Raw genomic sequence first — 56,475 nt, forward strand, 5'->3', positions numbered from 1 at the left:
CGCTCGTTGCCAGACTCGTAGCGCGCCGCCGTCTCGCGGAGGATGCGCAGCACCTCGTCACCCGCGTCGATGACCTTGGGCCGTCCATACGCATGCACCGTGGCGTAGTTCCACGTCGGCACCTGGGGCGTCGTCGCGTACCAGGTGGGCGACACGTAGGCGTGCGGGCCCTGGAAGATGACGAGCGCGTCCCGCTCGGCGGCGAAGGCGCGCCACTGCGGATTGGGCAACGCCATGTGCGCGAGCAGCCGAAGCGCTCCCGCCTCATCCCGTTCCGTGAGGAAGGGCAGGTGCGTGGCGAAAGGCGCTCCGTCCTCTCCCACCGTCACCAACGTGGCGAAGGAGTGTCGCGTCATCAACTCCAGGAGGCGCTGTGCGTCCCGTTCCTCGAAGTGGCGAGGGATGTACATGCACCCTGCGTCCCCCGGGGAGACGGCGCGCGTCAACGGGTGCTTAAGAACTCCTCAAGGTTTGCCCCCTACCTTGAAGGCTGGGCGCAGGGCCGGCCACGCGCCCCGAAGTATCTCTCGGGGAGTACACATCCATGAAGCTCAAGGCAGGTTTGCTGGCGACGGCGCTGTTTGGCGTGGGCTGTGGCGCGGAGAAGGACCCAGGCATCACCGAGCAGCAATCCCAGCTCGCCGTGGCATCGGCCGTGGGAGAGGCGCAGTCCGCGGACGTCCCCCTCGGGTCCCGCTTCCTGGAGGGACTCCCGCTGGAGGTCCGCCGCTGGGAGCACGAGGGCTATCAGTGCGACTCGGAGCCGGAGACGGCGAAGGTGGAGGTCTGCGGCCAGAGCTTCCCCTCGGAACTGCACCTGTCCTGGACGGACTGCCAGGCTCGGACCCGGGGCCGTGGGGGCTGCGGATGGGACCGCCCCCAGCCTCCTCCCGACAGTGGGACTCCGACATCGCAGCCGCCGTCCGGAGAGGGCCCGCGCGGGGAAGGCACTGGCATCGTGTCATCCGGCTCGGTCGACGTGGTGACGGCCATCACCTCCGAGGAAGAGTGCGCGGAGAACGCGCCGCTGCGCTTCGAACAACAGGCCACGCATGACATCACGCATACGGCGACGGACGGCCAGAGCACGAAGATGACGGGCAGCATCGCCTCCGTCTCCGTGCGAGTGCCCGGCGCGCAGACGCTCAGCCGCACCGTCACCTTCGACACGACTCGCACGAACCTGGATGCCCAGGGCACCGTGGTGGACAGCGTCCACCTCACGGGCACGCTGGAGGAGACGTTCGACCCGGACGCCGCCGCGCCCACGAGGACCAGCCACGGCACGCTCACCGCGACGCTCGCGGACGGCAGCGTTTCCACCGTCACGCAATCCGGCATCGTGCGCGTGCCGCCCTCCGTCTGCGCGTGGCCCATCGCCGGCACGCAGGAGCGCACCCTCGCCGATGGCACCACGCACACGCTGGTCTTCGGCCCTGAGTGTGGACAGGCCACGCTCGACGGCGAGACCCTCGACCTGCCCTCACGGCCCATGGGCCCTGGCGACGGTGGCTTCGGCGGCAAGCGCCCCGGTGGCCCGCCGCCGCCGCGCGGCCCGGGTGGTGGTGGGCGCTAGGTCCCAGGCCTCGTTCTCGGCCCGCTAGCGAGCGCGCTACCCCAGCTCCTGAAACGACACGGGGCGCGGTGCCTGAATCGGCGCCGCGCCCCGTCACTTCGTCGTCCATCAGGCCCGCGAGCCCGGCGGACTCAAGGACTCAGATGTCCAGGTTCTGCACGTCCAGCGCGTTGCGCTCGATGAACTCGCGGCGCGGCTCCACCGCCTCGCCCATCAGCAGCGAGAAGATTTCGTCGCTCTCCACCGCGTCCTCCACCCGAACCTGCAGCAGCGTGCGCGTGAGCGGATTCATCGTCGTGTCCCAGAGCTGCTCCGGGTTCATCTCGCCCAGACCCTTGTAGCGCTGCATCCCCAGGCCCTTCTGCGCGTCCTTGCGCAGCGCCGCGTGGACCTCCTGCACGGAGAACGCCGTCACGTGGCCGGCGTCCACCTTCACCCGGTAGGGCGCGTCACCCAGCGACTTGAAGGAATCCCGCAGCGACACCAGCTCCTGGTACTCCGGAGACGACAGGAAGGTGTGGTCGAACACCGTCGACCGCATCGCGCCATTCACGTCCGTGCGGAACACCAGCCGCTTCGTCTGGTGCTCGGGGTCCGTCTCCACCTCGTACTTCACCCGGCCCAGCACGTCCGGCATGCGCCGCTCGAACTCCGAGTGGGCACCCTTCACCGCCACCGCCAGCGCCTCGTCGTCCGCCAGCATCTCCGCCGTCAGCCGCGCGCCCTGCACCACCGCGTCCACCACCCGCGCGTCGCGCCGCTTCGCCTGCTTCTCCAGCCGCTCCTCGTAGGTAATCACCTTCTCCAGGAGGGCCTTCAGGTCCGCGCCACCCACCTCGCCCGAAGGCGTCAGCACCCGCCCGTGCTCCGTGGCGATGCCCAGCAGGTACTCGTCCAGCGCGCGCTGGTCCTTGACGTACTTGTCCTTCTTGTTGCGCGTGACTTTGTAGAGCGGCGGCTGCGCGATGTAGAGGTAGCCCTTCTGGAGCAGCTCCGGCATCTGCCGGAAGAAGAACGTGAGCAGCAGCGTGCGGATGTGGCTGCCGTCCACGTCGGCGTCCGTCATCAGGATGATGCGGTGGTAGCGCGCCTTCTCCGGGTTGTAGTCCTCCGGACCAATGCCCGTGCCCAGCGCGGTGATGAGCGTGACGATTTCGGCGCTCGTCAGCATCTTCTCGAAGCGCGCCTTCTCCACGTTCAGAATCTTGCCGCGCAAGGGGAGGATGGCCTGGTTGCGCCGGTCCCGTCCCTGCTTCGCGGAGCCACCTGCGGAGTCACCCTCGACGATGTACAGCTCGCTCTCGTGCGGATCGCGGCTCTGGCAGTCCGCGAGCTTGCCCGGAAGCCCACCACCGTCCAGCACGCCCTTGCGGCGCACCGTCTCGCGAGCCTTGCGAGCCGCGAGGCGCGCCCGACAGGCATCGCCAATCTTCGCGACGATCTTCTTGCCGATGAGCGGCGTCTCTTCCAGGAAGGTGCCGAGCATTTCGTTCACCATCTGCTCGACCAGGCCCTTCACCTCGCTGTTGCCCAGCTTCGTCTTCGTCTGGCCCTCGAACTGGGGGTTGGACACCTTGACGGAGATGACGGCGGACAGGCCCTCGCGGGCGTCCTCACCCGTGGGCGTCTCCTTGAGGTCCTTCCAGATGCCACTCTTCTCCGCGTAGCTGTTGAGCGTGCGCGTCAGGCCCGCCTTGAAGCCGGACAGGTGGCTGCCACCGTCCTGGGTGTTGATGTTGTTGGCGAAGGTGTAGACGCGCTCGTCGTAGCCGTCGTTCCACTGCATCGCCAGCTCCAGCGCCACGCCATCCTTGTCTCCCGAGAAGGAGATGGGCTTGTCGTGGAGCACCTGCTTCGACTTGTTGAGATACTCCACGAACGAGGAGATGCCGCCTTCGAACTTGAAGTCGTGCTCCTTGTTCGTGCGCTCGTCGCGGATGACGATGTGCAGCCCCGCGTTGAGGAACGCCAGCTCGCGCAGGCGCTGGCTGAGCGTCTCGAAGTTGAAGTCCACCGTCTCCATCACGGTGGTGTCGGGCTTGAACGCCACCATCGTCCCGCGCTTGTCGGTGGTGCCGACCTCCTGCGGGTGCGAGTTGGGAACGCCTCGGGCGTAGGACTGCTCGTACACCTTGCCGGCGCGCTGGACGCGGACCTTGAACCACTCCGACAGGAAGTTCACGCAGGTGACGCCCACGCCGTGCAAGCCGCCGGAAACCTTGTAGGCCCCGTTGCCGAACTTGCTGCCGGCGTGCAGCTCCGTGAGGACCACTTCCAGCGTGTCCTTGCCCTTGAACTTGGGGTCCGGGTGGGGACCCACGGGGATGCCGCGCCCGTTGTCCTGGACGCTCAGCGAGCCGTCCACGTGGATGATGACCTCGATGTCCGTGCAGTGGCCCGCGAGCGCCTCGTCCACGGCGTTGTCGACGACCTCGTACACGAGCTTATGGAGCCCGTAGGTCATCGTGTCGCCGATGTACATGCCAGGGCGCTTGCGGACCGCTTCCAGGCCCTCGAGCTTGGTGATGCTATCGGTCCCATACTCCATGGGCGGGGGAGCGACCGCGGCGCCGGTAGCGGGGGTCTTTTCCATGTGATGCTGTCCTTGGAAAAAGGAGCCTTGCAACAGGCCTGTGCCTACCATCTCGAGGCACACTGAACAAGAGTAACGAGCCCGCGCAAAGCTGCGTAAATATTCGTGAAAATCGCTTGGTCGCCCCTCTGGGAGGCGGGTGCCCGAAACCCGGGGGTCAGGCGTCGAATCGCGACGGTGGGAGGCGGTCCTCCAGCGCCGAGATCAGCTCTTCGAAAACAGCCTTGCGGGCGAAGAGATGCCGGGTGACGAGCACCCTTCCCTCCTCCTTCAAGAACAAACCGAGCACGTTCCCCCTCCTGCCGAGCCGGCGCACGGAATCAATCTGCCCCCAGTGCAGCTCCAGCTCGCGGGAGCTGAAGGGGCGGGCCACGCGGACGCCTCGCGTGTCCAATGAGATGCCCCAGCCGGCACGGGGTCGCAGGCGGTGGATGGCCACGAGGAAGGCGAACATCAGGCCCGCCGTGACACCCGCGCGGGCCATCTCCTGGATGCCCCCTCCGTCCCGGGCATTGGCCAGGGCCCAGGCGGTCAGCACCGCCAGGACACAGGCGCCCAGGAAGAGGCCGATTCGAGTGGCGCGAGGGTCGAAGGCGTAGAAGCGCGGGCTGCTCATGAGTGCCAGCGCACCCTAGCCGTCCTGGAGGGCTCGCGCGCGGTTTTGAGCAGGCCGTTGTTCGCCGTCCGGCGTGCGCCACCTACGATGGACCCGCGCCATGACCGATGCCGAACTGAACGACCGACTTCTCACCAACGTCATCGCCTTCAAGCACCTCCAGCGGGAGCGCGGACTGCTGCGCCACGGGAGCGCCCCGGGCATGGACGCCTTCGCCCTGCCCGAGTACCCCGCCGAGGCCCACTTCCAGCAGGCGTACTTCCGGACGCCCCAGGCGCTCGTCGAGGGACTCCCCGCCCTGGAGGCCTTCTACCGGGGCCTGGACATCCCCGCCTGGCGCGTGGCGGTGCTGCCCGGGGACGACGAGGGCGCCCGCGTGCTGGGCGCCGCCGGCTACCAGCCCGACTCGCGAATCCCGGCCATGGGACTGGCCCTGGCGGACACGCCGGACCTTCCGCCCTCGTTCCCCCTGGTGGCGCCCGAGACGCAGGACGAGATGGTGGAGCTCAACATCCGCGTCTGGGGGAAGTGGGACGACATCCTCACGGTGTGGAGACAGCCGCCGCGGCTCCCCGTGCACACGCTGGTGGCGCGCGAGGGGGACCGGGCCCTGGCGTGCGGCTTCGCGCTGGACGTGGAGGACACCGCCGGGGTGTACATGGTCGTCACGCTGCCAGAGGCGCGGGGACGCGGGCTGGCCGCGGAAGTGATGCGAGGGCTGCTCACGGGCGCCCGGGAACGCGGCCTTTCGGCCTCCGTGCTCCAGGCCACCGAGCAGGGCCGGAGCGTGTACCGCAAGCTGGGCTACCGCGAGCTGGGGGACTGGGTGAACTGGACGCGGAGCGCCGACTGAGGCCCTCGGGTCAGCGCAGCGCTTCCAATTCCTCCAGCACCGCGAGCACCTGTCCGGGCTGCCGGCACTCGTCGAGCCGCTCCGCCAGCCCACGCGCCGCCAGCCGGGCCACGTGGGCCATGCGCGTCAGCCGCACGCGGCCCCGCTCGCCGTCCACCGCCGCCACCACCAGCCGCAGCGGCCGGCCGTCCGGGGTGTCCACCTTCAACCCCTTCGCCAGCGTCACCAGCGCGGCCACGGGCGCGGCGCCCTGCAGGAAGACGTGGGGCACGGCCACCTCGCCGCCCACCGCGCACGAGGACTCGCTGTCGCGCTGGCGCAGCCCCTCCACCAGTCGCGCCGCGTCCACGCCGGGCAGCGTCGCCGCCAGTCGCCCCGCCACCACGTCCAGCACGTCTTCCCAGCCGCCACAGGAGAGCTGGAGCACCACCCGCTCCGGCGCCAGGAGCGGCGCCAGCGCCGGCACCGGCGCGTCCGAGTGGCCCCCTCTCACGGGGAACTCCGCATCCAGGAAGTCTCGCACCCGGGCCAGCTGCGTCCCCGACAGGCGACGCCGCGCCAACTCCAGGAAGAGCGTCCCGGCGCCCGGCACGTCCTCCAGGTACTCGGAGACGTAGGGGCTCATCCGGTTCGCCACGTCCATCAGCAACGCGGGGGGCACGTCCAGCTCGCGGGCAATCGCCGTCAGTCGCTCCGCCGTGGGCGGCGCATCCACGCCGTGCTCCACCCGGCTGAGGTACGCGCTCGACACGCCGATGCGGCGGGCCATGTCCCGCAAGGACAGGCCCGCGTCCACCCGCAGCAACCGCAGCGTCGCACCCAGGTGCATGTCGCTCAGCTCCTCGAGGCCACCGCCGAGGCGGCGGCCTGGGACGCGACGACGGCCTCCACCACCGGCTCCGACTCGTGCACCACCAGCAGCGAGCCCGGCGCGTCACGGACGATGCGCTCGCGCTGGAGACCGAACACCCGGTCCTCCAGGCCCCACGGCGCGCCCACGCCCACCACCACCAGGTCATGGCCACCGTGGCGGGCCTCCTCCAGCGCGGCCTCCTCGGGCGACTCGTGCTGGACCACCTTCAGCCGCACGCCCGAGCCCTCCTCCGCCGGGAACAGCTCGTCCACCTGCGCGCGCGCGCCGTTGCTCTCGCGCGACGTCACGTGCAGCACCGTGATTTCCGCGCCGGACTGCCGCATCAACCGCCGCGCCAGCTTCAGCGCCGCGCGGTCATGCCGGCTGCCGATGAAGGGCACCAGCACGCGCTTCACGTCCGACAGGCCCCGGTCCACCAGCACCGCCACGGTGCCGGACGCGGCCTGCATCACCTCGTGCACCGTGCCGCCCAGCACCGTCTGGCTGAACAGCGGCTTGTGCCAGCCCAGCAGCACCAGGTCCGCGCGCTTCGCCTCCGCCGTGCGGCGGATGTCCTGCGCGGGCTCCGTCGACACGAAGGACAGCGGCCTCACCGCCAGCCCCAGGCTCTTCGCCCGGCCCAGCAGCGGAGCGAGCGCGCCATCCCCCTCCACGTCCTGGTCCGAGGCGCGGGGCTCGGACTCCGCGCCACGCAGCGACACGCGCTCCGGATGGACCAGATGCAGCGCGTGCAACTGCGCGCCCTCTCCACCCGCCAGGGCCTTGGCCAGACTGGCCATCCCGGGGCCCGCCTGCTGATGGGAGACACACATCAACACCGTGTAGGGCGTCGAACCGGGAGTCGCGGGCGGGGCCAGCTCCAGCCTGTCCCGGGCCAGCTCCTCCGTCGGGTAGAACAGTTGCAGGAGCGGCGTGGTCATGAACGTCGTCACCAGCGCCATCAGCACCATCATCGTGAACAGCGTGGGCGAGATGACGCCCAGGTCCAGGCCCAGGTTGAGGACGATGAGCTCCATCAACCCGCGCGTGTTCATCAGGATGCCGATGGCCCCCGCCTCGCGCCACCGCATGCCCGTCATCCGCGCCGCCACCGCGCTGCCGCCGAACTTGCCCACGCAGGCCAGCAGGATGATGGCGCCACACGTGAGCCACGCCTCGGGCGTGTTGAGCAGACCAATCTGGGTGCGCAGGCCGCTGAAGGCGAAGAAGACGGGCAACAGCAGCACCACCGCCACGTCCTCCAGCTTCTCCGACAGCGCCTCGGCGAGCCCGCCCTCCTTGGGGATGACGGCGCCGAAGAGGAAGGCCCCGAAGAGGGCGTGGATGCCGATGAGCTCCGTGGCCCACGCGGACGCCAGGAGCAACAGCAGCGTGCCAGCGACCACGTTCTGCGTCAGGCCCTCGCGGCTGGCCACCCGGGCGCCCAGCCGCGCGAGGAAGGGCCGGACCGCCAGCAGCATGAACGCGATGTAGCCCATGGCGAACACGGTGGTGAGCCCCGCCTGCGCCAGGTCCGAGGCGCGGACGATGGACACCACGAAGGCCAACAGGCACCACGCCGTGACGTCGTCCACCGCCGCGCACGCAATCGCGATGGCGCCGATGCGCGACTGCAACAGGCCGCGCTCGGTGAGGATGCGCGCGAGCACCGGGAAGGCGGTGATGCTCATCGCCACGCCCATGAAGAGCACGAACGACGAGAAGGGCACGCTCGGGTCCGAAAAGTCCTTGTACAGCCACAGCGCCGCCGCCACCGCGCCCAGCGCGAAGGGCACGATGATGCTGGTGTGGCTGATGGCCACCGACGCGTGGCCGCGTCCCTTCAACAGCTTGGGGTCCAGTTCCAGGCCAATCAGGAACATGAACAACACCAGGCCCACCTGGCTGAGCATCTTCAGGATGGGCAGCGAGTCGGTGGGGAACAGCGTGTTCATCAAATCTGGCGCCAGCCACCCGAGCAACGAGGGGCCCAGGACGATGCCCGCCACCACCTCCGCGATGACCAGCGGCTGGCCCAACCAGCGCGTTCCACGCCCTATCAATCTCGACACGCCGATGATGACGATGAGCTGCATCATGAGCAGCGTGAGCGCGTTGGTGTGCATCCTACCTCCGTCGAAACTTGCGTGTTAAGTGGGCACTTACCAGCACCCCTCGCGAAGCGTCAAACGGGCATTGCGCTCGGCTGCCCTGGGTGAGGCGGCATGTCGGAGAGCGAGCAGACGTCGCGGACGGCTCACGCGGCCTGGTGCTTGCGTACGGCGTCCAGCAGCGTGTCCACGTCCACGGGTTTGCGCAGGTGGCCGCACGCGCCGATTTCCTCGGCGACCTGACGGGCGTTGGCGGACGCGGAGAAGACGAGCACGGGAATGTCGCGCCACTCGGGCACCTGTCGCATGGCTCGCGCGAAGCCGGCGCCATCCAGCACGGGCATCATCATGTCGAGCAGCACCAGGATGGGGAGTTCACGGGTGGCTCCGAGCACATCGAGCGCGTGCTTGCCGTTGCTGGCGCCCATCACCTCGTAGCCCGCGTCGCGCAGGACTTCTTCCAGCGCCTCGCGCAGGTCCGCGTCGTCATCCACCACCAGCAACGGCCCAGTCACTCACTCGCCTCCTTGTCGCGGCCCCGCCACACCCTGGCTCCGCGCGGTGCACCTCCCGCGCGATATCGAGAGCGGAGCCTAGCGCGCGCACCCGACGTGGGCGTCATTCCTCGCTCGTGAAACAGCCGCTCCGTCCCACGTCCGTGCTCAGGTGGCCATGAGGTGTTGAGCATTGGCCAATATGCGGCTCCGCGCCGGATTGCATCTCTGGATTCCAGGGAGCGCCGGGTGGATTGAGACTCGCGAGTTGTCTCGGGCTCGGAGACTTCGAGCGAAGCGACAGAGGGAGCAAGCGCTTCGGACCTCGACGCCCCACATGCCCTGGAGTCATGCCCGCGCACCCGTGACGCGACAGTGTCCAGGTGCCACTGCGTCCTACTCCAGCATCCTGGAGCTGACTCCAATCCGTTGACACGGTCCACGGACGAACGAAGCGCCGCCCCGGGGACCTAAGGGCCGCGCGCCGGGTGTCACGCAGGCGCCGCCTTCAGCAATTCCCCCGCGCGCCGGAAAATCCCCCGCCACACCTTCGGCGTACCGAGCCCGTGCCGGGCTTCAGGGGGCGCCCGGCACCCACCACTTCCGACCGCCTCCTCGGATGGACCCATGACCGAAGAACTCTCTCGCCGTGCCGCGCTCCGAAGCGCCACGGCCGCCGCGAGCCTTGGCCTCGCGACGGGCCTGCTCACCCGCGGCACACCCGCCCAGGCCCTGACGACCCAGGCCGACCTCACCCCCCTCAAGGCGCTGCTCACCGCTGAACGCAACGCCATCAAGACCTATGACGCCGCGGTCAGCGTGCTCGACGCCGCCACCAGCACCGACCCGCTCTTCCCCTTCCAGGGCATCGTCAAGGCCATCGCCCTGCACTTCCGCCAGCAACACACCGAACACGCCGACAAGCTCGCCCGGTACATCGACCGGCAAGGCGGCGTCGACGACGTGGGCGAGGGCACGGCGCAAGTCCCCACCGACTTCGTGCCCGGCATCAAGAACGTCATCGACCTGGCCACCAACGCGGAGAAGGCCGCCGCCATCGGCTACACGAACACCCAGAAGTCCCTCGTGCTCGCCGACAACGCGGAGCTCGCCGCCGCCATCGGCGCGGTGGAGTCCCAGCACTTCGTCGTCCTCAACCTGGCCGCGCGCGGCTTCGTCACGCCCCCCGCGTCCACCGTCAACCAGCCCGCCGACGCCCTCACCGCCGTCGCGTCCCAGTTCGTCCCCAGGGCCTTCGCCATCACCGTCGACGGCGCTCCAGGCCTCGACGACGAGACGGACCTGCCCTTCTACGACGTGACGCAGTGAGGAAGCCCACCACCATGAAGACCCAGAACCCCTCCGACTCCGTCCTCGCGCGCCGCCGAATCCTCCAGGGCCTCGCCACCGTGACAGCCGCCTCGGCGCTCACCGCCTGCGGCCTCAACGAGCGCACCAACTCCCAGAACCAGGTCAACCCCATCGACCGGGCCCGGGAAGCCGGCGCCCTCAACACCCTGGTCGCCGCCGAGTACATGACTGTCGACGCCTACACCCAGGGCGCGGTCATCCTCACCGCCGCGCGCGACGACACCTCGCGCGCCCAGGAGGAACGAGACCTGGCCGCGCTCGCGCTCGCGCTCGCCACCCAGTTCCAGGAGGACCACACGGCGCACGCCGCCCTGCTGTCGGAGACCGTGTCGCGCCTGGGCGCCACCCCCGTCCGCGCGGATGAAGTGTCGTTCACCCCGCCCCCCAACTTCAGGCCCTCCGTCGGCAACGTCCTCAAGCTCGCCGCCAACGAGGAGCGCCGCTCCGCGATTTCCTTCAACCGCGTCCTCAAGGGCATCCAGACACCCGACAGCCGCTTCATCCTCGCCTCCATCGAAGGCGTGGACACGCAGCACTTCATGGTGCTCAAGGCCCTCATCGAAGCCCTGGTCGACGTCACCCCGGCCCTCGATGCCGCACAGGTGGTGCCCCAGCCCTTCGTCGCCTCCACCGTGAGCCTGGGCGGCGGCAACGGACTCGAGGAGCAGCCCGACCTCGCCGTCAACGACCAGGGCTGACGTCCTCCACTCCGGGCGCGGCGGGCCTGTCCCCACCGCCGCGTCAGGCCCCTACCGCCAGGACAGCTCGTACTCGCTCTCCAGCAGCGCCACCTGCCGGCCCATCACCCTCACGTCGCGCGCGCCCACCGCCTCCAACGCTCCGCGCAACACACCCTCGTGATACGCCGCCGGCATGAAGTCGCGCCGCATGATGAAACGCGCGCTGCGCTCTCCCGTCCACTGCGGATACCGCTCTCCGTAGCTCACCGCCATGCGGTACGCGTCACCCAGCGACTCCAGCAACAGCCGCGGACTGCCCGCCGCCTCCGCCAGCAGCTCCCGGCCGAACAGCGACGCCAGGAAGTCCACCGTCGCCTGCGAACCCATCCGGTGCAGCACCCCGTCGAAGCCATTGAGCTGCGGGCCGAGCAGCCGCGCCGCCGTGGACACCATCCGCAGGTAACGCGACACCGAGTACAGGTGGAACGGGTTGATTTCCCACACCCCCGCCACGCCCTTGCACCGCGCCACCGCGCCTTCTCCTCCCAGGTTCGCGATGACGCTCAGCGCCCCCTGGAAGAACATGCCCCGCGCCTGGTCCTCGTCCGTCGCGGCCAGACGCCGCTGCTCCAGCTCCCACGCCGCCCCACCCCCACTGCTCGCTTCGGTGCCCACGTACATGCTCGTCTCCCCGAGGGGGCTCGCACTGCCTCGACTCAGGGGACACGTCCGGCGCTTCCAATGGTTTTTCAGGATTCGCCGGCTTCCCCCCACTTCCTAGTTACCAACCATCCCATATTTTTCTACCCCTGTCGAATGGTTCCGGCAAGCCCCAGGGTCCATGGAAGGGTTCACCCACCACACGAACCCCTTGGATTTCGGGCACATTTCATTCTTGAGGCCCAGGAGAGCGGGCGGGGCCGGGGTGCGGGTGACCCCGCCCGAGGGCTTCAGCGGGCGGTGAGGGAGGCCTCGGCGGCGGCGAGGCCCGCACCGGGCTCACAGCGGTGGCCGGCGGCCATCAGCGCGCGCTCCACGGCCCCCACGGTGGTCAGCAAATCCGCGGGGCCCACGCGGTTCATGTGGCCCACGCGGAAGTAGCGCGCCTTGAGGTCCGGGTGGAGTCCACCGGCCACCACCACGCCCTCGGCCTTCACGCGGCCCACCAGCGACGCGTCCACGCCCTCCGGGTAGTAGACGGCGCTCAGCGTGTTCGCCGTCACCGCCTCGGACACCGGCAGCATGCGCAGGCCCAACCCACTCCACGCGGCGCGGAAGGCGCGAGCCAGGCGCTGGTGCCGCGCGAAGCGGGCCTCCAGGCCCTCGGCGAGAATCTGTCCCAGGCTCACGTCCAGCGCGCACACCAGGTTGACGGGCGGCGTGGCGAAGTAGGCCGGCTTGCCCGCCTCGTACGCCTCCATGATGGGCAGCCACTCCGCCCAGTCGGAGTACACGCTGGCCACCGGTACGCGGCGCTTCTTCCACGCCTCCAGCGCGCGCGGCCCCACGGTGAGCAGCGCCAGCCCCGGCGGCACGCCCACCGCCTTCTGGCTCGCGGTGAGGTACACGTCCGCGCCCCACGCGTCCTGGTGGAACGACTCGCCCGCCGTGGCGCACACGCCGTCCACCACCGACAGCACGCCCAACTCGCGCGCCACCCGCGACAGGCCCTCCACGGGCGTGAGCACGCCGGTGGACGTGTCCACGTGCGTGACAGTCATGACCTTGAAGCCGCCGCGCTTCAGGTGCGTCTCCACCTCCTCCACCGTCGGCGCGTCACCAGGAGGGGCGCGCACGTGCGTCACCTTCGCGCCGTGCCGCTCCAGGATTTTCGCCATCCGGTCGCTGAAGTAACCCGTGTTCACCACCAGGGCGGCGTCACCGGGCTCGACGAGGTTCGCCACCGCCAGCTCCATGGCCAGCGTGCCGGAGCCGGACACCACGAAGGGCTGCGCGCCGGGCGCGAGGCTCACGTCGCGAAGCCGCTTCAGCGCCCGGCCGAAGATGGCGATGAAGGCCGGGTCCGTGTGGCCGTAGGAGGGCGCCCCCAGGGCCTGAAGCACCTCCTGCTCGAACTCCACCGGCCCCGGAATCATCAGCAGGTCTCTCACGGCGTCACCGTTCCTCGGCAGCGCTCCGGCCCGACGCGGGCGGAAGCAGGGTCCATGTCTCACTGTATATACACAGGGGCCCCCGCGAGAGCGCGCGGCCCTGCTCCACTCACAGCCGCTCGAGCAGCTCGCGCAGGATGGCGAAGCCCTGGCGGAAGTCCTGGAGGTGCGCCTGCTCGTTGGGCGCGTGGTAGTACTTCATCTCCCCGAAGCCCGTGATTTGCACGTCGCAGCCCTGACGCTGCAGGTCTCTCACCAGCGGCAGCGAGCCGGTGAGCGAGAAGGGTTCCGCGTCCACGCCCCGCACCGTCTTCATCGCGTCCTTCAACGCTTGCAGGCCGGGCGAGTCCAGCCGGCAGGCGATGCCCTCGGTGCCTCCTCCGTCGAAGCGCAGCGACACCGTGCCGCGCCGGCCATCCGCGGTGCGCGTGCGAGGGAAGCCCGGCGGCACGTCGTCGCGCTCCAGCCGCGCGTCCAGCGCCTTCACGAAGTCCTCGGTGGCCCGCCGCACGTCGGCCAGGTCGTGGAACGGCGTGAGGCGGATGTCGCCGCGCACGGTGACGTCGGCGGGAATCTTCGTCTCCTTGGTGTTGGTGGCCTCCACCACCGTGGCCTTGAGGCTGGAGGTGGCCAGGAAGCCCCAGCGCTTCTCGTCGTCCGAGGGCGGGTAGCGCGCATGGAACCAGCGGGACAGTTCCAGCGACGCGGCCATGCTCAACTCCAGCGCGTTGACGCAGTTCTGCGGCATGCCCGAGTGGCCGCCCACGCCCGTGGCCTTCAGCGCCCACAGGCTGATGCCCGCGGTGCCCAGCGTGGGGCCGAAGTTCGCGCTGTCCAGCCAGAACACCGGCTGCCCCGCCAGGTCCTTGAGCCGCCCCTGCTCCGCGACGTAGCCCAGGCCCAGGCCCGGCAGGTCCGACGACTCCTCGTTCGCGATGAGCACCACCTTCAGCGTGCGGCGCGGACGCACGCCCGACTCCGCCAGCTGCGCGAGCAGGTCCGTCGCCACCGCGACGTGGCCCAGGCAGTCGGTGACGCCTCGCCCGTAGAGCAGCCCGTCCGGACCCTCGTGAAGCTTGAAGGGACTGTGCTCCCAGCCCTCGGCCTGCTCGTCGGCGGGGACCACGTCGAAGTGCGCGCCCACGAAGCCCACCGCGCCCTCGCCCGTGCCCTTCACGGTGAGCACCAGGCTGGGACGGGACTCGTTGCCCTTGGAGGCCAGCGACTCCGCATGGATGAAGCCACTGGCGATGTGCGGCGCGAGCACGTCCAGCACCACCTGCGCGGCGAGCCGCTCCTCGGGCACCAGCCCCGCGCTCGGATTGTTCTGCAGCTTCGGAGTCAGGGCGATGAGACGCCGGAGCACATCCAGGAAACGGTCCTCACGGAGGGCGAACGCTTGCATGGGCGCGGATTGGAGCCCGAGTCTCCGGAGGAAGTCACTGAAAACGACGACGCCGGAGCGTGATGAGCGCCCCGGCGTCGCCTTCCGCGTCAACGGCTGTCCAACACCCCGCGTCAGCGGTAGGTGAGGGCCTGCGAGTCCATGCGGGCCGACTGACCCGTGGTGAACGTGTTCATGCAGGAGTCGTCGGAGTAGTCCATGAAGTTGGTGATGGGGTCGTTGCCAGCCGTCGAGCAGGTGTTGCGGCCCGTGGGGCAGCCGTAGGCGGGAGAGGCCTCCGCCGGCGTGTCGCTGACCGAGTCACCCGAGCCGGAGCAGCCGCCCTGGAACGTGTGGTACAGGCCCAGCCAGTGGCCGACCTCGTGCGTGCCCGTGTCGCCCAGGTTGTACGGCGACGCGGTGCCGCCCGGGACGCTGGAGAACAGAATCACCACGCCGTCCATCGTCGGGTTGCTGGCGTAGCTGGAGGGGAACGTCGCCCAGCCCAGCAGGCCGCCGCTCAGGTTCGCGCTGTAGATGTTGAGCGCGTTCTTGCCGCCCTTGCGCAGCGCCGTCTTCATGGCGCGCTCGGCGGACGAGCCCGAGGACAGGTTGTACCAGGTGGTGTTCGTGGTGCGGTCCGTCGCCGTCAGCGTGAACTTGAACGGCGTGTTCGCGTACGCGGCGTTCAGCACGTTCATCTGGTTGGTAATCATGGCGGCGGTGATGTCGCCGTTCGCCACGCCCGTGCCCTTGTTGATGACATGGAAGTAGGTGGGGATGGTCACCGAGCCGTTCGGCCGCGCGAAGTCAGACACCGCGCGCTCCATCGCGAAGCGGCCTTCCATCTCCGCCATCTCCTCGGCGGACGGATTCACGCCACAGCCACGGGCGTTGAGCACCTGCTGCGTGGGCTGCTCCTCCGCCGGGGGAGGCGTGGGCTCGGCCTGCCCCTCCGGGGGAGGCGAGGAACAACCGGCGAGCGCGGCGAGGGTGCCAACAAGAACCGCGAAACGGCCGCTGCGACGAACGATGATACGGGACATTCCCGACTCCTCGGAAAATGCGGGGGAATCAGAATATTCATGAATGGTTTCCCTTACGTCAAACGGGTCACCCGGGCCCCTCCTCTCCGGGCGGTGCGTGTCTGGGGTTGAAGTGGCGCCTTGCCGCGGGCGGACACACTCTTCGACGCAGGAGGTCGCATGAAGACGAATGAAACATCGCCGCGCGGGCCGAAAGCTTCACGCGGGCTGTTCGTGAAAGGGCTCGTGCCCGAGGAGAAGGCCCAGGCACCGGGGCCCCGACAGGTGACCACGATGATGGTGGGTGAGGAGACGAAGGACGGGGACCCGGGCTCGCGCGCATGACGCGGTGCACGGCGCTGGATGCGCACCCGCGCATCTGTTTCGCTGCCGGACCATGACGCAAGAAGCGACGCGGACAGGCGTGGTGGCGCTGGTGGGTTCTCGCGAGGACGTCCACATCCAGGACGTGGCGCGACGGCTGGGTGCGGAGGGTGTGGACAGCGTCATCGTGGACACGCTGACCTTCCCGGACGAGACGCGGATGTCGCTCACGGAGGGGCTGGACGGAATCGTCGTGGACGGGCGCGCGGTGGGCCGCCCCGCCGCCGCGTATCTGCGCGGACTGCACTCACACCCGCTGGCCTTCATGGTGGACGCCGAGGAGGCCATGGCGGAGGACTGGCGCACCACGCTCACCGCGTTCCGCGAGAAGGGCACGCTGCTGTTGGGGCTCATCGGCCGGTGGGAGCAGCTCGGCGTGCCGCTGTACAACCCGCCCTCGGCGGACTGGCTGTTGCACAAGCCCGTGCAGCTCAGCGCCTTGAAGGCCGCGGGTCTGCCGGTGCCCCGGACGCTGTGGACGAATGACGCGGAGGCGGTGCGCCGCTTCGCCGCGAGCGGGCGCGTGGCCTACAAGCCCGTCATGGGGGGCGCCGCCACGCGGGAGCTGCTGCCGGAGGACCTCACCGACGAGCGGCTCGCCGCGCTGGCCGCCGCGCCCGTCACCTTCCAGGAGCTGCTGCCGGGCGAGGACCTCCGCGTGTATGTGCTGGATGGCGAAATCATCGCCTCCCTGCGCATCGTCACCTCCGCGTTGGACTTCCGGCAGAACGAGGAGCGGATTGAGCAGATGGTGCTGCCGGACGAGGTGGCTCGGCAGTGCGTGAAGGCGTGCGAGGTGCTCGGCCTGCGCTGGACGGGGCTGGACCTCAAGCGCGGCCTGGATGGGGAGCTGAAGTTCCTGGAGCTGAACGGCTCACCCATGTTCCTCGGCTTCGACGCGGCCGCGGGCACGGACGTGGCGGGGCACTTCGCGCGGGCCCTGGTCCGTCATGCGCGGCGCGGGTAGCAGGGACAGGGCCGGCGCTCGAAGCGGCTGGACGACACGGGCATCATCCGAGCACGGAGTGGGGCGCCGCTCGCCTCATCGCCACAGCGACGCGAGCACCGTGCGGGACGCAAGCCACGCCACCGCGCCGAGCACCACCACGAGCACCGCGGTGAACAGCAGGGCGCGGTGGGGGCGCGGATGCATCACCGCGCGCAGCTCCTCCGTCATCGCGGGGTCCGCGTCGACGTCGTCCTCGTCAGGCCGTTGCGCGGGCTTCATCGCTGCTCCATCTGGTTCTCGACGAGGGCGCGATAGCGGCCTTGGGGCAGGGCCACCAGCTCGTCATGGGTGCCTTCCTCGACGACACGGCCCTTGTCGAGCACGACAATCTTGTCCGCGCGACGCACGGTGGACAGCCGGTGGGCCACGACGACGAGCGTGCGTCCGGCGGCCTCGCGCTGGAGGGCCTCGGTAATCGCGCGCTCCAGCGCCGCGTCCAGGTGGCTGGTGGCCTCGTCGAGGAACAGCACGCGCGGGTCCCGATAGATGGCGCGCGCGAGCTGGAGCCGCTGCTCCTCGCCTCCGGACAGGCGCACGCCCGCCTCGCCAATCCGGGTCTTCAGGCCGTTGGGCAGCGCGAGCAGTTCGTCCAGGCACGCGGTGCGCGCGGCGTGCAGCAGTCGCTCCGGGTCCGGCGCGTCGTCGCCCAGGGCGATGTTGTCCGCCAACGTACCGTCAAAGATGTCCGTCTTTTGGAAGACGAAGGCCACCGAGCGACGCAGCGCGACGGGGTCGAACGTCTCCAGGGGCTGGCCGTCGTAGAGGACGCGGCCCTGCTCGGGGCGATAGAGGCCATAGAGCACCTGGGTGAGCGTCGTCTTGCCCGCGCCCGAGCGGCCGACAATCGCCGTCATCTTTCCCGCGGGCAGGGTGAAGCTCACGCCATCCAGCACGGGCGGCTCGTTGGGAGAGCCGTAGCGGAAGGTGACGCCGTCCAGTCGGAGCTCCGGGGCCTGGGTGAGCGCGCCGGTGACGGGCCCGGAGTCATCGCGCAGCTCGGGCTGGGACTCGTAGACGATGTCCACGCGGCGCAGGGAGATGACGACGTCCTGGAGCTGGTGGATGAACATCACCAGGTTCTGCATCGGGGCCAGCGCGAGGCCGAGGATGGCGAGCGTGGCCACCATCTGCCCCAGCGTGAGCTGGCCCTCCAGCACGAGGTGGGCCTCGTAGACGAGGATGCCCACGTACATCGCTTGATTGACGAGCTGCGCGCCGGAGGTGTGGACGGTGTCGTGCAGCCAGATGCGGCGGGCGGCCTCGGCCTCGCGCGCCTGGAGCTTCTCCCAGCGGGTGCGCGCCTGACGCTCGGCACCACACGCCTTGAGCGTCTGGATGCCGCTGAGCATCTGCAATTCCAGGCGACTCGCCTCGGCGGCGACCCGGAAGCGCTGGTGGTCCAGCACGGTGCGCCGGGGCATGAGCACCAGCGTCCACAGTGAGTACAGCGCGGCGCAGGCGGCGAAGATGCCGAAGACGGTGGCGTCGTAGAGGAAGAGCACCACGCCGTAGCCCACGAGCATCACCAGGTCGAGCAGCACGGACACCGAGGCACCCTGGAGGATGCGGCGGATGCGCTGGTGGTCCTCGATGCGCTTGAGCAGGTCGCCCCGGTGGCGCCGGGCGAAGAACGTCACGGGCAAGGACAGCAGGCGCTTCCAGAACTGCGCGAGCAGGAGGGCGGAGAAGCCTCGGGACAGGAGGAAGAGCCCTGTGCCGCGAGCAATGGCGACGGCGACCTGGGCGACGAGCAGCACGCCCAGGCCCACGCCGACGGCGGTGAGCAGGGACACATTCCTTCCGCCCACGGCCTTGTCGACGAGCCCCTGGATGAGCAGGGGCTGCGCGAGCGCCAGGGCCTGGAGGAGCACGGTGGTGACGAACACCTGGAACAGCAGCAGTCGGTAGCGCAGCAGTCCCCGGCCAAAGCGTCGCAGCGCGCCGAGTCGACGCGAGGGGGTGGGGGTGACGGGGAGCGCGACAGGACGGAAGAGGGCCTCGGTGGGCTCCAGGGAGAGGAGGATTCCGTCCCAGTGCTCAGCGAGCTTCGCGCGAGGGATGCGCCGGAGGCCCTGCGCGGGGTCTCCGATGACGGCCTCCTTGGCGGTGACGGCGTAGAGGACGACGAAGTGGTTGTCCTCCCAATGGGCGATGCCGGGGAGGAGCGCCTGGCCTTCTTCATCCTCCAGCTCGGAGGGGTCCTCGACATGGAAGGCGCGGACCTTGAAGCCCACCTTCTCGGCGGCGCTGGCGAGGTCCGGCAGGGAGGTGCCCACGACCTGGACGTGCGCGAGTTCCTTCAGCGCGGCCAGCGAGTGCGCGGCGCCGTGATACGCCGAAACCATCTCCAGGCACGCGGGGCCACAGTCAGCCTCCTCGAGCTGGTGGCGCAGGGGATACGGTTCCAGGGCAACGGCGAGCCGGGAGCGTGGCACGGTCAAATCGCTATCACGGAGTCGAGGTGGCAACCAGCCACCGCCCGGCACGACGCAGGCAGACCTGCCAGGGACTCGGGGCCCGGCTCAGCGGACCCGACCTCACTCCGCCGCGGGCACAGTGGGGGGCGCCGCATCCACGGGCGGAGGCGCCGCCACGGGCTGCGGGGGCTCGGCCGGCTTCGGCGCCTCGGCCTTGGGCTCCACGCGCTGCACCTTGCCCATCTGCTCCAGGTCCTTCCTGTTATCCAACGAGAAGCGCACCAGCGCCCGCAGGATGCGGTTGCGCTTCACGTTGCCCAGCACCTCGCGCAGGTCCTCGTAGACCGTGGGGTCGCTGATGAGCCCACCCAACGTGCCCTCCCCCTTCGCCACCGTCGCCGTGATTTTCTTCAGGTCCTCCGCCGCGCTGCCCAGGTCCGCGAACATCCCGCTCGCATCGCCATACACCAGCTGATGCACCGCCCCGTTCGGGCTCTTCTTCGCGTCCTCAATCAGCCCCGCCAACTGCCCCGCCGCCTCACCCAGCTCGCGCAGCGCAATCGCGCCCTCGTCCCCGTAGATGAGCGCGTGCGCCGTGCCGTCACCCGTGCGCACCTCGCGCAACAGCGCCTCCACGTGCCCCACCGCCCCATCCACCCGCTGCGCCGCGCTCGACGCGCTCGCCATCAGCCTGCGCACCTCGCGCCCGCCATCCTTGTCGTAGATGAGCGCGTGCAACATCCCGTCCCCGTTCTGCACCTGCTCCAGCACCCCCCGCAGGGACGCCATGCTCCGCTGCACGTCCCTGGCGAGCTGGGGATCTCCATACGCATCCACCGTCTTGAGCAACGACTTGCTGATGGCCACCGAGTTGTCCATCACCTCGCTGGCGCTCTTGAGCAGGTTGGTCAGGTCCCCACTCGTGGACGACGCGAGCACCCCACCCGGCTCCACCGGCGGCGACGCGGGACTGCCCAACGAGATGTCCACCGCCTTGTCCCCCAGCACGCCCATGCTCGTCAGCTGTGCCAGCGAGTCCTGCTTCACGCGGTCCCCGTACTTCGACGCCACCTGCAGCCGGACCTCCAGCTTGGGGTCGTTCGGGTCCTCGGAGAAGTAGATGCCCGTCACCTTCCCCACCTCCAGGCCCCCCAGCCACACCGGGGACTGGTCACTCAACCCCTGCACGTTGGTGAAGTACGTCCGGTAGGTGTGCTGCCGCTGGAACAGCCGCGACTCCTGGCCGATGAAGAACACCACCACGCCCGCCACCGCCAGGCCGATGGCCACGAACAGCCCCGCGCGCAACGCCAGCCGTTTCTCGCCCGCCGCGGACGTGAACAGGCTCATGACACGCCTCCGGGCTCCAGCTCGACACGCCGCGCGTCCAGGAACGCCCGCACCTCCGGCACCGTGGAGCGACGGAACTCGTCTCGCGTCCCCACCTGGACGATGCGCCGGTTGGCCAGCATCGCCATCCGGTCACCCACCGCGAACGCACTCACCAGGTCATGCGTCACGACGATGGACGTGCTGCCGAGCTTGGTCTTCATCGAGTTGATCATCGAGTTGATGGACTGCGTGGTGACGGGGTCCAGCCCCGTCGTGGGCTCGTCCCAGAGGATGACCTCCGGGTCCGTGGCGATGGCTCGCGCCAACCCCACGCGCTTCTTCATGCCGCCCGACAGGTCCGACGGCATCAGCCGCTCCGTCCCCGGCAGGTTCACCAGCGCCAGCTTCTCAGCCACCCGCTGCCGCACCTCGTCCAGCGGCATCTCCGGGAAGTGCTCCCGCAGCGGATACGCCACGTTCTCCCCCACGCTCAGCGAGTCGAAGAGCGCCGCGCCCTGGAACACCATCGCCACGTGCCGCCGGACCGGGATGAACTCCTCCTCCGAGAAGCCCGTCACCTCGCGCCCCTGGAAGAGGATGCGCCCCGCGTCCGGCCGCTGCAGCCCGATGAGGCACTTGAGCAGCACGCTCTTGCCCGTGCCCGAGCCCCCCAGCACCACCAGCGTCTCCCCCGCCCGCACGTCCAGCTCCAGGTCGTCATAGACGCGCTTGGCGCCGAAGGACTTCTGGAGGTGCTCGAAGTGGATGAGCTGCTCACCCGGCGTGGGCCGATGGAACTCGAACGTGGGCGCTTCCTTGCGGTGGGCGAAGGGCATGTCGCGTCACAGGTACAACGTCACCTTGGTGATGAAGAAGTCCGCCAGACACACCGCCACGGAGGTAATCGCCACCGTCTGCGTCGTCGCGCGCCCCACGCCCTCCGTGCCGCCTTCCACCGTCAGGCCCTTGAAGCACCCCACCAGCCCGATGATGAAGCCGAACACCGCGCCTTTGAACACGCCGGACAGGAAGTCCATCATGAACACCGCGTCCAGCGCGCCCTGGAAGAACAGGTCCAACGAGATGGCGTACTGCGCGTTCACCACCAGCGCGCCCGCCACCAGGCCCACCACGTCCGCGAACACCGTGAGCACCGGCATCACCAGCAGGCACGCGAGCACGCGCGGCACCACCAGCTTGCGCAGCGGGTCCGCCCCCAGCGCGCGGATGGCGTCCACCTGCTCCGTCACCGTCATCGCCCCCAGCTCCGCCGCCATGCCGCTGCCCAGGCGCGCGCCCACCGTGAGCGCCGTCAACACCGGCGCCAGTTCGCGGAACAACGTGAGGACGACCACGCGCCCCACCGTGTACTGCACCCCGAAGCGCGCCAGGAAGTAACCAAACTGCAACGAGATGACGAGCCCGGCGAACGTCGCCGTGAGCAGCGCGATGGGCAGCGAGCGCACCCCCAGCGTCTCCACCTGGAAGATGAACGAGGCGCCGTCGAAGGGCGGCCGCACCGCGCGGCTGAGCACCTGCCCCGTCATCTGGGTCATCGCGCCCAGCGACTCCAGCCGCTGCTTCGTGCGCTCCACCACCCCGGGGCGCTCCGGCACCGGCGCCGCCGGCACCTCCGCTTCCGCCGAGGGGCTCATCCGAAGTGCTCCGACTTGAAGCCCGCGAGCAGCGCGTCGAAGTCCGCCATCCGCTCCGCGGCCAGCCCGGGCGGCGCGACGTAGGAGAAGTCGAAGACGCAGTTGTCCTTCTTCAACACCACCAGCTCCAGCTCCACCGGCACGCCATCCATCTTCGCCAGGAAGCGGCTGCGCAGCGCCTCCCGCCCATCCATGGCGATGAGGTGCTGGGACACCTCCTGGCGCTCGGTGAAGCCCATCAACAAATGCCGCGTGAGGACCGGGAGCGGCGGGTCATCGTGCCCCTTGCACGTCGCGTTGACGGAGAGCGCGCGGCCCGTGCCCGTCTCCGCGAAGGCCAGGTCATTGTCCTCCAACCAGACACGGCGCCAGTGCTTGGGCAGCTCGCCCACGCGGTAGCGCACCTCTGGCTTGGACAGCACGGAGTCCTCGAAGCTCACGCGGCGGCAGCCCCCGAGGGATGCGAGCAACACGAGCAGCAGCGTCATCCTCGGCATGGCACCGTTCTTCGCGGTCAGCACTTCCGGCCCTGCGGGCGAGTCATGCGACACCGGGGGCGGCGCCGCAAGAAATTCCGCGCGATAAAACGTCCACTACCCAGCCCTACCTCCACCCCTGGACGGTGGATGCTCGCCACTGAACCTTCCAGGTCACATGCTCGACACACCCCGTTTCGCGCGTCCGGCGTCGCATTCCCGGCGTGGAAAGGGGCAGGCCGTCCGCCCCGCCCACAATCAATCTCACCCGGCGCGCGCACGCGGGGAGTCCCCGTGCGCCCCCTCGGTTCGCATGTTCCTTCCAGCACCCACTGGGACACGGAAGCCATACGAGGCATCCGCCCGTCCCCCTCCTCCCTCTTCAGGGAGAGGACACGGCGCGAGGAGGAGACACATGGACGGCGGACTCGCGGTGTTCGGCTTCGGTCTCTTCCTGCTGTCGATTGCGAGCCTGTACGCACGCACGGCCTACGGCGTGGCCGTGGCCCTGCTGGCGATGTCGCTCGTGTCCATGGGCATGGCCTTCAGCGAGTCGAAGAAGCTGAGGGAAATCTCCCTGGGCCTGAGCCTCGGACTCCTGGCGGTGGCCACCATCGCCCTGGCCACGGGCACCGTGTGGTGGCTCACCCTGGGGACCTTCCTGTTCGCGGTGGCCTTCGCGGTGCTCTGGGCCGAGTACCGCTTCGCCTTCTTCGAGCACGTCCGCCAGGAGGACCTGCCGCCACGGCATCAACACCACGCCCGGCGGATGAACGTGCACTGGCCCTGGCACCGGCGTCGCCCGGTGCCGTGAGTCAGCTCGCGACGGGGGGCGTCTCCGCGTCCCGCGTCGTCACCTGTCCCGCGTGCACGGAGAGCCACAGCGTGTCCGCCGCCGCCGCCCCGCGCACCAGCGAGCCGTCCGTGGTGGAGAGGAACACCTGCGCGCCGCTCCTCGCCAGGTAGTCCATCAGGTAGGCGTTGCGCTCCGGGTCCAGCTCGCTCGACACGTCGTCCAGCATGAGCAGCGGCAGGAACCCCATGCTCGTTTCCAGGTTCTCGATTTCGGCGATCTTCCAGCCGAGCACCAGCGCCCGCTGCTGTCCCTGACTCGCGTAGGCCCGCGCGCTGCGCCCTCCCAGCGTCACCGTCACGTCGTCCGAGTGGGGCCCCACCGACGTGAAGCCCCGGTCCAAATCGCGGCGCAGGCGCTCGCCCAGGGCCTCCCGCAGCGCCAGGGCCAGCGCGGCCTCATCCGCCGTGGCGAAGTCTCCGCCCAGGTGCGCCGGGTGATAGCCGTACGAGGCCGGCTCCACCGTGCGGCCAATCGAGGCGAAGGTCGCCTGCGCGCGGGGCGACAGCTCCGCCATCAGCGCCCGGCGCCGCGCGTAGATGCGGGCCCCCGCCTTCGCCAGCGTCTCGTCGTAGGCGTCCAGGTAGGCCGGGTCCACCGCGCCGCCCTCGCGCAGGAGCCGGTTGCGGTTCTTCAGCGCGCGCGCGTACTCGCGGCTCTCCCGCAGGTAGGCGGGGAAGCGGTTGAACACCGCCCGGTCCAGGAAGCCACGCCGTGAGTCCGGCCCGCCCTTCACCACCTCCAGGTCATCCGGGGTGAAGGCCACGACGGAGACGCCGCCGAAGTACTCCTCCAGGCTGGCCGCCTTCTTTCCGTCCACGAAGGCCTGCCGGGTGCCGCCGCCCACCTCCACGGCGATTTCGCGCTCGGCCCCCTTGAGGAGGAAGCGGCCGGACACGCGCGCCGTCTGAGTGCCCCAGCGCACCAGCTCCGACAGCCGCCCGGCGCGCAGCGGCTTGAGCGTGGCGAGGAAGTAGAGCCCCTCCAGCAGGTTCGTCTTGCCCTGCCCGTTCTGCCCCACGGCGATGGTGGCATGGGCGCTGGGCGTGAGCGTCACCTGCGCGAGATTGCGGAAGTCTTGGACGTGGAGTGCGAGGAGGCGCACGGCCCCCACCGTATACCCGCGTCCGTGGCGTCGCGGGGAGGTTATCTAGAGCGGGAGTCCGTCAGGACGCGAGGCTCTTGGCGGCGACGGCGACGGCGGGCTCGGAGGGACGCAGCGGCAGCTCCATGGTGAAGGTGGCCCCTTCGCCCGGCTGGCTGTCCACGCGGATGACGCCCTCCATCGCCTCCACGAGCGTGCGCGCGACATACAGGCCCAGCCCCAGGCCACCGTAGTTGCGCTCGGACACGGCGCGCTCGAACTTGTGGAAGATGCGCGCCTGGGCCTCCGCGCTGATGCCGATGCCCTCGTCGCGCACCACCAGCCGGGCCCGCGTTTCATCCCGCTCCACGAGCACCCGCACGGGCCGGCCCGCGCCGTACTTGAGCGCGTTGGACACCAGGTTGGTGACCACCTGCTCCAACCGCATCCGGTCCCACAGCCCCGTCGCGGACTCCACGCCGGAGACCTCCACCTCGCACTCCGCCCGCTCCGCTTCCGGCTGGAAGCGCGCCACCACCTCCTGCACCAGCGCGAGCAGGTCCACCTGCTCGTACTCCAACCGCAGCCGCCCCGTGCCGATGCGCGACACGTCCAGCAGCCCGTTCACCAGGTCCGCCAGCCGCATCACCTGCCGCAACATGCCCTGCACCTCGCGGCCGTGGCGCAGCGCCCACGCGGAGCCCGGGTCCGCCAGCGCCGCGCGCGCGAAGGCCTGCAGCCTCAGGCCCAGCACCGTCAGCGGCGTCTTCAGCTCATGGCTCGCCACCGACAGGAACTCGTCGCGCACGCGGATGGCGTCCTGGAGCCGCTGCTCCACTGTCTTCAGTCGGGTGATGTCCAGGAAGGGCAGCACCGTCACCGCTGGATGCCCGTGCATCGCGGGCAACATCTCCGAGGAGATGCTGAGCACGAACTCCCCGCCGTGCGTGTGCCAGACGACCTCCAGGCCCTCCAGCTTCTCGCCCCGCGCCGCGCGAGCGGAGGGGAGCTCCTCCGCCCTCAGTCGCTGGCCCGCCAGGTCCGTGATGTGGAACAGCTCGCCGTAGTCGGAGGCCGGCACCCGCGTGGGGATGCTCACGCCATGCAGCCGGTCCGCCGCCGCGTTGGAGAAGGTGAGGTCTCCGGTGCCGGGGTCCGCCATCACCACCGGCATGGGCATCAAGTCCAGCACCGCCTCCAGCCACCGGTGCTGGCTCTCCACCGCCTGACGCGCGAGCACCTGCTCCGTCACCTCGAAGGCGAACGTCACCAGCCCGTCCACGCGGCCCCGCTCGTCGCGCAGCGGCTCGTAGAGGAGGTTCCAGTACCGCGTCTCCACCTGGCCCCGCCCCGCGTAGTCGAGCACCATCGGGTACTCGTGGGCCACCACCCGCTCCCCCGTCTCCAGCACGCCCCGGTACAGGCTCACCAGCTCCGGAGCGATGTCCGGAATCGCCTCCAGCAACGTGCGCCCCACCAGCTCCCGGCCGCCCATCAACGTCTGGAGCAGCGGGTTGGCGAACTCGAAGCGCAAATCCGGGCCACGCAAGAGGTTGATGGCCACCGGCGCCTGCGTGAGCAGTTGATAGAGCCGCCGTCGCTCCAGTTGCTCCGCCTCGCGCGCGGCCAGCTCCGCCGTCACGTCCTTGTAGGCCAGGGCGATGTGGCTCACCTCGCCCCCGGAGGACGCGAGCGGGAAGCAGGTGCAGGCGATGGCGATGCGGTGCGCCTCTTTCACGTCGACGTGCCGCAGCTCCTTCACGTCGTACCAGATGACCGGCGTCTGGACCGTCTCGCCCGCGAAGGCCCGGCGCAGCAGCACGTCGAGCCCCAGCTTCGCGACCAGCTCGTCGCGAAAGAGGCTGTACTCGGGCGGAGGCACCGAGCCGAACATCGCCGCATAGGCCGGGTTGTGCAGCCGGCAGTGGCCTTGCGCGTCGAAGATGGCGTACGGCACGGGCGAGTGGAGGAACAACCCCTCCAGCAACACCAACGGGTCCGTCACCGAGGCCAGTTGCTCGCGCAACGCGAGCGCTTCCGGCGACGCGCGCACGCTCCGAGCCGCGCCGGAACCCTGGCTTCCTTTCGCGCTTGGTTTCCCGCCCCGAGGGCCCTGGCCCTTGCGTGTCGCCACAACCCGCACGACTAGCAGAAGACAGGCATTACTGGCAGCGCGGAAAGGTAGGACATGCCTTGTGGGCCCCCTCGCGACAGGCTTTGGTCCGGCCCCATGGCGGAGCCCCTCAAGACCTTCTTCGATGCCCGGCTGGTGGAGCGACTGGGCACCACGCTGCACCGCGCGCAGCCGTCCTTCCCGCTCGACACCTTCCAGCGCGAGGCCCGCCTGGGTCTGGACGGACACGAGCTCATTGGCCGCGCGCGGCACATCTCCCAGGCCATGCACCGCGCGCTCCCCCGCGACTACGCGAAGGCGGTGGAGGTGGTGGTGCGCTCGCTCGGCCCGCTCCGGGAGACGGACCGGGTGGGGGGCATGGAGGTCTTCTTCTACCTCCCCCACACGATGTTCGTGTCCGAGCACGGCCTGGAACACTTCGAGGAGTCCATGCGGGCGCAGCACGCGCTCACCCAGCGCTTCACGGCGGAGTTCTCCATCCGCCCCTTCCTGGAGCGGCATCCGGAGAAGACGCTGAAGCGGCTGCGCGAGTGGACGAAGGACGAGAGCGTCCATGTGCGAAGGCTCGTCTCGGAGGGCACGCGTCCGCGCCTGCCGTGGGCCTCCCGCCTGCGCGCCTTCCAGCAGGACCCGCGTCCGGTGCTGGAGCTGTTGGAGCTGCTCAAGGACGACGTGGACCTGTACGTGCGCCGCTCGGTGGCCAACAACCTCAACGACATCGGCAAGGACCACCCCGACGTGCTGGTGAAGGTGGCGAAGGCGTGGCTGAAGGACGCCTCACCGGAGCGGGAGTGGCTGGTGCGTCACGCGCTGCGCTCCGCCGTCAAACGGGGAGAGCCCGCCGCCCTGGAGGTGCTGGGCGCGGGCAAGCCCACCGGAATCGAAGCCCGCGCCACGGAGCTGCCCCGCCGCGCGAAGCTGGGCGGCGCGGTGGACGTGCGCTTCGTGGTGGCCAATCGCTCCAAGCGCACCCAGTCGCTCGTGGTGGACCTGGCGGTGCACTTCTTCAAGGCGCGCGGCGAGGCGCCCAAGCCCAAGGTCTTCAAGGTGCGCGCGCTGACGCTTTCGCCCGGACAGGAGGAGACGCTGGGCAAGCGCGTGTCCCTGGCGCAGCTCACCACGCGCCGCCACTACCCGGGCCCGCACCGCTTCGAGGCGCGGGTGAATGGCGTGGACCTGCCGCTGGGCGAGGTGGAAGTGGTGGAGTGATTCAAGCGGCGCGTCCTTCCTTCAGCGAGGCCCGAGCAGCTTCACCAGCTTGTTGTAGACGCCCATCACCAGGAGCGGCGACACCCACGAGCCGATGAAGCGGGCGGGCTGGGTGCGGCCCATCAGCTCCAGGCTCAGCGACACGCCCATCGAGCACAGGCTGGCGAAGAGGAACATGTGAGAGGGAATCTTGGCCGCCTGCTGCTCCAGCAAGCGGGTGAACGAGCTGTCCGCGTGCTCCGCCCGTAACACGGGGGGCAGCTCGTACTCGCGCTTCGACTCGGCGCTCGCGGGGTTGACGTCCAGGCTCATCGCGCTTGCTCCCCGAGCGGCCGGACAGTTCGGCCGGACGCCCTCCCGCACTCACGGGAAAGCCCCATGCCTCCCGGCGTCGCGGTCCCCATCATGGTGGGACCGGACCACGCGAAGGGCGAGAGGGTGAACCACCACACGACACCGGACACGGCGGGCGGCGAAGCGGGAGGACTCCAGCTCCCCGAGGCGGGTGCGGGCCCCCTGTTGCAACGCGATTACTGGGCCCTCATCCGGCACTGTCGCCACCGGCCCGCCGCCCTCCTGGACTGGGTGGCGCGGAGGTTCTCCGAGTTCGCGCCGGAGGAGCTGTGTGTGTTCGAGCGCGAGTCCCCGTCCCGCGAGGACCAGCCACTGGCGATGGGCGAGATGCTCACGGTGCGCATCCACGGCGCGGGGACGTTCGGCGTGCGCGTCATCCACAAGGACCGTCAGAGCCTGACGCTCGCCACGCTGCCGGGCCACCCGGAGGCGGGGCGCATCACCTTCGGCGCGTACCGCAACGAGTACGGGGACGTGCTCTTCCACATCCGCAGCCGCGCGCGCTCCGGCTCGCACATGCACCATTGGGGCTTCGTCACCGCGGGCGAGGCGATGCAGACCAACACCTGGACGGAGTTCGTCCTGCGCGTGGCCCTCTCCGCGGGCGAGGGCGTGGTGGGTGGCATCCACGCGGACACCCGGGAGCTGGGCGAGGAGCCGGAGGGTGGCGATGTGATGTCGGGGCCCACGTTCCTCGCGCGAGGAGACGACGCCGATGATTGAGTGGCGCTGGTTCTCCGGCTGGACGGACGACGAGCTGGCCCCCCTTCTGGAGCAGGCGCGAGCGCTGACGCGCAACTTCACGGCCGCGTCGGGGGAGATGACGCTGGAGGCGGGCTGGAACCAGGTGCACTCGGTGTCCGCGCTGGGCCGTGAGCAGCCGGGCCCGCCGTCTCCCACGGGGCTGTTCGAGCGCGCCCGGGGCGTGCTGGAAACCTTCGACTTCTCCGACCCTCGCATCGTCCGCTGGCACTTCTCCTCGGACACGCCGCTGCATGGGCGCACGGTGCTGCTGGAGCTGAAGTCCCTGGCCGAGCGGCTGCGCTTCCTGTGCGCGGTGCGCGTGGGCGACACGCGGCTGGAGATTGGCGAGACGTGCAGCGTGTATGGCTTCGGCTTCGAAACGCTGGAGGGCCACCTCGAGGAGGGGCGCGAGTGGTTCCTCTTGCGCAAGCACCACGACACCGGCGAGGTGCGCTTCGAAATCGAGGCGAGCTGGCGGCCCGGGAAGTTCCCCAACGCGTGGAGCCGCCTGGGCTTCGCGCTCGTGGGCAAGCGTTATCAACGCGCCTGGCATCGGCTGACACATGCGCGCCTGCGCGAGCTGACATGGCACCACCCGGAGTTCGCGGGCCTGCCGGAGCACCAGGGCACGATGGCCCATTCGGGACATGCGCTGGAAGAGCTGGGCCCGGTGCGCATCTTCGCGCAGCGCGCGCCAGGACGACTGAAGTCACACGTGGAAGAGGAGGTGGAGGCCGTGGAACGAGGACATTGGTTGACCCCCGTGGGGCTGGGAGTGCTCGCGGGCATGCGAAGTCTGAGTGCGCCCACGCTGGTGAGTCGCAGGCTCGCCCAGTCTCCAGACGCGAGGACGGACCCGCTGTCCGTCGCCCTGTCGAAGCCGTGGGTGCCCCGGGTGCTGGAGGTGCTCGCGCTGGGCGAGCTGGTGGCGGACAAGCTGCCGAAGACGCCCGCGCGCGTGAAGTGGGTGCCCATGACGGGCCGCATCTTCATGGGCACCGTGGCGGCGGCGTCGTCGGTGGCGGGGCAGACGCGGCGGCGCGTCGTGCTCGCGGCGGCGCTGGGCGGCCTCGCGGCGATGGCCTCCACCTGGGCCTTCTACTCACTGAGGAAACTGGCCACGGGGAAGCTCCACGTGCCCGCCCTGGCGGCGGCCTTCGCGGAGGATGCCCTGTTGGCGGCGCTCGCCTCGCGGTTGATGCCGCTCGTGGACGACACGCCCGCGACGGGCTGAAGAGAAACGTCCCTCGCCTCCCGCTCAACCCGGGCGGGAGGCCGCGTTCCTCGCGGCCTGCACCAGCGCGGGCAGGTCCTTGACGTGCGTCATGTCCGGCCCCCCGTCCTCGGACGCACGCGGCTGGGCGCGCGAGGGAGAGAACAGCCGGGCCGGCGTCTGGGCCTTGCCGTGCAGGATGATGAACAGGCGCAGGGCGTCGCGCAGGCGCTCCACGTCGGTGCCGCCCTCGTCGCGGGCCCGCTGCGCCGCGCTCCACAACCGGGCCCACGCGGACTCCTCGCTCCAGGCCCCGGTGGGACGCTCGCGCGACAGGGAGGCCAGCTCCGCTGCCAGCTCGAACAGGCCCGCGCGTCCTTCATCGAAGACCTCGCCCGCGGCGAGCCTCGCCTCACCCCGTCCGCTCGTCGCGGCCCCTTCTCGCGCGGCCAGCCACGGCAACAGCTCCGGGACCTCCTGCTCCAGCGGCATGACGGGGGCCAGCCGGTCGTCCAGCAGCGCGCGCAACCGCGCCCGCGCCACGCCGTGCCAGAAGGCCGCGTGCAGCACCAGCTCCGGTCCACTTCGCGGCACGTGCAGCGGCACGCGAGAAGCCCGGCGCGCCAGGAAGTCCTTCACCCGCCCGCTGGTGTCGAAGTGCTCCAGGCGCTGCCACAGCGCGGCCAGCGCCGAATCGGCGAGCGGCAGGGCGCGGCGCAGCTCATCGGCCTCCGCCTCGTTGAAGGGCAGCACCCCCTGGGGCGTGGGGCGCTTGAAGACGCGCTCACACACCTCGGCGGCGGCGCACGCGGCGCGCAGCTCCGGGAGGTTGCGGGGCAACAGCTCCACGGCGCGGGCCCAGGTGCGCCCGCCCAAGAGCGGCCCCGCCTCCAGCACGACCTCCTCCAGCCGCAGCAGCGCCTCGCCCAACGGCACCGAGCGCTCCGCCTCCGGCAGTCTGCGCAGGGCCGCGTGCTGGACGGCCGCCCGCAGGCGCTCCACCTCCGCCATCAGCTTCATGGGCGCGGCGTCGAGGGGCCACGCCTCGGCGGCGGCGCGACGCTTCAGCGCGGCGAGCGTGGCATCCACCTCCGGCTGCACCTGCGCCACCTCGCGCAACAGCTCGAAGTGGGCGCGGACGCGGTCCTTCCAGAAGAAGGCCTCCAACATCCCTCGCAGGGCCTGGTAGCGCAGGCGCGTGGCCTCCAGGAGGTCCGCGCGGTCCTCGAGTCGTGCGCGCAGGTTGTCCGGGTGCGTGGCCACGGCCTCACTATAAAAGCGGACCCGGCTTCCGGCAGGCCCCCGAGCCCACGCCCCCTCGCGAGAGTGAACGATGGGTCGCCCATGACTGTTCCACCCGACAGGCGCCCCGCTCCGACGTCACCCTTCCCGTCCAGAAGGCGGCATCCCGCTGGCGCCAGCCCGTCCCGCGACCCCACGGCACGCGCGCTCGACGGCGCCTGTGCCGCCCGGCAACAAAAAGCCCATGCGACCCGGCCAGGACTCGGCGCGGACTCGCATGGGCGCGGAAACGACTTGGGGAGCGCGGGGCTCCCGGCCGTGAAGCGACTCAGACGCGCATGGGCATGACGACCGCGGTGAACGTGCGGTCACCGGGCGCGTGCAGCACGCCGGGGCTGTGCTCGTCACCCAGCTCGAAGCTCACCTCGTCCGTGTCCGTGACGGCGAGCACGTCCGTGAGGTAGCGCGCGTTGAAGCCCACGGTGATGTCATTGCCCCGGTACGCCAGCTCCACCACGTCGCGCGCTTCACCCAGGTCCGGGTTGCTCGCGGTGATGACCAGCTTGTTCTCCTCCAGGCCGATGCGCACCGCGTTGCTCTTGTCCGCGGACAACAGCGCGATGCGCTTGAGCCCCTCGAGGAAGCGAACCTTGGGGACGAGGACGACCTTCTCGCCCTCCTTGGGGATGACGCGCTGATACTCGGGGAACTGCCCGTCGATGAGCCGCATCACCATGGTGAGGCCGGGCTTCTTGAACAGGGCGGAGTTCTCCGCGAAGCCCAGGTGGCACTCCGCATCCGGGGCCTCGTCCAACAGGCGCTTGAGCTCCATCAGGCCCTTGCGCGGGATGATGACGCCGCTCTTGAGCTTGAAGTCACCCGTCAGCTCGCGCTCGATGAGCGACAACCGGTGGCCGTCCGTGGCCACCATGCGGACCTTGCCGGAGGGCTGCGGCTCGAAGAAGACGCCGTTCAGGATGTAGCGCGTCTCGTCGCTGGAGATGGCGAACTGGGTCTTCTTGATCATCTCCAGCAGGGTGTTGCCACCCACCTGCACCAGCGGAGCGCTCTCCTCCTTGGGCAGCTTCGGGTACTCCTCGGCGGCCATGCCGACAATCTTGAAGTGGGCCGAGCCACTGGAGATGTCCACGTAGTTGTTGGCCAGCTTCTTCAGCGTCACCTGCGCGTCGGGCAGGTTCTGGACGATGTCGAAGACGTACTTGGCGCTGAGCGTGACGGCGCCCGGCTTGATGACCTCGGCGGGGTGCTCGGAGACGATGCCGATGTCCAGGTCGAAGGCGGTGACGGTGATGCCCCCCTTCGTCGCGTTGACGAGCACGTTCGCGAGGATGGGCATCGTCGTCTTGCGCTCCACGATGCCCTGAGCGCGGTAGAGGGCCTTCTTCAGCTCGTCGGCGGCGATGCGGAATTCCATCGGAGGGCGTCCTTAAAGGTCTCGGCCCCGAGGGGCCGATCAGGGGGCCGATGTAGCCCGTGGCATAGGGAGCGTCAACGACGCGCGAGCCCCCGTCTTCGCTCCGACAGGACTCCAACCCTCCTCCATAAGACTCCCAGTCGCGCTGCACGGGCATTCAGTCACCCCCAGTTCAACTGACTGGCGGTCAGCCAGCCAGACAGGGGACTGGCCCTTGCCGCGTGGGCGATGGACACTCCCTGTCTACTCGCCTTCCGGAGCTTCCCATGAACGTCCGCCCGCTGTTGCTCGCCGCCCTCGCGCTGGGCTTCGCCGCCGGCTGTAGCAAGCCGTCCGCCTCCTCTTCGACGCCCTCGAACGAGCCCGGCACGCCCAGCGGCGACTCCCGGCAGCCCTCCGCGGAGACGGCCGCCGCCCCCAGTGGAGACCAGAGCGGCACCCCCGTCGCGCCTCCGCCCACCCCCGGCAACGGCGGCGAGGCCAAGGCGGGTGAGAGCGCCGTCTACATCGTCAAGGACAGCGGCGTGCGCTGCTTCGCCCCGCCCTGCCCCACCTACAACGCCGTGCTGGCGGACAAGCCGGACATGGACGCGATTCCCATCCACGAGCTGGACCTGTCGGCGGTGACGGGGGGCAACGAGCAGCAGATGGAGTCGCTGATGCAGCGCACGACGGCGGGCGGCCTCAAGCTCCGCGGCTCGCTGGAGACGCGTCCCAAGGCGGGCCCCGCGGGCGACGCCACCGTGCTGCGCGCCAGCAAGCTGGAGTAGGCGCCGCTTAGAAATGCAGGCCGAGCTGGAGTCCGGGCCAGTGCTGGAGGCGCTGGTCCGCCTTCGGCTGGCTCTGGCTCACGGACATGCGCGTCACCGACGCGAAGTCCGGCTGTCCCCACACGAACCACAGATTGTAGGTGGGGCCGACGAACACGGCCAGGCGAGGCAGCACCTGGACCCCCAGCATCACCCGGGCCTGGCCCAGCACGTTGCCGCCGTCGCCCTCCAGCGGCTTCTGCACCGGCTGCACCGCGCCGCCCGTCACGTCCAGGTCCAGCCAGAAGCGGTGCGACATCACCACGTGGCCGCCCACACCCAGGCCGAAGCTGAAACGGGCCTCGTTGCGGCTGCCCGGCTCGATGCCGGCGAGCAGCGTCAGGTAGACGGGCCCTCCGCCCACCTTCACCGCGAGGTTGGCGAGCTGGATGTCGCTGGCCCACAGCTCCATGTGGACGTTGCCCTTGCGCAGCCCCCGGCGGCCTGGCGTCAGCCCCGGCTCCGGCGCGCTCTGCGCGAACGCACCTTCACCCTCCACCAGCGCGAGGGGGCGTGCCGCGCCGACTTCCGCGGCCGCCGCCCCCGCCCACAGCCACAGTGCGAGAAGGGCGCAGGGTTTCATCACCCCTTACTTTTGAAGCGTGAAGGACACCTGCGTCAAGCCCTCGGGCAATAAGAGGGACGCGGTGTGCGCGTCGGCAGACGCCGCCAGCGTCCGGGCCGCCTCCAGCACCGGCGCCACGTCGAAGGGCTGGCCCGACGTCACCAGGAAGAAGCGTTCGAAGCGCGGTGCGTCATCCAGCTCGTAGGCCCCGGCGAGCCGCTGGGTGCCGGAGGGCGCGAGCGTCGCGGCCTGGGCCCCGTGCTCCGGCGCGTGCAGCGTCACCGAGCCGCGTCCGTCCACGGAGAGGATGACGCCGTGGGTCTGCCCCGCCGCCACGTACGCCAGCTGCACCACGTCACCCGCGACGGCCACGGCGCCCTCGGCGAGCAGTTCGTCCGCCTGGGCTCGCTGGCGGTGGACCTCCAGCCGGGGCGTCAGTCCCTTGGAGCGCGTGGGCTCCGGCTCCAGGCCCGCGAGCGCCCCCGTCGTCGGCTCCTGCGTCGGTGAGCCGGACTCGGGCTGCACGACGACGAAGAGCGCGAGCGCCGCGAGCACCGGCACCAGGCCCATGGCCGACGTCAGCCACGGGGAACGAGCCGGAGCTTCGCGCGCGGGAGCGCCGCGGCGAAAGCGGGTGTTCACCTCGCGGGCCACGCGCTCGGGTGACAGCCGCTCCAGGGTGACGCGCGAGTCGGCCTCCAGCGCGGCGAGCCGCTCCGGGCCCCCGGGCTCCTGCTCCAGCCGGGCGCGCGCGGCGGCGAGCTCCTCGGGCGGCAGCTCGCCCAGCGCGATTCGCTCCAGCAGCCAGTCCGGAATGCGTGAGGGGGAATTCATGCGGCCTCCAGCTCCAGCTCGTGCAGCGCCGACGTCAGCGCGCGCAGGCGCTTGCGCACGCCCGACACGGACAGGCCCACCTCGGCGGCCGTCTCCTCCAGCGTCATCCCATCCACCAGGTGCAGCACGGCGATGTCCCGGCTGGACGCCGGCACGCGGCCGAAGAGTTTGTCCAACATCCCTCGGGCACTGGCGCGCGACTCGATGTCGTCCGCCGAGGCGATCTGCAACACCAGCTCATCCTCCCGGTCCTCGGGCCTGCGCTTCGCCCCTCGCAGCCGGTTGAGGCACACGGTGGTGGAGATGCGGTGCAGCAGGCTGGACGGAGCGGCGTCCTTCAACGCCCCCTGGTAGCGCAGCAGCTGCACGAACACATCGTGCATGGCGTCCACGGCCTTCTCCTCGTCACGCAGGAGGAAGCGGCAGCGCCGGAGCACCTGGGGGCCGTAGCGGCGGTAATAGGCCTCCACATCGATTGACACCGGAGTCGCGCCTCCCTCGTTTCGGTGAAGGGAACACCGGTGCCTCACGAAACTGTCACCGGCCTCCTCCCGAATTCGTCCCTACCCCGATTCACCCAGGAGGCAAAACCCATCCGCCGGCGCCGTCTGCAAAATCTACAGGGCCGCCAGGCTGGCAGCCGCTCGGCTTCGCCCCCGTCGAGTGTCGGGTTGTCGATGAAAACACCGGGGCTCCGCTGTACTCGACTGTAACGAAACGCGACCCCGTCACTACTTTCCGGTACTCGACCTCCCTCCGAGCTCGTGACATCCGTGATTGAGACCGAAGACACCCTTTCCCACCTTCGGGCGCGGTATCTGACCGCCCAGCTCGCTGGCAACCGGAGGGAAGCCCTGCGCCTGCTCGTGGATGAGGGGCTGCTCGTGGGCGTCCCGCTCCAGGTGCTGCACCTGGACGTCATCCAGCAGGCCCAGTACGAGATTGGCCGGCTGTGGCAGGAGAACGTCATCTCCGTCGCGCAGGAGCACCTGGCCACCGCCATCTCCCAGCTCGCGCTCGCGCACCTCTACCGCCACCTCCCCAGGGACCCGCCCAACGGCAAGCTCGTCATGATGTCCTGCGTGGAGGGCGAGCTGCACGAGATGGGCGCGCGCATGGCCAGCGACTTCCTGGAGATGGCGGGCTTCGAGGTGCGCTTCCTGGGAGCCAGCGTGCCGCCCGAGCACCTGGCGCGCCTGCTGCGCGAGGTGAAGCCCGACCTGCTCGCGCTCTCCGTGACGATGTCCTACCACCTGCCGGCCCTGCGCCGGGCGGTGGAGCACGCGCGCGAAGCCCTGCCCGACGTGCCCATCGCCGTGGGTGGGCATGCGTTCCGCTGGGCGCCGGGGCTGGAGAAGGAACTGGACGTGAGCTTTCACGGCAAGGACGCGCGTGAGCTGGTCTCCGCCGCCTGCCGCACCCTGGGAGTTTGAGGAACCCGCATGGAGACACCGAGCCGCCTGGTCGAAGCGCGCGCCGATGCCCTCGCACACGCCTCCGTCGAGGCGATGTATCAGGACCCCTTCTGGGAGGCGCGCTACGGCGCCGAGCGGGCTCGCCGCTTCGGCGACGAGGATGCCCGCTTCCATGTGCGCTACCTTGTGCAATCCCTCGACGAGCACCGACCCTCCGTCATGGAGGGCTATGCACGGTGGCTTCGCACCTTGCTGGTGTCGAGAGGAATGGCCACCCTCCACCTCGACCTGAATTTCGCCGGGCTGGCCACCGCGTTGGAGGCCGAGGGTTGGGGCCCCGGCACCGAGCCGTACGAGCATGTACGCGCCGCCCGGGAAGCCCTGCGCTATCCGGAAGGGCCCTCGCGTGCGCTGCAAGATGACGCCTCGGAGCTGTCCCGAGCCGCCACTGCACGCCTGGCCCTCTACCTCACGCCGGAGGACCGGCCTCGTTTGGAGGATGAACTGCGACTCCAGCTGTCATATCTCGCGGACGCACTCGACGCCGGCAAGCCCGCGTTGATGGCGGACCACGTGCGCTGGTACCTGGGCTTCTGGCCTCGGCGTGGCTTCGGCCTGCTGGCGTTTCCCTCCGTGCTCGGGATGCTGAAGCTGGTCCTCGGGGGCCGGCATCCCCAGGCCCGGGCGCTGCTCGCCACCGCCGGTGTCTCCTGGGACGAGACGCGCTCATGAGCGGCGCCACGCCCGAGGACCGCCCCGCCTTCGACGACCTGAGCCGCGAGGTCGCCCTGGTGTGTGACGCGCAAGGGACGCTCACCTGGGTGGATGCCCGCGCGCGGGACGTGCTCGACGCGAAGCCCGGCAAGCCGCTGCGGGCGCTCGCCGCCCAGGGCACCGAGGACAAGGTCGACAAGCTGCTGGTGCAGGCCCGCGACGAGCGCGTGGACGGCTGGGAGCTCATCCTCTGTCGCGACGACGTGCCTGGCACGTTCGCCTTCCGCGCGCGCCCGCACGACGGCGGGGTGCTGCTGGTGGGCAGCCTGGTGCCGGAGGACTACGGCCACGCGCTGGAGCAGGTCAGCTCCTCGATGAGCGAGCTGTCCGCGCTGCACCGCGAGACGGAGGGGCAGCGCCGCGAGCTCAAGCGCCGCGCGGACGAACTGGCGCGGCTCAACCAGGAGCTGAGCGAATCCAACCGGGGCATGCGCAGCCTGCACGCCGCGCTGGACGAGAAGGCGGAGGGGCTGCACCGCGCGGCCGAAATCAAGAACCGCGTCGTCGCCAACGTCAGCCACGAGTTCCGCACGCCGCTGCACTCCATCCTCGGCCTGTCCAAGGTGCTGCTCAATCCCATCAACGGCCCGCTGTCCTCCGAGCAGGAGAAGCAGGTCACCTTCATCCGCAACTCCGCCGAGTCGCTCTTCGAGCTGGTCAACGACCTGTTGGATTTGTCCAAGGTGGAGGCGGGCAAGGCCACGCTGCGCCACAGCCACTTCGTGGTGCGCGACCTGCTCGGCGCGCTGCGCGGAATGATGCGTCCGCTGGTGCCCGCCGACGCCCCCGTGGAGCTGCGGCTGGTGGAGCCGGCCGAACCGCTGGAGCTGGAGACGGACGAGACGCGGCTGAGCCAGGTGCTGCGCAACCTGGTGTCCAACGCGGTGAAGTTCACCGAGTCCGGCCACGTCACCGTGTCCGCGGCCCCGGGTCCACGAGACACGGTCATCTTCACCGTGCGCGACACGGGCATCGGCATCGCTCCGGAGAACCACGAGCGCGTCTTCGAGGAGTTCACGCAGATAGACAGCCACATCCAGCGCAAGGTGAAGGGCACGGGCCTGGGCCTGCCGCTGGCGCGCCGGCTGGTGGAGCTGTTGGGCGGAACGCTCACCCTCCAGAGCCAGCCGGGCGAGGGCTCCACGTTCACCGTCACCATTCCCCGCGTCCACATGGAGGTCTCGGAGATGACGGGGCTGGCCGAGCGCAGCCAGCACCTGGAGCCGGGCCGCGCGCCGGTGCTGGTGCTGGAGGACGACCGGCAGACGCTGTTCCTCTACGAGAAGTACCTGGCTCGCTCGGGCTTCCAGGTGCTGCCGGTGCGCAGCACGGACGAGGCGCGCCGGGTGCTCCAGCGCGTGCGTCCCGCCGCCATGGTGCTGGACGTCATGTTGGAGGGCGAGACGAGCTGGAACTTCCTCGCGGAGATGAAGAACGGCGAGGCCACGCGGGACATCCCCATCCTCGTCGTCACGGTGACGGACCGCGAGCAGAAGGCGCGCGCGCTGGGCGCCGACGAGTTCTGGCTCAAGCCGGTGGACGAGGGCCGCCTGCAGCGAAAGCTCCAGGAGCTGGCGCGCAGCGGGCCGGTGGAGCGCATCCTCATCATCGACGACGACGACGTGCACCGCTACCTGCTCAAGCAGTTGCTCAAGGACATGCCCTACGCGCTGCTGGAGGCCGCGGGCGGCGTCGATGGTGTCCGGCTGGCGCGCGAGCAGGTGCCGCAGCTCATCTTCCTGGACTTCATCCTGCCGGACATCACCGCCTTCGACGTGCTGGACGCGCTGAAGGCGGATCCACGCACGCGCGAGATTCCCATCATCCTCCACACCTCGCACGAGCTGCGCGAGGACGAGCGCGCCCGACTGGCGAACGAGACGTCCGCCATCCTCTCCAAGCACACGCTCAGTCGCGAGGTGGCCATCAGTCGCATCCGCGACGCCCTGGCCAAGGCGGGCCTCGGTTCCCACACGCCACAGGAGGGAAGACGTGGTTGAACCTCGACTGGCCACCGTCCTCAACGTCAACGACGACGACGCCAACCGCTACCTGGTCAACCGCATCCTGGAGATGGCGGGCTACACCGTGCTGGAGGCCGCCACCGGCATGGCCGCGCTGCTCATGGCCGAGCAGCACCGGCCGGACGTCATCGTCCTCGACGTGAAGCTGCCGGACATCAGTGGCTACGAGGTCTGCGCGAGGCTGCGCGCCAACCCGGACACCGCGTCCATCGCGGTGATGCACACGTCCGCCACCTTCGTCACCTCCGACAGGAAGGCGCGAGGCCTGGACGCGGGCGCGGACGCGTACCTCACCCAGCCCTTCGACGCCTCGGAGCTGGTCGCCACGGTGCGCTCGCTCCAGCGGCTGCGTCACGCGGAGCAGGCGGCTCGCAGGCGCGCCAACGAGCTGGCGGAGATGGACCGGCGCAAGGACGAGTTCCTCGCCATGCTGGCGCACGAGCTGCGCAATCCCCTGGCCGCCATCATGACGTCCATCGGCATCCTGGAGCGCAACCCGACCGACAACCTCAAGGAAGCGCGGATGCGCGGCATCATCCACCGGCAGACCCACCACCTGGCGCGCCTGGTGGATGACTTGCTGGACGTGAGCCGGATTACGCGCGGCAAGGTGGAGCTGCGCACGGGCCGGTTGGATTTGCGCGCGGTGCTGCTCCAGGTCATCCAGGTCATCCGGCCCACCACCGAAGCGCGCGGCCTGGGGCTGGAGGTGTCACTGCCGGACAGCCCGCTGTGGCTGACGGGCGACGCCACGCGACTGGAGCAGATCTTCACCAACCTCCTGGACAACGCCGCCAAGTACACCGACACCGGCCACATCACCCTGCGCGTGGAGCACGAGGGCGTGAATGGGAGCGCGCGGGCGGTGGTGCGCGTGCGCGACACTGGCATCGGCATCCCCCAGGACGTGCTGCCCCGCATCTTCGACCTGTTCGCCCAGGCGGACACGTCCCTGGAGCGCACGCGCGGGGGCCTGGGCATTGGCCTGACGCTGGTGCGCCAGTTGGTGCAGTTGCACGGCGGTCAGGTCACCGCGCGCAGCCACGGCACCGGCAAGGGCTCCGAGTTCGAGGTGAGGCTGCCGCTCCTGCACTTCATGGAGGAGACAGCGCCCGCGCCGCTCCCCCGGCGCACGCGCGCGGGGCGGCACATCCTGCTGGTGGAGGACAACCCGGACGCGCGTCAGGCCATGCGGGAGCTGTTGGAGCTGTGGGGCCACCAGGTGGAAGAGGCACCGGACGGCTTGCGGGGCGTGGAGCTGGCGGTGCAACGGCGGCCGGAGCTGGCGCTGGTGGACATTGGCCTGCCAGGGCTGGACGGCTACCGGGTGGCTCAGGAGCTGCGCTCGCGCGTGGGCCGCGACATCCGCCTCGTCGCGATTACGGGCTACGGCGGGCCAGAGGGACACGACCGGGCGCTCAAGGCGGGCTTCGACCTGCACATCGTCAAGCCCGTGAAGCCGGACGAGTTGGATCGCCTGTTGTCGAGTCTGTGAGTGAGGCGGGAGGTGGGCGCGGGCCGGCGCCCTGAAATGGGCGGCGCGCTAGCGCCGGCCCAGGGCGTTGGCCACCAGCCCCAGCAGCTTCACGTGGGGGGCTTCGAGCTGACGCACGGTGCGAAGCAAGCGACGGACTTCCGGTCGCTCGGGAGGTGCTGACGACGGCTCGCTGGTGCGCGCGGACGCGGTGCCGTGCGAGACGAGCCCCAGCAGCTCGTCCGCGGAGACATGAAGCTCGTGACACAGCTTCAGCAGCGTCTGCACGCTGGGAAGCATGCCGCCGCGCTCCAGACGCCCATAAACCTCGGTGGCCACGTCGATGCGTTCGGCCACGTCAGCTTGTGTGAGCTCCAGCCGGTTCCGCGCGACTCGCGCAGCCGCTCCGATGGTGGTTGCCAGTTTCTTGTCCATGCCTTACCGACCCGAAACGTTTGGCCGCTGGCATAGGACGTATAGAGGCAGACAGACAGAACTTGTCGGGTCAGCCTCAGGTTGTTCACCCAGCGGGTTACCGTCCCAGAGGGAGACTTTCGGGGTTCGGAGTGCCTCCATACCCGCCCCTTTTCCTCGACGGAAGACCGGTCTTCCAGGGGCACCCCGGCCCCCTGAATACAGAGGGAGAGGCCCCCTTTTCGGACGACCTGTGACGTCGGGCGGCAATTTTCCTACGGTGCCGGAGAGTCCTGCCGCGAGGGCCTCCCCCCAAGGTTGTATCCCCAGTCTGGCGCATCGCCACGTCATGAGTCCGCGAGGGTGCGCCCGCCACGTCGAGCGTGGCATATCGGGCTCGCGCGTCGGCGACGTGGGAGTGGCTTCGCGGGCGCATGTCGGGCCCGTTCGATGAGTGCCCGAGGCCATCCGCGAGCAGGCCTGGAGGACGACGGACCGCGCGCCTCTTGAGCTCGCCCTGCCGCACGCGGGGTACGCAGCGGGAGGCAGGACCTGCGACAACCGGTGGCATTCGAGCGGAGGACGACCTTGGGAGTCGCGCGCGCCGGGGGCGGGGGGACTAGGCTGCGGCGGCGATGGCGCTCGGACGGCGCAACCTGCTGGTGAAGCTCTGCGTGGCGATGGGCGTGGTGGCCCTGCCGCTGCTCGTCGCCATCCTTGGCTATGTGCTGCCGCAGCTTCGCGCGCAGCTCCACGCGGACCGGGTTCGCGGGCTGCGGCAGGCGGTGGAGACGGCCTACGGAGTCCTGCGGGAGTACGAGGCGCGCGAGCGCTCCGGAGCGCTGACGCGCGAAGCGGCGCAACAGCAGGCCTCCGCCCTGCTCCAGTCCCTGCGCTACTCGAGCGTGGAGTACTTCTGGGTGAACGACCTGGAGACGCGGCTGATCATGCATCCGCACCTGCCGACGATGGTGGGCAAGGACATGAAGGGCTACCGCGACGTGCGCGGGCGGCCGGTGTTCATCGAAATCGTCACCCTGGTGCGCGCGCACGGCGAAGGCTCGCTGGGCTACGAGGCGACGCGGCCGGGCTCGCCGGAGCCCATCCCCAAGGAGAGCTACGTGAAGCTCTTCGAGCCGTGGGGCTGGGTGCTCGGCACGGGCGTGTACGTGGAGGACATCGACCGGGAGGTCGCGGCGGTGCGACAGCGCATCCTCGTCGCGGTGGGCGGCGCGCTGGTGCTGGCGGTGCTGGCGGGCGCCTATGTGTCGCGGCGGGTGGTGCGGCCGGTGCGCGCGCTCGCGGCGGCGGCACGCCAGGTGGCAAAGGGTGACTTGTCCGTGCGGGTGGAGGTGCGCACCGCGGACGAGGTGGGCGAGCTCACCCTGGCCTTCAACGGCATGGTGACGGGCCTGCGCGAAGTGGTGGCCGCGCTGGTGGAGGCGGCGGGCGCCACGGCGGCGGACGCCGAGCGCATCCGCGTCTCCACGGACGGCCTGTCGCGCACGACGCGCGAGCAATCGGAGTCGCTCCAGCGCGCGGCCGAGTCGGTGCAGGACATGAGCCTGCATGTCTCGCGGGGCGCGGCGGCGGCGCGAGACGCGGCGGAAGCGGCTGCGGGCCACGGGCAGGTGGCGCGCGCGGGCGGCGTGGCGGTGGACCAGGCGTCGCGGAAGATGGTGGAAATCGTCGACGTGGTGGAGCGCTCGTCGCGCACGGTGGAGCAGCTCCAGGCGTCTGGCCGGGCCACGGAGCGGATGCTCCAGCTCATCCAGGCGGTGGCGGACGAGACGCGGATGCTGGCGGTGAACACGGCGATAGAAGCCGTGCGCGCGGGGCAGCACGGCAAGGGCTTCTCCGTGGTGGCGGGCGAGGTGCGCAAGCTGGCGGAGCGCACCCACGAGGCCGCCAGCCAGGTGCGCGTGCTGCTGACGAAGAACGAAGCGGACACGGCGGCGGCCGCGGAGTTGATGCGCAAGGGCACGTCGAAGGTGAACGAGGGCATGGGCCTGTCCTCGGCCGCGGGCGAGGCGCTGGCGCGGCTGTTGTCCGGGGTGAAGGAGCTGGGCGAGCGCGTGGAGACGATGGCGGAGCAGAACGCGCGCCAGTCCGCGTCGGGCGAGTCCATCGCGGGGCGCATCCAGGCGCTCTCGGTGCGCTCGGCGGAGTCCGTGTCGGGCGTGGAGCAGATCGCCCGCTCGGTGGAGGACCTGCGGGCCAGGGCCTCGCGGCTGCAGGAGCTCGCCGCGCGTTTCACCACGCCCGGGCCTCGTTAACCTTTCTTCACACCCGCGCAACGCCCAGGACAGCGGCGGGGGGCAGTCTCCACCTCCTCACGGGGACGCGGCTTCTCGCCGTCCCCTCATTCGGAGGTAGGACACATGGCGCTGGCATTGACGCGGGCCCCCGGGCGCGAGCCCGTGGTGTTCGGATACGCGCTGGAGACGCTGCTGTCGACGGCGGCGCCCCTGACACCGCTCACCCTGAAGGCGCTGGAGCGACAGGGCCTCTTCGCGCACCGCCCCCTGCACACCGCCTACCCGTGCGCGGTGTGGCCCAAGGCCATCCAACTGCTGGCGGCGGCGAACAGCCCGCCCCACACGGACCGCGAGACGGCGGAGTACGCGCTGGGCCTGCGCTTCGGTGAGCGGTTCATCCAGGCGCGCATGGGCACGGCGCTCGTGGACTTCGCCCAGGTGGTGGGCCCGGAGAAGATGCTGCTGCGCATGGCGCGCAACCTGCGCTCCATCAACAACTTCCTCGACGTCTCGGTGACGCCTCGGGGCGATGACGGCGGCTGGGAGCTGAGCCTGTATCCGGTGCGGGAGTTCCTGGATCACCCCCGCCGGCAGGCGGACCCGCCGCACTTCATGCGCGGCCTGCTCACCTTCGCGTTCCAGCACAGCGGCGCGCCCACGGCCCGGGTGACGCTCTTGAAACACGACGAGGCCCAGGCAGTGACGACGTTTCACGTCGGCCTCTAATCACGGCCGAGGCGGGGGGGGAGGCGCGCTACCCCTCGATGCGCGACTCGGCGTACGGGACGGGCAGCAGGATGCGGGCCGTGGTGCCCACGCCCGGTTGGCTCTCCAGCGTCAACGTCCCGCCATGCGCATCAACGATGCGGCGGGCCAGCGCCAGGCCCATGCCCACGCCTCCCGTGCGGCGCGCGCGGCTGCGGTCCGTGCGGAAGAACGGCGTGCCGACGCGGGACAGGTCCTCCGGCTCGATGCCGATGCCCTCGTCGCAGACCTCCAACGACAGCGCCCCCAACGTGTCCGCCTGGGCGCGCAGGCGCACCGGCGTCGGAGACTCGGAGTACTTCCCCGCGTTGTCGAGCAGGTTGTCCAGCGCGCGCCGCAGCAACACGGGGTCCGCCTCCAGCGTGGGCATCGTGCCATCGACGCTCACCTCCAACACGCGCTCCGGACGCGCGGAGCGGAAGCGAGAGGCCGCCTTCTCCACCAGTCCTTGAATCTCCACCTGCTCGGGCCGCAGATGCGGAGTCCCCGTGCTCGCGCCCTCCGAGGCCAGGTCCAGCTTCGCGGTGGTGAGCACGTCGTCCACCAACCGCTCCAGCTCCGACAGGTCTCCGGTGATGTCCGTCAGCATCTCCCGCGCGGTGGCCGCGTCACCCTCTTCCGCCAGGTCCAACGCCACGCGGATGCGCGCCAGCGGCGTGCGCAGCTCGTGCGACACGTTGGCCAGCAGCTCCTTCTGCGAGCGCAAGAGATTCGTGATTCGCCCCGCCATCTCGTCGAAGGCCTCCGCCACCTGTCCCAATTCGTCACGCCGGCGGATGCCCGTGCGCGTGTCCAGCTTCCCCTCGCCCAGCGCGCGCGCCACCTCCGCCAGTCGCTGGAGCGGACCGGCCAGGGTGCGAGCGAAGGCCAGCGAGGTGATGGCCGTACACAGCAGCACCGCGCCGAGCACGAGCGCGGTGTTGCCCGGAGGAGGCTCGGGGGGACGGGTGATGATGGTGGCGTAGGCCTCCACCGGCCCTTCCTCGGGAATGGGCAACGTGAGCGAGTGCGGAGGAGGCCCTCCCGAGAACCGCTGACCCCGCGCGGCCAGCTGCTCCAGCTCCACGGGCCCCAGGGCGGGGGAAGGTGCCGCGGAGTTCGTGGCGATGAGCCGCCCGGACACATCTCGCAGCGTCACCCGGGCCTCGAGCAGCCGCGCGGCGCGGTCCAGCGACGCCTGGAGGGCCACCGGGTCCCCCAGCAGCTCCTCCCACTCCCGGATGTTGTACGCGGCATTGCGCGCGAAGCCGTGCCGCAGTGGCTTGTCCAGGATGAAGAAGCGGGCGATGTAGAGGGTGGCGACGACCAGCACCAGCTGGGCGATTCCCACCAGATAGATGCGCAGCAGCAGCCGGCCAGGCGTCCGCAGACGACTCACGTTTCCTCTCCGGTGGCGAGCATGTAGCCGGCGCCGCGCACCGTCTTCAGCAACAGGGGATTGCGAGGGTCCACCTCCAGCTTCTGACGGAGCCGGAAGATGTGCACGTCCACGGAGCGGTCGAACACCTCGTCCGCGCTGCCCTTCACCAGGTCGAGCAGCTGCTCACGACTGAGGACGCGGCCCGCGCGCTCGGCGAGCACGCGCAGCAGGCTGAACTCGTACGTGGTGAGCTGCAACGGCCGCCCATCCAGCGTCGCGCGGAGGCTGCGAGGGTCCAGCAGCAGTCGCCCCGCCTGCACGGGCTGCGTGGAGGGACCCGCCTTGCCCCGGGCCCGACGCACCTGGGCGCGAATGCGGGCGAGCAGCTCGCGCGACGAGTAGGGCTTGGGCAGATAGTCATCCGCGCCCGTCTCCAGGCCGAGCACGCGGTCCGCCTCCTCTCCGCGCGCGGTGACCATGATGATGGGCACGTCGGTGCGGCCCCTCAAATCCCGGCAGACCTCCAGTCCGTCCCGTCCGGGCAGCATCAGGTCCAACAAGACGACGTCGAACACATGGCGGCTGGACTCCACCAGCGCGTCGTTGCCCGTGTGGGCCAGGGTGACGACGACACCATGCTCCTGGAGGTAGCGGGCGGTGAGCCGAGCCAGTCGCTCGTCATCTTCGACGAGCAGGACCTGGATGGTGGCTTCCTCCAGGTGGGGACGATTGAGCTGCTCCATGCGCGTGCTCCTCCTGCCTTCCGCGGACCTTCCAGACGGAAAGTAACAGCGGAGCCGTGGCCCAGGAGCAAGCAGGGAGGAGTCTGGCGCCCCATTGGACTCCGGCCGGGTCCACCGAGGGCAATCATGCTCCCGGGCCACACCGTGAAGGTGGCACCGGGATGTGTCCGGGGTGCGTCCCTCACATGACGGATTGTTACAGCGAGCAACAGGGCCCGTCCGGCCACCGGACAGCCGGGCGGAGCCCCGTCGGGTCCCCTCACCCCGCGAGGCAGGCGCCTGACCTCAGCGCAGGGTCCACTTCTGGTTCGCGGTGCCGGCGCACTCCCAGATTTGCAGCCGCGCGCCGTTGTTGGGGTTCCAGTCCTTCACGTCGATGCACTTGTTGGCCTGCGGGTTGACCAGGTCCCCCGCGCCGCTGAGCACGAACTGCTGGGCCGCGTTGCCGTTGCAGTCATGGAGCTGGATGAGCGCGCCGTTCGCCGTGGAGCCCCAGGTGACATCCATGCACTTGCCGAAGGCGCGCAGCGTGCCGTCGCCGTGGAACGTCCAGCTCTGCGCGGCGCTGCCGTTGCAATCCCAGAGCTGGATGGGCGTGCCGTTGGCGGTGTTGGAGTGGTCCACGTCGATGCACCGGCCGTTGAGCCCGACGATGGCGCGCCCCCCGCCGCCACCGCCGTTGGTCGTGAGCGACAGGCCGTAGACGGAGAGAATCTCGTTCACCGGCTGGTAGTACATGGTGCCGCCGGTGGAGCAGTTGCCCACGCCGCCAGACGTCACGCCCTGCGCCTGGTTGCCCGACATCCACGAGCCGCCCGAGTCGCCCCCCTCCGCGCACGCGTTGCTCCGCGTGAGGCCATACACGGGGCCGACGCTGTAGTTGACGGTGACGTTCTTCGCCTCGATGACGCCACAGCGCCAGCCGGTGGTGGAGCCGGAGCGACACACGGACGCGTTGATGCCCGCCTCGGCGGAGCCCGAGACGATGACGTTGCCGCCCGCGTAGTTGTAGACCCACGGCTGCGAGGCCCACGAGCCGTTGACCTGGACCCAGCCATAGTCGTTGTTCGGGAAGGACGAGCCGCGCACGGTGCCCTGCGCCACGCCGTTGAAGCCGGCCGTGCTGGAGTTCACCCCACCGCAGTGGCCCGCGGTGACGAAGCCTCCCGCGACGGAGAAGCCGACGGAGCAGCGCACGTTGCCGTTGATGTAATAGGCGTCACCTCCGCGCAGGTCATACATGGGCCTGGGCTGCTCGGAGGAGACCTCCACGCGCACCGCGCGGTCCGCCGCGCCACTCTCCGCGATGAAGCGCTCGGCGTTCACCACCGCCGCGTCCTTGGCGAGCACCACCACGCTGTTGGTGATGACGTCCACGTACCAGCCATGGATGTCCTTGCTGGCCACGTCCGCGCCCCTGTCCAACGCGGCCTTCAGCGCGTCCAGCTCGCGCTCCGTGCGCGTCACCCAGCGCGGCTCCGCGCCCGCCCTGCGCGCGGCCTCGGCACCCTCGGCGGTGGTGACACCGACGATGAGCCGGTCCCCCTCCTCGCTCAGCCACGCGCCACCGAAAGACGCGCCCAGCTCCCCGCGCAGCGACGCTTCCGTGCGCACCGCGAGCGCCTCCGTGGCCAGCCGCTGACGCGCCTGCACGGCCGTCAGCCCCAGGTCTCGCTGCATCGCCTGGAGCACCTCGGGAGACACCTCCTGCGCGAGCGAAGCCTCCTCGGTGGGGGCCGCCAGCGCGGACATGGGGAGGACGGCGGCACCAGCGAACAGCGCCGTCGCGGTGGAGAGCGCCTGGAGTCTTCGGTTCATGGGGGCTTCCTTTCGACTCGACACGGGGAAAGCGCACCGGCGAACGGGCCGGTCCGCGCATCCACGGAAGCGGGATTCAGGGGCCAAGTCAAACAATTCAAGTATTCCTAGAAAATCACGTCACTTTTGTCGGACGGAGAATAAAGTCGTCGACACATTGGACGCGCGGAGTCATTTCCGCTGCGCGGACATTTCTCCAATACATGGACGAAGACGAATCCCTATCAAGCCAGGCCGTGTGCGGAGGCCAGCGCGCGGCGGTCCACCTTGCCGGCGGAGGTCCGCGGCAGGGCCTCCACGAAGCGCACGGAGCGCGGCATCTTGTAGCGGGCCAGCCGGCCATCGCAGAAGGCCAGCAGGGACTCGGCGGTGAGCGAGGCGCCCGCGCGGAGCACCACGAGCGCGCGCGGCGTCTCGCCCCACTTCGCGTCGGGCACGCCGATGACGGCGACCTCGGCGACGTCGGGATGACCGGACAGGACGCTCTCGACCTCGGAGGGATAGATGTTCTCCCCGCCGGAGATGATGAGGTCCTTGCTGCGGCCCACGATGCGGAAGCAGCCGTCCCCGTCACGCAGGGCCAGGTCTCCGGTGCGCAGCCAGCCTCCGACGAAGGTGCGCGCCGTCTCCTCGGGACGGCGCCAGTAGCCGGCGCACACGTGGGGGCCGCGCAGCAGCAGCTCCCCCACGTCCCCTGGCTGTCGCTCGTCCTCGATGCGCGCCTCCACGTGGAAGAGCGGCACCCCGACGAAGCCCGGCTTGCGGCGCACGTCCGACGGAGGGAGCCAGAAGTTGTTGGGGCCCGCCTCCGTGAGGCCATAGCCCGTCTTGAAGGCCACGCCCTTGGTGAAGAAGCGCTCGAACACGGACAGCGGACACGGCGCGCCCCCGCTGACGAGCAGCTTGAGGTGGGAGAAGTCCGCCGACTCGAAGCGCGCGTGGCGCTGCATCTCGATGAACATGGTGGGCACGCCGAAGACGAGGCTCACCTCACGCTGGTGGATGAGCTCGAACACCTGCTCCACGTCGAAGCCCTTGCACACCACGGAGGCGCCGCCCACGTACACCAGCGGCAGCGTGAAGACGTTGAGGCCCCCGGTGTGGAACAGCGGCGCGTTGAGCACGGCCACGTCGTCCGACGTCAGGCCCCAGCTCACCACGGTGTTGACGGCATTGGCCGTCACGGAGCCATGGGTGAGCACCGCGGCCTTGGGCACGCCGGTGCTGCCGCCCGTGTAGCAGAGCACCCACGGCGACTCGGCCTCCAGCTCCAGCACGGGGAGCGAGGAGGCAGGTGCCGCGTCCCGCTCCGTGATGAAGGAGCGCTCAGCCGGGTCGGGCTCGGCGAGGCCCAGCCAGTGGCGTACGAAGGGCGCGCGGGCGCGCACGGTGTCCACCTGGGCACGCAGCTCCGGGCCATACACGAGGACGGAGGGCTCCGCGTCCGCGAGGATGCCGACGAGCTCCGTGGCGCTGAGGCGCCAGTTGAGCGGCTGGAGGATGGCGCCCAGCTTCGCGCAGGCGAAGAGGAGGTCCAGCGTCTCGACACAGTTGTGCGCGAGCACGGCGACGCGGTCTCCGCGCTGGACGCCGAGCACGTGGTGCAGGTACGCGGCGGTGCGCGAGGCGGCGCCGTCCCACTCGCGATAGGTGATGCGGCGGCTGCCCCGGGTGGAGTCGACGAGGGCGGCGTGGTCGGGGTCCAGTGCGGCGCGGCGGGCCAGCCAGTCATGGACGATGGGCATGGTCCCGCACGCTAGCCGAGCGCCGGGAGATGTGCCCGGCTCCCGACACGCCTCAGAGCTCCGGGAGGATGAGCAGGCCGCGCACCGAGTCGACGGTATAGACGTAGCCGTCGCCCGGCACGCGGATGCCGATGGCTCCGTCCCACGAGGACGTGCCTCGGAGGGGGTCCGTCGCGCGCCAGGTGTTGAAGTAGGCGAGCTCCCGGGGACTCTTGGGGATGGACACGTCGAGGACGCGCACGCCGTGCTGGTAGTGGGCGATGTAGAGACGGTTGCCCTTGAGCTCCAGGTTGTGGATGGAGGCCCAGCCCGGCAGACGGTACTCGCCGATGAGCGTGGGATTCGCGCCGAGGTCCCGGACGGCACGGCTCAGGGCTGGACGTAGGTCTGGAGCAGGGAGCTCGTCCGCTCTCTGGAGCGTCGGAAGGCCACGCGTCGCTCCGTGGGGTCCTCGGGCACGGCCATCAGTCCGACGAGGGCGCGGGTGCCTCCGTCCGCGCCGATCACGTTCTGCACCACCACGGACGTCTTGTGGCCGAACGCCTCGGCCCAGGGGGCGCATTCGGCCATGTTGATGCGCTCCTGTTGGGAGTCCGTCCAGGCGATGCAGGGGTATTCGGAGCAGTCCATGGCCTCCAGCTTCATCTTCAGGCCGCACTCCTGGATGGAGCGCTCCACGAGGGCCTGGAAGCCCTTGGGCGTGAAGGCAGGGGGCGCGTTGGCGGGGAAGGGCAGAGGGAGACTGTCCTCGGAGGGCGGCACGGGCGCGGGAGCCGGTGGCGCGGGTGAGGGCGAAGGCGCGACAGCCTGAAGGCGCGTCTCGGCCGAGCGCCGTGCTTCCTGGGCCTCCTTCAATTGACGTTCGAGCGTGGCGACACGCCCGTCGAGTGCCTGCTCTCGCGGGCAACGGTCGTCCACGACCGCCTGGGCGACCGAAGCGGGCTCGGGCGGAGGTGGCGCCTGGTTGTGACGGCTGGACATCACCACCGCGCTTCCCCAAGCACCCAGGACAAGGCCCAGGACTCCCGTCACCACAGGCAACGATTTCTTCATCGTGATGCGAGCCTTTCACTGGCCCATGGCCCTGTCCAATGCACGTCAGTCGGAACACGGTGGTCAGCCCATTTCGTCGGGAGGAATAGACAGGCCTGAGAGGCCCAACAGATAGAGACACACATCACGATAGGATCTGGCCGCTTCCGTGGTCTCGGTGGGCGAGAAGACCAGATACGAGCGATAGCGCCCCCCTCTTCCCCCTTCGAGCACCCACTTGGAGCCATCGAGCCAGTCCCTCCCCCACGGCCCCTCCGTCCACGCACGCTGCTCCCAGAAGCCGAAGCGAGCCAATCTGCTTTGAAGCTCCGTCCACTCACTGGGCGATAGCAGTCGGCTGCGGCTACCAGCCGACCGGGGTGCGTCGGGTCCGATGCCGTCGTCCTCCCAGCTCGTGCGGATCTGGTACACCGCGCCGCGCCGCTCCACCCGAATGCTCACGTCATCGAGGAACGAGCGGAGCCACGTGAACCGGTAGACCTCCGCATCAGGAGTCAGCGGCCAGAGGCTGCGCTCCCCCAACCGGAAGAGAAGCCAGGAGACAAAGCAGCTTGTCGATTCAACCCAGGCCTCGTCTCGGGGATAGGCTTCGAGCTCAGGGCCAAAGGTGACGGCCAGGGCACTTCGATGAAGAAGCTGAGGCCACCTCCGCGTCTCTGTATCCGTGGCCTCCGAGCAGCCCGGAGGGCCCTGCCTGCTCGGAGGCATGGGAGGCCCGACTCTTCGCGCACACGCCCCAAGAACTCCTACGGCGACAAGAAGGGCGAAGTGCGTTCTCCACGAGGAAACGAGCGGACTCGGCCGTGGTCCAGGCATAGGAGACGAGCATGTGCGGCGGGCCGGCTCGGATTCCTCACGGAAGGCTCACGGTTCGCGCACGACACCGTGAGCCCCACCGCGCTCAGGGCACCAGCACCAGCTTGCCCACCGTCGTCCCGGACTCCAGCGCCTTGTGCGCCTCCGCGACGGAGTCCAACGGGAACTTCGTCACCTGCGGCGACACCAACTTCCCCTCCTCCACCCACGCCAGCAGCTTCGCCATGCTGTCCTCCAACACGAAGCGCTGCTCGAACAGATACGACAGGTTGAACGCCAGCACGCTCGTGTTGTCATTCGTCAAGGTCAGCGGGTCGAAGCGCGGCGTCCGCATCCAATCCCACGCCAGCTTCGCGTAGTTCGGTCGCCCACCCGTGCGCGGCAACATCGAATGAAACCCGTAGATGACCAGCTTCCCCGGTGACGCCAGATGCCGGTAGCTGTCGCGCAGCGTGGACGGCCCGTTCGCATCCAGCACCACCTCGTACCCCTTCGGTGACGCCGCCTCCGCCGCCTTCCACAAGTCCTCGCGGCTCTTGTCGATGACCACGTCCGCGCCCAACGCACGCGCCGCCTCCACCTTGTGCGTCCCACCCACCACGCCCACCATCCGGCACCCGGCGATGCGCCCCAACTGCAACAGCGCGCTGCCCACCCCGCCCGCCGCCGAGTGCACCAGCACGTTCGTCCCCGGCCTCGGATGCGCCAGCTCGAACAGCGCGTAGTACGCCGTCAGGAACACCGCCGGAAATCCCGCCGCCTGCTCCATCGTCAGCTTCGACGGCAGCGCGAACACTTGGTGCCGTGGCACCGCGACGTGCGTCGCATACCCGCCGAACCGCGTCACCCCGAACACCCTCGCCCCGGGCGCAAGGTCCTCCACACCGGCCCCCACCGACTGCACCGTGCCCGCGAACTCGAAGCCGGGGGTAATCGGCCACCCCACATACTCCTTCGCGGAGGCGTACAGGCCCATGCGAATGACGCAGTCCGCATAGTTCACCCCGATGGCCTCGGTGGCCACCACCACCTCCCCCGGCCCAGGTGAAAGCTGATTCAGGTTTTCAAGTCGGAGCTGCCCATATCCACCGGCTTTCGGAATGACGACCTTGCGTGCGCTCATGTCCCCGTGAGTATCACGCGACGCAGCGCGACAACGTGAATGGGCGTTCACGTGGCGGGCGACGCGCGCACGAGATGTCTCTACACTGTGTCTCGCGCCCGATGACTTTCATTGGTCCGGGCGCGCATCCCCCACAACAGAAGGAGTCCTCCATGCGATTGCGGCATTCGCTGTTCCTCATGGCCCCGCTGCTCGTCGGCGCCCTCACTGGCTGCGGACCCGAGCACGAGGAATCACTCGCTCCCGAAGCCCCCGCCGCCGAGCAGCTCGGCACCACCGAGTCCGCCGCTGTCTCCACCGCGGGCCTCACCACGCACTTCCGTCAGTGGCTCTCCGCCAACGGCTACGACAGCTACGACTTCCCTCGCGCCGACCTCGTCGGCGGCAGCTTCGGCGGCAAGGCAAGCGGCACCGACACCGTGGTGAACACGCCCGTCATCTTCATCCACGGCAACTCCGACAAGGCCGTGGGCACCGGCACCGCCGGCCAGTCGGGCTGGAACGCCTCCATCGAGTACTTCCTCGCCAACGGCTACAAGCCGAGCGAGCTGTACGCGACGACGTGGGGCCCCGCGGAAATCATGCAGACCGCGGTCCAGTACCACTCGAAGACGAACGTCATGAAGGTGCGCAAGTTCATCGAGGCGGTGAAGGCGTACACCGGCGCGACGAAGGTGGACATCATCACCCACTCCATGGGCGTGACGCTCGCGCGCAAGGCCATCCTCGGCGGCGCGGCGAATGACTCGGCCAACGGCGGCGCGTACAACGTCGGCGCGGCGCTCACCGGCTCGGTGGACACCTTCGTCGGAATCGCTGGCGCGAACCTGGGCCTCACGTCCTGCTACCAGACGGGCCCGTCGACTCCGACGTGTGGCTCCACCAACGGCCTGTATCCGGGCTACCTCTACTTCGGCCTGGTGATGGGGCGCTCCGCGTACCTGGACAACCTGCGCTCCACGAGCGGCTACGAGGGTGCCTACCGCTACAGCATCTATTCCACGGCCGATGAAATCATCAACTACGGAGGCATCGTCTACGGCGAGTACACCTCCCGCATCCCCGGTCAGAATGGGGAGAAGGTCTACTCGGCGTATCCCTACGGGCACTTCAACTCGAAGGACCTGACGGCGGCGGTGCAGTACAGCATGGTGCGCAACCACACCATTCCGTAGGGCACGCGCCACGGGCTCCCGGCACGCCGACGTCCAGGCGCCGCCGGGAGTCACGGGCCGGTTCGGCATCACAGCAGGAAGGACGGAAGCGCCTCGTCCTTCGACAGCACCGTGACAGCGAGCTCCGGCACCTTCGTCACCGAGGGCGCCGGTCGACGGCCCATCCACGCCGTGGGGGAGTGGATGTGGCCGTCCTCGCGTCACGAGCCGGGGCGACGCGCCTCATCCACACCGAGGATGAGGCCGTCCCCAGGTCACCAGCACCACACGACGACCTCGCATCCACGCCAACACCGTCACGCATCAAGCGCGATGCGTCTCTTCACGAGCACCACCCGCCGCCACATCCCACCGAGGATGCGGCGGCGCCGACGCACTCACGGCCTCGGGCCATCCGATGGAGCCGGCGCGTCGTTCTGCGCGGGCGTGGGCGAGGGCTGGTTCCCTGGTGCCCCCGGTACCGGCGCGGGCTCACCCGGCTTCGGTGCCTTGTCTTTCGGCTCCTCCTTCGGGACGAAGGGCTTCGCCGCCTCCGGGTCCTTCAGGAACGCGAGCACCGTCTCGTTGAACGGCGCCGGGCAGTCGAGCTGCACCGTGTGGCCACAGCCCTTCATCGGCGCCAGCGCGGCCCCGGGGATTCGGGACGCGCCGTACTCCATGATTTCGCGCGCCTCGCCGCCGTGGAGGAACGGGTTGGGAATCAGCCGGTCATCCGTGCCGTAGACGATGAGCGTGGGCACCGTGACGTGCTGGAGGCTCTCACGCACGAAGTCGTTGTGCGCCAGCCCCCGCACCGTGCGGACGTTGGCGTAGGCGTACGCGTCGAACTCGGGCGACTTCGCCAGCCGCACGCGCTCCTCAACCAGCCAGTCGAGCTGTGGCCCCCAGTGCATGAAGTTGCCCTGGCGCACGCTGCCCCAGATGTTCGCCTCGGGCGCGTACTTGATGAAGTCCGCGCTCATCACCCGCGCGAACCACGCCTTCTCCTTCCAACTGAACTTCTCGAACCCGGCCGGCGACACCAGCACCAGCGCACTGAGCGACTCCGGATAGCGGATGGCGTACGACAGCGACGTCTGCCCACCCATCGAGTGTCCCGCGAGGATGGGCTTGTCCACGCCCAGTCCTCGCGTCAGCTCGTGCACCACGTCGGCCATTGCCTCCATGGTGTACGGGAAGGTCGCCGGCTTGTCGGACTTGCCGAAGCCGGGCAGGTCCACCGCGATGACTCGATAGCCCTGCGCCTGGAACACGTCCAACTGTGCCCGCCAGAACTTCAGATAGGAGCCAAGGCCGTGCACGAAGACCACCGTCTTCGCATCCGGCGACGAGGCCGGCAGGTCCACGTAGGCGACGTGCAGCTCGGTGGCCAGCTTGTAGCGGGCCGTGACGTCTGGCAGCGCGGCGCGGTGTACGGGCCAGGGCCGCTTCGTGCCCTCGGTGGAGTAGTCGAGGTCCTGGAAGGACAGCGCGGACTCGCCAGCATACGAGCGCACGCAACCGGCGGAGGACAGCCCCGCCGCGAGGAGCAACGCGGTGAAAGCGCGGGAGGAGCTCATGGTCAGAACGCGTACCAGGTGAAGGTGGTGAAGGCCGCCCACGGGTCGCTCCGCACGGTGGTCGCACCGTCGTAGAAGCTGCCGCGGAAGAGGTAGCCGCCGTGGAGACCCACGGTCATCAGGTAGCGGATGTGGTAGCGCAGCTCCGCGTTGACCTCCGCGCCGATGAACCGGCCGCGCCGCACGTCGGCCACCCAGCGCGCCGGGTCCGCCCCCGCGTTGGCCAGGCCCGTGGCCACCTTGAGGTTGAGCTTGTTGGGGATGATGTCCCACGCCGCCGAGGCGATGCCCGCGCGCAGGCCGTAGCCCTGGTTGGAGATGTCCGTCACCGCGCCCGTGTAGTTGTTCACCGTGCTGGTGAAGGGGAACAGGATGAGCATCTTGTGGTTGAACCACACCGCGCCCGGCAGGCCGTACTGGTTGAGCGTGAAGGCGCCCGTGTACTTGTCGTCCTCCAGATTGGAGTCACCCGAGGAGAACATGCCCTCCACGGTGATGACGTCACCGGGGCCACGGCCCCACTGGTACATGACCTCCAGGTTG

The 56,475-nt window shown here is 69.8% G+C and carries 52 protein-coding genes (2 of these 52 cut by a window edge); 18 read left to right on the forward strand and 34 right to left on the reverse strand.

All coding sequences use genetic code 11. The features are described 5' to 3' along the window. Positions 1-410, reverse strand: partial view of an FMN-binding negative transcriptional regulator gene (locus HUA75_RS28030; protein WP_141642063.1) — the 5' portion only. It extends 220 nt beyond the left edge of the window; only the first 410 of its 630 coding nucleotides appear in the window; its start codon is at positions 408-410; its stop codon lies beyond the left edge, outside the window. Positions 411-544: 134 nt separating this feature from the next. Between HUA75_RS28030 and HUA75_RS28035 the strand changes: the two genes are divergently transcribed. Then, on the forward strand, positions 545-1,576 hold the full coding sequence (locus HUA75_RS28035) for a hypothetical protein (protein ID WP_174488095.1): 1,032 nt from the start codon (positions 545-547) through the stop codon (positions 1,574-1,576). A gap of 139 nt (positions 1,577-1,715) precedes the next feature. Here HUA75_RS28035 and gyrB read toward each other — a convergent pair whose 3' ends face one another. Together gyrB and HUA75_RS28045 are read right to left on the reverse strand one after the other, a co-directional pair. Then, a complete protein-coding gene (gyrB, locus tag HUA75_RS28040; RefSeq protein WP_174488096.1) occupies positions 1,716-4,169 on the reverse strand; it encodes a DNA topoisomerase (ATP-hydrolyzing) subunit B in 2,454 nt (817 codons plus the stop codon). A gap of 157 nt (positions 4,170-4,326) precedes the next feature. After that, on the reverse strand, positions 4,327-4,785 hold the full coding sequence (locus HUA75_RS28045) for a hypothetical protein (protein WP_141642060.1): 459 nt from the start codon (positions 4,783-4,785) through the stop codon (positions 4,327-4,329). 100 nt (positions 4,786-4,885) lie between these two features. On the opposite strand from HUA75_RS28045, the gene HUA75_RS28050 reads away from it, so the two are divergent. Beyond that, positions 4,886-5,638, forward strand: a complete 753-nt coding sequence (locus tag HUA75_RS28050) for a GNAT family N-acetyltransferase (RefSeq protein WP_174488097.1) — start codon at positions 4,886-4,888, stop codon at positions 5,636-5,638. Between the two features lie 10 nt (positions 5,639-5,648). On the opposite strand, the gene HUA75_RS28055 is transcribed toward HUA75_RS28050, so the two are convergent. The 3 genes from HUA75_RS28055 to HUA75_RS28065 all read right to left on the reverse strand — a co-directional run bounded on the left by HUA75_RS28055 (position 5,649) and on the right by HUA75_RS28065 (position 9,117). Beyond that, entirely contained in the window at positions 5,649-6,467 is an 819-nt protein-coding gene (locus tag HUA75_RS28055; RefSeq protein ID WP_141642059.1) for a helix-turn-helix domain-containing protein, read from the reverse strand. 5 nt (positions 6,468-6,472) lie between these two features. Further along, complete coding sequence (locus HUA75_RS28060; protein WP_174488098.1) at positions 6,473-8,617, reverse strand: cation:proton antiporter; 2,145 nt, start codon at positions 8,615-8,617, stop codon at positions 6,473-6,475. A 131-nt stretch (positions 8,618-8,748) separates the two neighbouring features. Next, complete coding sequence (locus HUA75_RS28065) at positions 8,749-9,117, reverse strand: response regulator (RefSeq protein WP_141642057.1); 369 nt, start codon at positions 9,115-9,117, stop codon at positions 8,749-8,751. Positions 9,118-9,723: 606 nt separating this feature from the next. Here HUA75_RS28065 and HUA75_RS28070 point away from each other — a divergent pair. Both HUA75_RS28070 and HUA75_RS28075 read left to right on the forward strand, forming a co-directional pair. Further along, positions 9,724-10,425: a ferritin-like domain-containing protein gene (locus tag HUA75_RS28070; protein ID WP_174488099.1), complete on the forward strand. Its 702-nt coding sequence runs from the start codon at positions 9,724-9,726 to the stop codon at positions 10,423-10,425. Positions 10,426-10,439: 14 nt separating this feature from the next. After that, positions 10,440-11,165 (forward strand): ferritin-like domain-containing protein, encoded by a 726-nt coding sequence (locus tag HUA75_RS28075; protein ID WP_174488100.1) that lies wholly within the window; start codon positions 10,440-10,442, stop codon positions 11,163-11,165. Positions 11,166-11,216: 51 nt separating this feature from the next. On the opposite strand, the gene HUA75_RS28080 is transcribed toward HUA75_RS28075, so the two are convergent. The 4 genes from HUA75_RS28080 to HUA75_RS28095 all read right to left on the reverse strand — a co-directional run bounded on the left by HUA75_RS28080 (position 11,217) and on the right by HUA75_RS28095 (position 15,688). Then, a complete protein-coding gene (locus HUA75_RS28080; protein WP_141642054.1) occupies positions 11,217-11,828 on the reverse strand; it encodes a TIGR02265 family protein in 612 nt (203 codons plus the stop codon). Positions 11,829-12,097: 269 nt separating this feature from the next. Further along, positions 12,098-13,258: an alanine--glyoxylate aminotransferase family protein gene (locus HUA75_RS28085; protein ID WP_174460189.1), complete on the reverse strand. Its 1,161-nt coding sequence runs from the start codon at positions 13,256-13,258 to the stop codon at positions 12,098-12,100. Positions 13,259-13,367: 109 nt separating this feature from the next. Then, complete coding sequence (locus HUA75_RS28090; protein ID WP_174459027.1) at positions 13,368-14,663, reverse strand: M20/M25/M40 family metallo-hydrolase; 1,296 nt, start codon at positions 14,661-14,663, stop codon at positions 13,368-13,370. 113 nt (positions 14,664-14,776) lie between these two features. Then, entirely contained in the window at positions 14,777-15,688 is a 912-nt protein-coding gene (locus HUA75_RS28095) for a zinc metalloprotease (protein ID WP_174488101.1), read from the reverse strand. Between the two features lie 159 nt (positions 15,689-15,847). Here HUA75_RS28095 and HUA75_RS28100 point away from each other — a divergent pair, with 159 nt between their 5' ends. Beyond that, positions 15,848-16,012 (forward strand): hypothetical protein, encoded by a 165-nt coding sequence (locus HUA75_RS28100; protein ID WP_174459025.1) that lies wholly within the window; start codon positions 15,848-15,850, stop codon positions 16,010-16,012. A 52-nt stretch (positions 16,013-16,064) separates the two neighbouring features. Further along, complete coding sequence (locus tag HUA75_RS28105) at positions 16,065-17,018, forward strand: RimK family alpha-L-glutamate ligase (protein ID WP_174488102.1); 954 nt, start codon at positions 16,065-16,067, stop codon at positions 17,016-17,018. Between the two features lie 75 nt (positions 17,019-17,093). Here HUA75_RS28105 and HUA75_RS28110 read toward each other — a convergent pair whose 3' ends face one another. The 6 genes from HUA75_RS28110 to HUA75_RS28135 all read right to left on the reverse strand — a co-directional run bounded on the left by HUA75_RS28110 (position 17,094) and on the right by HUA75_RS28135 (position 22,961). After that, entirely contained in the window at positions 17,094-17,279 is a 186-nt protein-coding gene (locus HUA75_RS28110; RefSeq protein ID WP_141642049.1) for a hypothetical protein, read from the reverse strand. Beyond that, positions 17,276-19,495, reverse strand: coding sequence for a peptidase domain-containing ABC transporter (locus tag HUA75_RS28115; RefSeq protein ID WP_174488103.1), 2,220 nt, complete (start codon positions 19,493-19,495; stop codon positions 17,276-17,278). The genes HUA75_RS28110 and HUA75_RS28115 overlap by 4 nt, the downstream gene beginning before the upstream one ends. A 102-nt stretch (positions 19,496-19,597) precedes the next feature. Further along, a complete protein-coding gene (locus tag HUA75_RS28120; protein ID WP_174488104.1) occupies positions 19,598-20,827 on the reverse strand; it encodes an MlaD family protein in 1,230 nt (409 codons plus the stop codon). Continuing rightward, positions 20,824-21,645, reverse strand: a complete 822-nt coding sequence (locus HUA75_RS28125; protein ID WP_141642046.1) for an ABC transporter ATP-binding protein — start codon at positions 21,643-21,645, stop codon at positions 20,824-20,826. Before HUA75_RS28125 ends, HUA75_RS28120 begins: the two co-directional genes overlap by 4 nt. 6 nt (positions 21,646-21,651) lie before the next feature. After that, positions 21,652-22,464, reverse strand: a complete 813-nt coding sequence (locus HUA75_RS28130; protein ID WP_141642045.1) for an ABC transporter permease — start codon at positions 22,462-22,464, stop codon at positions 21,652-21,654. After that, the gene (locus HUA75_RS28135) at positions 22,461-22,961 is read right to left on the reverse strand and encodes a hypothetical protein (RefSeq protein ID WP_141642044.1); all 501 of its coding nucleotides are present in this window, start codon (positions 22,959-22,961) and stop codon (positions 22,461-22,463) included. The genes HUA75_RS28130 and HUA75_RS28135 overlap by 4 nt, the downstream gene beginning before the upstream one ends. Positions 22,962-23,355: 394 nt before the next feature. Here HUA75_RS28135 and HUA75_RS28140 point away from each other — a divergent pair, with 394 nt between their 5' ends. Further along, positions 23,356-23,754 (forward strand): hypothetical protein, encoded by a 399-nt coding sequence (locus HUA75_RS28140; protein ID WP_141642043.1) that lies wholly within the window; start codon positions 23,356-23,358, stop codon positions 23,752-23,754. A gap of 1 nt (position 23,755) precedes the next feature. On the opposite strand, the gene HUA75_RS28145 is transcribed toward HUA75_RS28140, so the two are convergent. Continuing rightward, a complete protein-coding gene (locus HUA75_RS28145; RefSeq protein WP_174488105.1) occupies positions 23,756-24,898 on the reverse strand; it encodes a DNA replication/repair protein RecF in 1,143 nt (380 codons plus the stop codon). A gap of 61 nt (positions 24,899-24,959) precedes the next feature. Then, on the reverse strand, positions 24,960-26,930 hold the full coding sequence (locus HUA75_RS28150) for an ATP-binding protein (RefSeq protein WP_371746205.1): 1,971 nt from the start codon (positions 26,928-26,930) through the stop codon (positions 24,960-24,962). A gap of 177 nt (positions 26,931-27,107) precedes the next feature. Here HUA75_RS28150 and HUA75_RS28155 point away from each other — a divergent pair, with 177 nt between their 5' ends. Then, positions 27,108-28,220, forward strand: coding sequence for a DNA alkylation repair protein (locus HUA75_RS28155; RefSeq protein ID WP_174488106.1), 1,113 nt, complete (start codon positions 27,108-27,110; stop codon positions 28,218-28,220). A 21-nt stretch (positions 28,221-28,241) separates the two neighbouring features. On the opposite strand, the gene HUA75_RS28160 is transcribed toward HUA75_RS28155, so the two are convergent. Further along, positions 28,242-28,532, reverse strand: a complete 291-nt coding sequence (locus HUA75_RS28160; RefSeq protein WP_141642040.1) for a hypothetical protein — start codon at positions 28,530-28,532, stop codon at positions 28,242-28,244. A 66-nt stretch (positions 28,533-28,598) separates the two neighbouring features. Between HUA75_RS28160 and HUA75_RS28165 the strand changes: the two genes are divergently transcribed. Beyond that, positions 28,599-29,297, forward strand: coding sequence for a DUF1990 family protein (locus HUA75_RS28165; RefSeq protein ID WP_254627797.1), 699 nt, complete (start codon positions 28,599-28,601; stop codon positions 29,295-29,297). Continuing rightward, on the forward strand, positions 29,290-30,552 hold the full coding sequence (locus tag HUA75_RS28170) for a DUF1990 family protein (protein WP_174488107.1): 1,263 nt from the start codon (positions 29,290-29,292) through the stop codon (positions 30,550-30,552). Before HUA75_RS28165 ends, HUA75_RS28170 begins: the two co-directional genes overlap by 8 nt. Positions 30,553-30,576: 24 nt before the next feature. Here the strand turns inward: HUA75_RS28170 and HUA75_RS28175 are convergent, their stop codons facing one another. Both HUA75_RS28175 and dnaN read right to left on the reverse strand, forming a co-directional pair. Beyond that, on the reverse strand, positions 30,577-31,794 hold the full coding sequence (locus HUA75_RS28175) for a hypothetical protein (RefSeq protein WP_174488108.1): 1,218 nt from the start codon (positions 31,792-31,794) through the stop codon (positions 30,577-30,579). A 307-nt stretch (positions 31,795-32,101) separates the two neighbouring features. Beyond that, entirely contained in the window at positions 32,102-33,208 is a 1,107-nt protein-coding gene (dnaN, locus tag HUA75_RS28180; RefSeq protein ID WP_141642037.1) for a DNA polymerase III subunit beta, read from the reverse strand. 266 nt (positions 33,209-33,474) lie between these two features. Between dnaN and HUA75_RS28185 the strand changes: the two genes are divergently transcribed. Then, positions 33,475-33,978: a DUF6748 domain-containing protein gene (locus HUA75_RS28185; RefSeq protein ID WP_141642036.1), complete on the forward strand. Its 504-nt coding sequence runs from the start codon at positions 33,475-33,477 to the stop codon at positions 33,976-33,978. Between the two features lie 7 nt (positions 33,979-33,985). On the opposite strand, the gene HUA75_RS28190 is transcribed toward HUA75_RS28185, so the two are convergent. Genes HUA75_RS28190 through HUA75_RS28200 form a run of 3 tightly spaced genes read right to left on the reverse strand, consistent with a single transcriptional unit; the run spans position 33,986 to position 35,898 of the window. Next, positions 33,986-34,600, reverse strand: coding sequence for a peptidase (locus tag HUA75_RS28190; RefSeq protein ID WP_174488109.1), 615 nt, complete (start codon positions 34,598-34,600; stop codon positions 33,986-33,988). 6 nt (positions 34,601-34,606) lie between these two features. Beyond that, entirely contained in the window at positions 34,607-35,416 is an 810-nt protein-coding gene (locus tag HUA75_RS28195; RefSeq protein WP_174488110.1) for an ActD-like protein, read from the reverse strand. Next, positions 35,413-35,898 (reverse strand): RNA polymerase sigma factor, encoded by a 486-nt coding sequence (locus tag HUA75_RS28200; RefSeq protein WP_174488111.1) that lies wholly within the window; start codon positions 35,896-35,898, stop codon positions 35,413-35,415. The genes HUA75_RS28195 and HUA75_RS28200 overlap by 4 nt, the downstream gene beginning before the upstream one ends. A 291-nt stretch (positions 35,899-36,189) precedes the next feature. On the opposite strand from HUA75_RS28200, the gene HUA75_RS28205 reads away from it, so the two are divergent. From HUA75_RS28205 to HUA75_RS28220, 4 genes are read left to right on the forward strand one after another with little or no spacing between them, the layout of a single operon-like run. Then, complete coding sequence (locus HUA75_RS28205; protein WP_371746208.1) at positions 36,190-36,849, forward strand: B12-binding domain-containing protein; 660 nt, start codon at positions 36,190-36,192, stop codon at positions 36,847-36,849. 9 nt (positions 36,850-36,858) lie between these two features. Then, complete coding sequence (locus HUA75_RS28210) at positions 36,859-37,563, forward strand: hypothetical protein (RefSeq protein WP_174460199.1); 705 nt, start codon at positions 36,859-36,861, stop codon at positions 37,561-37,563. Further along, positions 37,560-39,605 (forward strand): hybrid sensor histidine kinase/response regulator, encoded by a 2,046-nt coding sequence (locus tag HUA75_RS28215; protein ID WP_174488113.1) that lies wholly within the window; start codon positions 37,560-37,562, stop codon positions 39,603-39,605. Before HUA75_RS28210 ends, HUA75_RS28215 begins: the two co-directional genes overlap by 4 nt. After that, positions 39,598-41,124, forward strand: a complete 1,527-nt coding sequence (locus HUA75_RS28220; RefSeq protein ID WP_174488114.1) for a response regulator — start codon at positions 39,598-39,600, stop codon at positions 41,122-41,124. Before HUA75_RS28215 ends, HUA75_RS28220 begins: the two co-directional genes overlap by 8 nt. Positions 41,125-41,172: 48 nt before the next feature. On the opposite strand, the gene HUA75_RS28225 is transcribed toward HUA75_RS28220, so the two are convergent. Continuing rightward, a complete protein-coding gene (locus tag HUA75_RS28225) occupies positions 41,173-41,538 on the reverse strand; it encodes a helix-turn-helix transcriptional regulator (RefSeq protein WP_141642028.1) in 366 nt (121 codons plus the stop codon). A 614-nt stretch (positions 41,539-42,152) separates the two neighbouring features. Between HUA75_RS28225 and HUA75_RS47775 the strand changes: the two genes are divergently transcribed. Then, entirely contained in the window at positions 42,153-43,793 is a 1,641-nt protein-coding gene (locus tag HUA75_RS47775) for a methyl-accepting chemotaxis protein (protein ID WP_174488115.1), read from the forward strand. Between the two features lie 105 nt (positions 43,794-43,898). Then, the gene (locus HUA75_RS28235; RefSeq protein ID WP_141642026.1) at positions 43,899-44,501 is read left to right on the forward strand and encodes a DUF2378 family protein; all 603 of its coding nucleotides are present in this window, start codon (positions 43,899-43,901) and stop codon (positions 44,499-44,501) included. Between the two features lie 28 nt (positions 44,502-44,529). On the opposite strand, the gene HUA75_RS28240 is transcribed toward HUA75_RS28235, so the two are convergent. The 7 genes from HUA75_RS28240 to HUA75_RS28270 all read right to left on the reverse strand — a co-directional run bounded on the left by HUA75_RS28240 (position 44,530) and on the right by HUA75_RS28270 (position 53,198). Continuing rightward, positions 44,530-45,918 (reverse strand): cell wall metabolism sensor histidine kinase WalK, encoded by a 1,389-nt coding sequence (locus HUA75_RS28240; RefSeq protein ID WP_141642025.1) that lies wholly within the window; start codon positions 45,916-45,918, stop codon positions 44,530-44,532. Beyond that, positions 45,915-46,643 (reverse strand): response regulator transcription factor, encoded by a 729-nt coding sequence (locus HUA75_RS28245; RefSeq protein WP_174459413.1) that lies wholly within the window; start codon positions 46,641-46,643, stop codon positions 45,915-45,917. The genes HUA75_RS28240 and HUA75_RS28245 overlap by 4 nt, the downstream gene beginning before the upstream one ends. A gap of 285 nt (positions 46,644-46,928) precedes the next feature. Further along, the gene (locus HUA75_RS28250) at positions 46,929-48,461 is read right to left on the reverse strand and encodes a S1 family peptidase (RefSeq protein ID WP_141642024.1); all 1,533 of its coding nucleotides are present in this window, start codon (positions 48,459-48,461) and stop codon (positions 46,929-46,931) included. Positions 48,462-48,685: 224 nt separating this feature from the next. Next, entirely contained in the window at positions 48,686-50,206 is a 1,521-nt protein-coding gene (locus HUA75_RS28255) for a long-chain fatty acid--CoA ligase (RefSeq protein WP_174488116.1), read from the reverse strand. A 52-nt stretch (positions 50,207-50,258) separates the two neighbouring features. Further along, entirely contained in the window at positions 50,259-50,447 is a 189-nt protein-coding gene (locus HUA75_RS28260) for a hypothetical protein (protein ID WP_371746210.1), read from the reverse strand. A gap of 128 nt (positions 50,448-50,575) precedes the next feature. Next, the gene (locus tag HUA75_RS28265; RefSeq protein ID WP_174487913.1) at positions 50,576-51,259 is read right to left on the reverse strand and encodes a hypothetical protein; all 684 of its coding nucleotides are present in this window, start codon (positions 51,257-51,259) and stop codon (positions 50,576-50,578) included. A 901-nt stretch (positions 51,260-52,160) separates the two neighbouring features. Further along, positions 52,161-53,198, reverse strand: a complete 1,038-nt coding sequence (locus tag HUA75_RS28270) for a medium chain dehydrogenase/reductase family protein (RefSeq protein ID WP_174488117.1) — start codon at positions 53,196-53,198, stop codon at positions 52,161-52,163. A gap of 152 nt (positions 53,199-53,350) precedes the next feature. Here HUA75_RS28270 and HUA75_RS28275 point away from each other — a divergent pair, with 152 nt between their 5' ends. Beyond that, positions 53,351-54,373: a lipase gene (locus HUA75_RS28275; protein ID WP_174488118.1), complete on the forward strand. Its 1,023-nt coding sequence runs from the start codon at positions 53,351-53,353 to the stop codon at positions 54,371-54,373. A gap of 377 nt (positions 54,374-54,750) precedes the next feature. Here HUA75_RS28275 and HUA75_RS28280 read toward each other — a convergent pair whose 3' ends face one another. After that, on the reverse strand, positions 54,751-55,932 hold the full coding sequence (locus HUA75_RS28280; protein WP_174488119.1) for an alpha/beta fold hydrolase: 1,182 nt from the start codon (positions 55,930-55,932) through the stop codon (positions 54,751-54,753). A 2-nt stretch (positions 55,933-55,934) separates the two neighbouring features. Further along, positions 55,935-56,475, reverse strand: the end of a protein-coding gene (locus HUA75_RS28285; protein WP_174488120.1) for a hypothetical protein. It continues 1,118 nt past the right edge of the window; 541 of the gene's 1,659 nt are visible here — the last part of the coding sequence; its start codon lies beyond the right edge, outside the window; it ends in the stop codon at positions 55,935-55,937.

Origin of the sequence: Myxococcus sp. CA040A (genome assembly GCF_013336725.1) — a bacterium.
Lineage (GTDB): Bacteria > Myxococcota > Myxococcia > Myxococcales > Myxococcaceae > Myxococcus > Myxococcus llanfairpwllgwyngyllgogerychwyrndrobwllllantysiliogogogochensis.

Excerpts from the sequence above, each read along its gene's own strand:
- HUA75_RS47775 (WP_174488115.1), top strand. The coding sequence starts at position 42,153 with ATGGCGCTCGGACGGCGCAACCTGCTGGTGAAGCTCTGCGTGGCGATG.
- HUA75_RS28100 (WP_174459025.1), top strand. The coding sequence starts at position 15,848 with ATGAAGACGAATGAAACATCGCCGCGCGGGCCGAAAGCTTCACGCGGG.
- HUA75_RS28265 (WP_174487913.1), bottom strand. The coding sequence starts at position 51,259 with ATGAAGAAATCGTTGCCTGTGGTGACGGGAGTCCTGGGCCTTGTCCTG.
- HUA75_RS28195 (WP_174488110.1), bottom strand. The coding sequence starts at position 35,416 with ATGAATTCCCCCTCACGCATTCCGGACTGGCTGCTGGAGCGAATCGCG.
- HUA75_RS28185 (WP_141642036.1), top strand. The coding sequence starts at position 33,475 with ATGAACGTCCGCCCGCTGTTGCTCGCCGCCCTCGCGCTGGGCTTCGCC.
- HUA75_RS28275 (WP_174488118.1), top strand. The coding sequence starts at position 53,351 with ATGCGATTGCGGCATTCGCTGTTCCTCATGGCCCCGCTGCTCGTCGGC.
- HUA75_RS28055 (WP_141642059.1), bottom strand. The coding sequence starts at position 6,467 with ATGCACCTGGGTGCGACGCTGCGGTTGCTGCGGGTGGACGCGGGCCTG.
- HUA75_RS28165 (WP_254627797.1), top strand. The coding sequence starts at position 28,599 with ATGCCTCCCGGCGTCGCGGTCCCCATCATGGTGGGACCGGACCACGCG.
- HUA75_RS28120 (WP_174488104.1), bottom strand. The coding sequence starts at position 20,827 with ATGAGCCTGTTCACGTCCGCGGCGGGCGAGAAACGGCTGGCGTTGCGC.
- HUA75_RS28210 (WP_174460199.1), top strand. The coding sequence starts at position 36,859 with ATGGAGACACCGAGCCGCCTGGTCGAAGCGCGCGCCGATGCCCTCGCA.
- HUA75_RS28105 (WP_174488102.1), top strand. The coding sequence starts at position 16,065 with ATGACGCAAGAAGCGACGCGGACAGGCGTGGTGGCGCTGGTGGGTTCT.
- HUA75_RS28125 (WP_141642046.1), bottom strand. The coding sequence starts at position 21,645 with ATGCCCTTCGCCCACCGCAAGGAAGCGCCCACGTTCGAGTTCCATCGG.
- HUA75_RS28090 (WP_174459027.1), bottom strand. The coding sequence starts at position 14,663 with ATGCAAGCGTTCGCCCTCCGTGAGGACCGTTTCCTGGATGTGCTCCGG.
- HUA75_RS28255 (WP_174488116.1), bottom strand. The coding sequence starts at position 50,206 with ATGCCCATCGTCCATGACTGGCTGGCCCGCCGCGCCGCACTGGACCCC.
- HUA75_RS28060 (WP_174488098.1), bottom strand. The coding sequence starts at position 8,617 with ATGCACACCAACGCGCTCACGCTGCTCATGATGCAGCTCATCGTCATC.
- HUA75_RS28245 (WP_174459413.1), bottom strand. The coding sequence starts at position 46,643 with ATGGAGCAGCTCAATCGTCCCCACCTGGAGGAAGCCACCATCCAGGTC.
- HUA75_RS28045 (WP_141642060.1), bottom strand. The coding sequence starts at position 4,785 with ATGAGCAGCCCGCGCTTCTACGCCTTCGACCCTCGCGCCACTCGAATC.
- HUA75_RS28070 (WP_174488099.1), top strand. The coding sequence starts at position 9,724 with ATGACCGAAGAACTCTCTCGCCGTGCCGCGCTCCGAAGCGCCACGGCC.
- HUA75_RS28170 (WP_174488107.1), top strand. The coding sequence starts at position 29,290 with ATGATTGAGTGGCGCTGGTTCTCCGGCTGGACGGACGACGAGCTGGCC.
- HUA75_RS28280 (WP_174488119.1), bottom strand. The coding sequence starts at position 55,932 with ATGAGCTCCTCCCGCGCTTTCACCGCGTTGCTCCTCGCGGCGGGGCTG.
- HUA75_RS28235 (WP_141642026.1), top strand. The coding sequence starts at position 43,899 with ATGGCGCTGGCATTGACGCGGGCCCCCGGGCGCGAGCCCGTGGTGTTC.
- HUA75_RS28095 (WP_174488101.1), bottom strand. The coding sequence starts at position 15,688 with ATGTCCCGTATCATCGTTCGTCGCAGCGGCCGTTTCGCGGTTCTTGTT.
- HUA75_RS28140 (WP_141642043.1), top strand. The coding sequence starts at position 23,356 with ATGGACGGCGGACTCGCGGTGTTCGGCTTCGGTCTCTTCCTGCTGTCG.
- HUA75_RS28215 (WP_174488113.1), top strand. The coding sequence starts at position 37,560 with ATGAGCGGCGCCACGCCCGAGGACCGCCCCGCCTTCGACGACCTGAGC.
- HUA75_RS28035 (WP_174488095.1), top strand. The coding sequence starts at position 545 with ATGAAGCTCAAGGCAGGTTTGCTGGCGACGGCGCTGTTTGGCGTGGGC.
- HUA75_RS28160 (WP_141642040.1), bottom strand. The coding sequence starts at position 28,532 with ATGAGCCTGGACGTCAACCCCGCGAGCGCCGAGTCGAAGCGCGAGTAC.
- HUA75_RS28135 (WP_141642044.1), bottom strand. The coding sequence starts at position 22,961 with ATGCCGAGGATGACGCTGCTGCTCGTGTTGCTCGCATCCCTCGGGGGC.
- gyrB (WP_174488096.1), bottom strand. The coding sequence starts at position 4,169 with ATGGAAAAGACCCCCGCTACCGGCGCCGCGGTCGCTCCCCCGCCCATG.
- HUA75_RS28080 (WP_141642054.1), bottom strand. The coding sequence starts at position 11,828 with ATGTACGTGGGCACCGAAGCGAGCAGTGGGGGTGGGGCGGCGTGGGAG.
- dnaN (WP_141642037.1), bottom strand. The coding sequence starts at position 33,208 with ATGGAATTCCGCATCGCCGCCGACGAGCTGAAGAAGGCCCTCTACCGC.
- HUA75_RS28250 (WP_141642024.1), bottom strand. The coding sequence starts at position 48,461 with ATGAACCGAAGACTCCAGGCGCTCTCCACCGCGACGGCGCTGTTCGCT.
- HUA75_RS28155 (WP_174488106.1), top strand. The coding sequence starts at position 27,108 with ATGGCGGAGCCCCTCAAGACCTTCTTCGATGCCCGGCTGGTGGAGCGA.
- HUA75_RS28050 (WP_174488097.1), top strand. The coding sequence starts at position 4,886 with ATGACCGATGCCGAACTGAACGACCGACTTCTCACCAACGTCATCGCC.
- HUA75_RS28270 (WP_174488117.1), bottom strand. The coding sequence starts at position 53,198 with ATGAGCGCACGCAAGGTCGTCATTCCGAAAGCCGGTGGATATGGGCAG.
- HUA75_RS28075 (WP_174488100.1), top strand. The coding sequence starts at position 10,440 with ATGAAGACCCAGAACCCCTCCGACTCCGTCCTCGCGCGCCGCCGAATC.
- HUA75_RS28130 (WP_141642045.1), bottom strand. The coding sequence starts at position 22,464 with ATGAGCCCCTCGGCGGAAGCGGAGGTGCCGGCGGCGCCGGTGCCGGAG.
- HUA75_RS28190 (WP_174488109.1), bottom strand. The coding sequence starts at position 34,600 with ATGAAACCCTGCGCCCTTCTCGCACTGTGGCTGTGGGCGGGGGCGGCG.
- HUA75_RS28225 (WP_141642028.1), bottom strand. The coding sequence starts at position 41,538 with ATGGACAAGAAACTGGCAACCACCATCGGAGCGGCTGCGCGAGTCGCG.
- HUA75_RS28110 (WP_141642049.1), bottom strand. The coding sequence starts at position 17,279 with ATGAAGCCCGCGCAACGGCCTGACGAGGACGACGTCGACGCGGACCCC.